Annotated in this window: 49 protein-coding genes, 1 tRNA gene and 1 pseudogene; 17 read left to right on the top strand and 34 right to left on the bottom strand. The window is 70.6% G+C overall.

Annotated elements, in window-relative coordinates; translation table 11 throughout:
• From ABZ471_RS35270 to ABZ471_RS35290, 5 genes are all read right to left on the bottom strand, one after another.
• On the bottom strand, nt 1–1268 hold a 1268-nt coding region (locus ABZ471_RS35270; RefSeq protein WP_359072321.1), incomplete at its 3' end, for a hypothetical protein.
• 76 nt (nt 1269–1344) lie between these two features.
• A complete protein-coding gene (locus ABZ471_RS35275; protein WP_359072322.1) occupies nt 1345–1683 on the bottom strand; it encodes an RRQRL motif-containing zinc-binding protein in 339 nt (112 codons plus the stop codon).
• Nucleotides 1683–2690 (bottom strand): DUF2637 domain-containing protein, encoded by a 1008-nt coding sequence (locus tag ABZ471_RS35280; protein ID WP_359072323.1) that lies wholly within the window; start codon nt 2688–2690, stop codon nt 1683–1685. The genes ABZ471_RS35275 and ABZ471_RS35280 overlap by 1 nt, the downstream gene beginning before the upstream one ends.
• Nucleotides 2687–2974 carry a DUF6303 family protein gene (locus tag ABZ471_RS35285; protein ID WP_359072324.1) on the bottom strand — a complete coding sequence of 96 codons (288 nt, stop codon included), beginning with the start codon at nt 2972–2974 and terminating at the stop codon, nt 2687–2689. The genes ABZ471_RS35280 and ABZ471_RS35285 overlap by 4 nt, the downstream gene beginning before the upstream one ends.
• Complete coding sequence (locus tag ABZ471_RS35290) at nt 2974–3225, bottom strand: DUF6284 family protein (protein ID WP_359072326.1); 252 nt, start codon at nt 3223–3225, stop codon at nt 2974–2976. The genes ABZ471_RS35285 and ABZ471_RS35290 overlap by 1 nt, the downstream gene beginning before the upstream one ends.
• Before the next feature lie 466 nt (nt 3226–3691).
• On the opposite strand from ABZ471_RS35290, the gene ABZ471_RS35295 reads away from it, so the two are divergent.
• The gene (locus ABZ471_RS35295; RefSeq protein WP_359072328.1) at nt 3692–4465 is read left to right on the top strand and encodes a GntR family transcriptional regulator; all 774 of its coding nucleotides are present in this window, start codon (nt 3692–3694) and stop codon (nt 4463–4465) included.
• Nucleotides 4462–5022, top strand: coding sequence for a GNAT family N-acetyltransferase (locus ABZ471_RS35300; RefSeq protein WP_359072330.1), 561 nt, complete (start codon nt 4462–4464; stop codon nt 5020–5022). Before ABZ471_RS35295 ends, ABZ471_RS35300 begins: the two co-directional genes overlap by 4 nt.
• Nucleotides 5023–5286: 264 nt before the next feature.
• Here the strand turns inward: ABZ471_RS35300 and ABZ471_RS35305 are convergent, their stop codons facing one another.
• The 6 genes and pseudogenes from ABZ471_RS35305 to ABZ471_RS35330 all read right to left on the bottom strand — a co-directional run bounded on the left by ABZ471_RS35305 (nt 5287) and on the right by ABZ471_RS35330 (nt 8530).
• Nucleotides 5287–6324, bottom strand: a complete 1038-nt coding sequence (locus ABZ471_RS35305) for a GAF domain-containing protein (RefSeq protein WP_359072331.1) — start codon at nt 6322–6324, stop codon at nt 5287–5289.
• Nucleotides 6325–6456: 132 nt separating this feature from the next.
• On the bottom strand, nt 6457–6744 hold the full coding sequence (locus tag ABZ471_RS35310; RefSeq protein WP_359072333.1) for a hypothetical protein: 288 nt from the start codon (nt 6742–6744) through the stop codon (nt 6457–6459).
• A gap of 68 nt (nt 6745–6812) precedes the next feature.
• Nucleotides 6813–6917: pseudogene (locus ABZ471_RS35315) on the bottom strand (FtsK/SpoIIIE domain-containing protein); the annotation flags it as partial.
• 43 nt (nt 6918–6960) lie between these two features.
• Nucleotides 6961–7383 (bottom strand): arsenate reductase ArsC, encoded by a 423-nt coding sequence (locus tag ABZ471_RS35320; protein ID WP_359072335.1) that lies wholly within the window; start codon nt 7381–7383, stop codon nt 6961–6963.
• 26 nt (nt 7384–7409) lie between these two features.
• Nucleotides 7410–8153 carry an MIP/aquaporin family protein gene (locus ABZ471_RS35325; RefSeq protein WP_359072337.1) on the bottom strand — a complete coding sequence of 248 codons (744 nt, stop codon included), beginning with the start codon at nt 8151–8153 and terminating at the stop codon, nt 7410–7412.
• A complete protein-coding gene (locus tag ABZ471_RS35330) occupies nt 8150–8530 on the bottom strand; it encodes a metalloregulator ArsR/SmtB family transcription factor (RefSeq protein WP_359072340.1) in 381 nt (126 codons plus the stop codon). Before ABZ471_RS35330 ends, ABZ471_RS35325 begins: the two co-directional genes overlap by 4 nt.
• An 80-nt stretch (nt 8531–8610) precedes the next feature.
• Here ABZ471_RS35330 and ABZ471_RS35335 point away from each other — a divergent pair, with 80 nt between their 5' ends.
• The gene (locus tag ABZ471_RS35335; RefSeq protein ID WP_359072342.1) at nt 8611–9081 is read left to right on the top strand and encodes an ArsI/CadI family heavy metal resistance metalloenzyme; all 471 of its coding nucleotides are present in this window, start codon (nt 8611–8613) and stop codon (nt 9079–9081) included.
• Between the two features lie 9 nt (nt 9082–9090).
• Here ABZ471_RS35335 and ABZ471_RS35340 read toward each other — a convergent pair whose 3' ends face one another.
• Nucleotides 9091–10587 (bottom strand): FG-GAP and VCBS repeat-containing protein, encoded by a 1497-nt coding sequence (locus ABZ471_RS35340; RefSeq protein ID WP_359072344.1) that lies wholly within the window; start codon nt 10585–10587, stop codon nt 9091–9093.
• Between the two features lie 228 nt (nt 10588–10815).
• On the opposite strand from ABZ471_RS35340, the gene ABZ471_RS35345 reads away from it, so the two are divergent.
• Entirely contained in the window at nt 10816–11709 is an 894-nt protein-coding gene (locus ABZ471_RS35345; protein WP_359072346.1) for a calcium-binding protein, read from the top strand.
• Between the two features lie 75 nt (nt 11710–11784).
• Here ABZ471_RS35345 and ABZ471_RS35350 read toward each other — a convergent pair whose 3' ends face one another.
• The gene (locus tag ABZ471_RS35350) at nt 11785–12276 is read right to left on the bottom strand and encodes a helix-turn-helix domain-containing protein (RefSeq protein ID WP_359072347.1); all 492 of its coding nucleotides are present in this window, start codon (nt 12274–12276) and stop codon (nt 11785–11787) included.
• Between the two features lie 82 nt (nt 12277–12358).
• Here ABZ471_RS35350 and ABZ471_RS35355 point away from each other — a divergent pair, with 82 nt between their 5' ends.
• The 9 genes from ABZ471_RS35355 (at nt 12359) to ABZ471_RS35395 (ending at nt 22742) form a co-directional block, all read left to right on the top strand.
• Nucleotides 12359–12733 (top strand): HGxxPAAW family protein, encoded by a 375-nt coding sequence (locus tag ABZ471_RS35355; protein ID WP_359072349.1) that lies wholly within the window; start codon nt 12359–12361, stop codon nt 12731–12733.
• Nucleotides 12734–12830: 97 nt separating this feature from the next.
• Nucleotides 12831–13706: a DUF2797 domain-containing protein gene (locus ABZ471_RS35360; RefSeq protein ID WP_359072351.1), complete on the top strand. Its 876-nt coding sequence runs from the start codon at nt 12831–12833 to the stop codon at nt 13704–13706.
• A gap of 100 nt (nt 13707–13806) precedes the next feature.
• Nucleotides 13807–14163 (top strand): antibiotic biosynthesis monooxygenase, encoded by a 357-nt coding sequence (locus tag ABZ471_RS35365; RefSeq protein ID WP_359072353.1) that lies wholly within the window; start codon nt 13807–13809, stop codon nt 14161–14163.
• Nucleotides 14164–14285: 122 nt separating this feature from the next.
• The gene (locus tag ABZ471_RS35370; protein ID WP_359072354.1) at nt 14286–15026 is read left to right on the top strand and encodes a response regulator transcription factor; all 741 of its coding nucleotides are present in this window, start codon (nt 14286–14288) and stop codon (nt 15024–15026) included.
• Nucleotides 15023–16663 (top strand): HAMP domain-containing sensor histidine kinase, encoded by a 1641-nt coding sequence (locus ABZ471_RS35375; protein WP_359072356.1) that lies wholly within the window; start codon nt 15023–15025, stop codon nt 16661–16663. The genes ABZ471_RS35370 and ABZ471_RS35375 overlap by 4 nt, the downstream gene beginning before the upstream one ends.
• A 14-nt stretch (nt 16664–16677) precedes the next feature.
• A complete protein-coding gene (locus ABZ471_RS35380; protein WP_359072358.1) occupies nt 16678–18168 on the top strand; it encodes a bifunctional glycosyltransferase family 2/GtrA family protein in 1491 nt (496 codons plus the stop codon).
• On the top strand, nt 18165–20396 hold the full coding sequence (locus tag ABZ471_RS35385; protein ID WP_359072359.1) for a glycosyltransferase family 39 protein: 2232 nt from the start codon (nt 18165–18167) through the stop codon (nt 20394–20396). The genes ABZ471_RS35380 and ABZ471_RS35385 overlap by 4 nt, the downstream gene beginning before the upstream one ends.
• Nucleotides 20397–20443: 47 nt before the next feature.
• Complete coding sequence (locus ABZ471_RS35390; protein ID WP_359072361.1) at nt 20444–21859, top strand: MFS transporter; 1416 nt, start codon at nt 20444–20446, stop codon at nt 21857–21859.
• A gap of 127 nt (nt 21860–21986) precedes the next feature.
• Complete coding sequence (locus ABZ471_RS35395) at nt 21987–22742, top strand: TetR/AcrR family transcriptional regulator (protein WP_359072362.1); 756 nt, start codon at nt 21987–21989, stop codon at nt 22740–22742.
• Here ABZ471_RS35395 and ABZ471_RS35400 read toward each other — a convergent pair.
• The 5 genes from ABZ471_RS35400 to ABZ471_RS35420 all read right to left on the bottom strand — a co-directional run bounded on the left by ABZ471_RS35400 (nt 22739) and on the right by ABZ471_RS35420 (nt 27712).
• Nucleotides 22739–23206, bottom strand: a complete 468-nt coding sequence (locus tag ABZ471_RS35400; protein WP_359072363.1) for a PPOX class F420-dependent oxidoreductase — start codon at nt 23204–23206, stop codon at nt 22739–22741. The two genes, ABZ471_RS35395 and ABZ471_RS35400, sit on opposite strands and share 4 nt — an antisense overlap.
• Before the next feature lie 55 nt (nt 23207–23261).
• Complete coding sequence (locus ABZ471_RS35405; protein ID WP_359072365.1) at nt 23262–23609, bottom strand: STAS domain-containing protein; 348 nt, start codon at nt 23607–23609, stop codon at nt 23262–23264.
• Nucleotides 23610–23722: 113 nt separating this feature from the next.
• Nucleotides 23723–24547 carry a YceI family protein gene (locus ABZ471_RS35410; RefSeq protein ID WP_359072366.1) on the bottom strand — a complete coding sequence of 275 codons (825 nt, stop codon included), beginning with the start codon at nt 24545–24547 and terminating at the stop codon, nt 23723–23725.
• A 104-nt stretch (nt 24548–24651) separates the two neighbouring features.
• Nucleotides 24652–27204, bottom strand: coding sequence for an MFS transporter (locus ABZ471_RS35415; RefSeq protein WP_359072368.1), 2553 nt, complete (start codon nt 27202–27204; stop codon nt 24652–24654).
• A 13-nt stretch (nt 27205–27217) separates the two neighbouring features.
• The gene (locus ABZ471_RS35420) at nt 27218–27712 is read right to left on the bottom strand and encodes a MarR family transcriptional regulator (protein ID WP_359072370.1); all 495 of its coding nucleotides are present in this window, start codon (nt 27710–27712) and stop codon (nt 27218–27220) included.
• A 207-nt stretch (nt 27713–27919) separates the two neighbouring features.
• Here ABZ471_RS35420 and ABZ471_RS35425 point away from each other — a divergent pair, with 207 nt between their 5' ends.
• Complete coding sequence (locus ABZ471_RS35425) at nt 27920–28114, top strand: hypothetical protein (protein WP_359072371.1); 195 nt, start codon at nt 27920–27922, stop codon at nt 28112–28114.
• Nucleotides 28115–28139: 25 nt separating this feature from the next.
• Here ABZ471_RS35425 and ABZ471_RS35430 read toward each other — a convergent pair whose 3' ends face one another.
• The 9 genes from ABZ471_RS35430 to ABZ471_RS35470 form a co-directional block, all read right to left on the bottom strand.
• Entirely contained in the window at nt 28140–28676 is a 537-nt protein-coding gene (locus ABZ471_RS35430) for a hypothetical protein (protein ID WP_359072373.1), read from the bottom strand.
• A gap of 236 nt (nt 28677–28912) precedes the next feature.
• Nucleotides 28913–29839, bottom strand: coding sequence for an RNA polymerase sigma factor SigF (locus tag ABZ471_RS35435; protein ID WP_359072374.1), 927 nt, complete (start codon nt 29837–29839; stop codon nt 28913–28915).
• Nucleotides 29840–30150: 311 nt separating this feature from the next.
• Nucleotides 30151–31035 carry an RNA polymerase sigma factor SigF gene (locus tag ABZ471_RS35440; RefSeq protein ID WP_359072395.1) on the bottom strand — a complete coding sequence of 295 codons (885 nt, stop codon included), beginning with the start codon at nt 31033–31035 and terminating at the stop codon, nt 30151–30153.
• Nucleotides 31036–31209: 174 nt separating this feature from the next.
• Complete coding sequence (locus ABZ471_RS35445) at nt 31210–31503, bottom strand: Dabb family protein (RefSeq protein WP_359072376.1); 294 nt, start codon at nt 31501–31503, stop codon at nt 31210–31212.
• Nucleotides 31504–31513: 10 nt separating this feature from the next.
• Nucleotides 31514–31693 carry a hypothetical protein gene (locus ABZ471_RS35450; protein ID WP_359072378.1) on the bottom strand — a complete coding sequence of 60 codons (180 nt, stop codon included), beginning with the start codon at nt 31691–31693 and terminating at the stop codon, nt 31514–31516.
• 152 nt (nt 31694–31845) lie between these two features.
• Nucleotides 31846–31930, bottom strand: a tRNA-Ser gene (locus ABZ471_RS35455).
• 45 nt (nt 31931–31975) lie between these two features.
• Nucleotides 31976–32461, bottom strand: coding sequence for a nucleoside deaminase (locus ABZ471_RS35460; RefSeq protein WP_359072379.1), 486 nt, complete (start codon nt 32459–32461; stop codon nt 31976–31978).
• A gap of 56 nt (nt 32462–32517) precedes the next feature.
• Nucleotides 32518–33057: a hypothetical protein gene (locus ABZ471_RS35465; RefSeq protein ID WP_359072396.1), complete on the bottom strand. Its 540-nt coding sequence runs from the start codon at nt 33055–33057 to the stop codon at nt 32518–32520.
• Nucleotides 33058–33375: 318 nt separating this feature from the next.
• A complete protein-coding gene (locus tag ABZ471_RS35470; protein WP_359072380.1) occupies nt 33376–33594 on the bottom strand; it encodes a hypothetical protein in 219 nt (72 codons plus the stop codon).
• Between the two features lie 96 nt (nt 33595–33690).
• Here ABZ471_RS35470 and upp point away from each other — a divergent pair, with 96 nt between their 5' ends.
• Nucleotides 33691–34326, top strand: coding sequence for a uracil phosphoribosyltransferase (gene upp / locus ABZ471_RS35475; protein WP_359072383.1), 636 nt, complete (start codon nt 33691–33693; stop codon nt 34324–34326).
• 71 nt (nt 34327–34397) lie between these two features.
• On the opposite strand, the gene ABZ471_RS35480 is transcribed toward upp, so the two are convergent.
• Nucleotides 34398–35033, bottom strand: coding sequence for a LytR C-terminal domain-containing protein (locus tag ABZ471_RS35480; RefSeq protein ID WP_359072384.1), 636 nt, complete (start codon nt 35031–35033; stop codon nt 34398–34400).
• A gap of 99 nt (nt 35034–35132) precedes the next feature.
• The gene (locus tag ABZ471_RS35485; protein WP_003999914.1) at nt 35133–35429 is read right to left on the bottom strand and encodes a type II toxin-antitoxin system VapB family antitoxin; all 297 of its coding nucleotides are present in this window, start codon (nt 35427–35429) and stop codon (nt 35133–35135) included.
• A 115-nt stretch (nt 35430–35544) separates the two neighbouring features.
• On the opposite strand from ABZ471_RS35485, the gene ABZ471_RS35490 reads away from it, so the two are divergent.
• Nucleotides 35545–37086 (top strand): helicase HerA-like domain-containing protein, encoded by a 1542-nt coding sequence (locus ABZ471_RS35490; protein ID WP_359072386.1) that lies wholly within the window; start codon nt 35545–35547, stop codon nt 37084–37086.
• A 44-nt stretch (nt 37087–37130) separates the two neighbouring features.
• On the opposite strand, the gene ABZ471_RS35495 is transcribed toward ABZ471_RS35490, so the two are convergent.
• The 5 genes from ABZ471_RS35495 to ABZ471_RS35515 all read right to left on the bottom strand — a co-directional run bounded on the left by ABZ471_RS35495 (nt 37131) and on the right by ABZ471_RS35515 (nt 39795).
• Nucleotides 37131–37259 carry a hypothetical protein gene (locus tag ABZ471_RS35495; RefSeq protein ID WP_359072388.1) on the bottom strand — a complete coding sequence of 43 codons (129 nt, stop codon included), beginning with the start codon at nt 37257–37259 and terminating at the stop codon, nt 37131–37133.
• 46 nt (nt 37260–37305) lie between these two features.
• Nucleotides 37306–37629, bottom strand: a complete 324-nt coding sequence (locus tag ABZ471_RS35500; RefSeq protein ID WP_359072390.1) for a hypothetical protein — start codon at nt 37627–37629, stop codon at nt 37306–37308.
• 95 nt (nt 37630–37724) lie between these two features.
• Nucleotides 37725–38393 carry an HdeD family acid-resistance protein gene (locus ABZ471_RS35505; RefSeq protein WP_359072391.1) on the bottom strand — a complete coding sequence of 223 codons (669 nt, stop codon included), beginning with the start codon at nt 38391–38393 and terminating at the stop codon, nt 37725–37727.
• Between the two features lie 61 nt (nt 38394–38454).
• Nucleotides 38455–39048 (bottom strand): HhH-GPD-type base excision DNA repair protein, encoded by a 594-nt coding sequence (locus ABZ471_RS35510; RefSeq protein WP_359072392.1) that lies wholly within the window; start codon nt 39046–39048, stop codon nt 38455–38457.
• 24 nt (nt 39049–39072) lie between these two features.
• Entirely contained in the window at nt 39073–39795 is a 723-nt protein-coding gene (locus ABZ471_RS35515; protein ID WP_359072393.1) for a siderophore-interacting protein, read from the bottom strand.
• A gap of 76 nt (nt 39796–39871) precedes the next feature.
• On the opposite strand from ABZ471_RS35515, the gene ABZ471_RS35520 reads away from it, so the two are divergent.
• Nucleotides 39872–41820, top strand: a 1949-nt coding sequence (locus ABZ471_RS35520) for a penicillin acylase family protein (RefSeq protein ID WP_359072394.1), incomplete at its 3' end; no start/stop codon positions are given.

The following is a 41820-nucleotide window of genomic DNA, read 5'->3' on the forward strand; positions in this document are numbered from 1 at the left end:
AAGCGGAAACCGGACACGTGCACTCCTTCACTGACCTGCGAAGTGGTGGGGATGGTGGGTGTGGTGGGGATCTGTGCGGCGGGCCGCTGGACGTGGTCGCCGATGCCTTCGGTGGCGTCCTGGGCTGCTTCGGCGTCCGCCGCGGCCTCCTGCTGGCCGAGCTGCTGGCGGATCGCCGCATCCCTGCCGGTGCGCTGCGCGGTCGCCGCTCGGATCATTCGCCAGTAGAGGCGGCGGCCCAGGTTCATCAGCCCGGGGATGTCGAACTTGCGCCCGATCGGTGTGGTCAGGCAGCCGAGGACACCGGCGGGCAAGGAGAGCAGGGCGGCGAGCAGCCTGCGGCCCTGGAAGCGGGCCGAGGACCTGCGCAGCGCCTTACGGGCAGCCCGCCGCGCGGGCGCCTTACGGACCGCGCCGCGCTGGGCAGCAACTGTGGCGGCGGTTTTGCGGTCACGTGCGGCGCGGCTCTTGGCGATCGCCGCATCCCGTATGCCGCGAGCTTTGCGTGCCGCTGCTCCGAGCGTGCGGCCTGCCAGGCTGCGCCGTCCGGCACGGCTGGTGAGTCCGGCACCGCCGCTGGTTTTGGCGTTGCGGCGGGCATCGGCGATCGCGCGGCGAGCCGCGGTGGTCTGTGCTCGCTGTCCGGCCCGCGAGCCGGCCGCGGCCTGCTGCGCCGCACGCAGCGCCTTGACCTGCCCGACCCGGCCGGGCGTCTTGCCGGTTGCTCCGGTGGTGGGCTTCGTAGCGCTGCGCCCGGCACGGTTTCGCGTGTTTTCGCCTGGTGCCGTGCCAGCGTGGCGGGTAGCCGGGCCAGCTCCGAGCCTCTGGCCCGGCACCCGCCCCGACCGGCCAGTGGCGCCCCCTGGCCGGGAGGCGGCGGGCGAGCGGCCGCCCGCCCGACCGGCTGTCCCTGCGCTGCGTAGGCCCGCCGTCCGAGCAGCCGTACGGCCAGCAGCACGCGCTACGGCTCGCCGGGCTTCACGGCGAGGGTTCGACCTGCGGGAACGGACGGCGGCCACGGTCCCGAGGACCGCGGCGCCGGTGGCCGCGGCCACCGCGGCGACGGGACCGCCCGCCAGAGAAGCGGCGGCGACCATGCCCACGGTCGTGTTCGCCCCGGACAGGGCAAGCGGAACGACCGGCCAGCCACCGGGCGTGTGCTCCACACTGTCGGTGGCCTGCGCCGGAGCGGGTGCAGTCTCGGGCGGCGGGGAGGGCGGTATCGGGGCAGCCTGGAGGGCTACCGGCTCTGTGCTCAGATCCGTCATGCTGAGTGCACTCCTTCTCGGAGTAGGGCCCGGCCAGGGCTGTAGGAGGCGGTTGGCCGGGCCTGCCAACAAGGGGTCAGGCGACGCGCTGTTCCTCGGAGAACTCGCAGGTGGCACACATGCCGATCGAAAGCGGGATGACGTACCCGGCATCCCGCCGGCACTGCGGGCACTGGCGGCGTGCAGCGTTGGCCTTGGCCAGCGCCTGCCACTTCGCGGGCGTCATGGGCCGGACAGGCTTGGCCTGCTCGATCGAGTACAGGTAGGCGACCAGCGGGCCGCGGCGGCGCCGCGGACGTTCCACCTGAGCCGCCACGTCCTGCCCGCCAGGCCGCAGCCCGAGCGCGCGCAGCTGGCGAACGGTGGCCAACCCCTCAGGGGCCAGCCGCCAGGGGTAGACCGGGACCGCGGCCATCAGCGGCTCGCGATTGCCAGCTCAGCCCCGCCCGAGCCGGGGTCGCGGTGTTCGGCGTAGCGGGCGGACACCCACCCCACCGACCAGCCGCACAGCTCGGCCGCGGCCCGCACCGGCATTCCTCCGAGGAACGCGGCGGTCACGATCCGGCGGGCTTCGTCCTCGGGCAGCTTCCCGGCTGCCGGGCCACGCTCAAGGAGTTCGGCGCGTTCACGCTCCGCCGCATCTTCCCGCTCCCGCTGTTCACGCGCGCGGGCTTCCTCACGCTCGCGGTGCTCCCGGGCGGCTCGTTCGGTGGCCTCCTGCTGAACGCGTTCACGCTCTTGCTCGCGCTGTTCACGCTCGCGTTCACGGCGTTCACGCTCAGCCCGATCGACTGCCTCCCGGGTGGCCTGCTGCTCGCGCTCCTCGCGCCGCCGGCGCTCCTCACGCTCCGCCGACTCACGGGCCAAGCTCGCTTCGTGCTCACGCTGTTCACGCGCCAACATCGCCGTGTGCTCGCGCTCTTCGCGGGCCTGCTGCCGGGTGGCCTCCTCGCGGTCGCGGGCGGCCTGCTCGGCTGCTTCCCGCTCGGCCCGCTGCCGCGCTTCCAGCGCCGTCACGGCGGCCGTGATGGCGCGGCGGTATGCAAGGCCGGTCTCTGCGGTGACGATCAGCAGGAGCGGTGCTACCGCGTGCACGGCGACGCCGACCAGGTCCTTCTTCAGTGCGGAGTCGGCCGTGTTCAGGGCCAGGGTCATGGCGCCGGTCATCCACCGCAGCACCACCGGCCACCTGCCGCCGTGCCCGCCCAGACGGGCGAGGACGGAATCGAGGCGGACCACGATGACCACCGCGGCATCCACCACCAGCGGCAGAATCGGTGCCGTCCAGTCCCACTCATCGGCGGTGTGCGCGGCCATGAGCGGGGTGACGGTCAGGATCGAGAACAGCATCGCGCCGCACACGATCAGCCACGTACCCACCGACAGCGCGCGCTCGGCTGAACGGATCTGAACAGCGTTCACGCGCCCACCTCCGCCCGTGAATCCACCCACGTGGAGGCGAGCAGCCACACCGGCGAGGCAGGGTCATCAGGGTCCGCGCTGAACTCCGTCCACTCCCACTCAGCACCCGGCGCCTGCACGAACCCGAGGCCCGTGAGCGCCTCCGCGCGTTCCGTGAACGTCGGCACCTGCTCACCCGGCCCGAACCCGTGCTCGGGCCACGGCACGCCGGCACCCCGCACCATGACGTACAACCGCCACCCGGCCTGGCCCTGGGACAACAGGGCCCGGTACTCCTTCGCCATCACGCCACCTCGGAGGCGCGGTTGGCGATCACCACGCGGGCGGCCAGCACCCGGTGCCGGCCACGGCGAGCGCGCCGCTGGTCCAGCTCGGACGGCGCCCGGTCCAGCAGCGCGATCCGAACGTCCAGCTCCTCGACGTCCGCGAGGATCGCGGGCATCTCCGCCTCGATGGCGTCCAGCTCCGCATCCGTCGGTTCCATCCACTCCGCGAACGCGGTAACAGCGTCCTGAACTGTGACGATGTGCTCCATGGGTCGTGACTCCTTAGCTCTGGAACGGCCCGAACAGAGCCCCCGGTGTTCGCGCACCGGGGGCTCACGCCGTTGAAGTCGGTAGATCCGGCTCCCCTCAGCGCCGCTCGTGCGAGACGAGCAGCGGAGGCAACCGGCCCGCAGAACCGCTGCGGGGTCGGTTGTGCTGTTCCGCGCGCAGGGCGACCCCGCACGCGCCCGCCCTCTCACGCACAGCGATGGGGCGGTTGTCTTACTTCGACACTCTGTTGAGTTCTCAACCAGCGGGCGCTTCCTTCGTACTCACCCCTGCGGGGCTTTCCTCCGGGCACTGTCAGTGCAGGCAGGCACGCTTGAAGGTGTTGTGCCACCTGCTCAGCTTGTTGGTACAAGCTGATGCAGTGATGCTGCACCCACGGACAGTGAGTCGTCAAGGGGGTTGGCCTACATGTACCAACAAGTTGCGCGAGTGCGTCATGATGAGGGCATGAACAAGCAGCCGAAGTACCGGCAAGTCGCCGATGCCCTGCGCCGCGAGATCGACAACGGCACGTTCCCGCCGGGGTCGCGGCTGCCCTCCGAGAACGACCTACAGCAGCGATTCGACGCGTCGCGGAACACCGTCCGCAACGGACTGAGCCTGCTGGTCAGCGAAGGATTGCTGACGTCCAGCCAGGGGCTCGGCTACGAGGTCAAGTCGCACGAGGTGTTCGAACTCAATGCGTCCCGATTCGAGAATCTGAACTTCCCGCAGAACGGGGACTCGTACAACACCGACGTCACCAACGCGGGTCGACGGCCGCATCAGACGTTCCGAGTCGAGATGCTGCCGGCGCCGGAGGAGATCGCTAAGCGTCTGAACATCGCGACGGGTACGAAGGCGGTATTGCGGTTTTGTCATCGCTATGTGGACGACGTTCCTTGGTCCACGCAAGCCACCTACTATCCATCGTGGCTGGTAGACGCGTCACCGCGACTTGCCGAGCCAGGAGACATCGAAGAGGGAACCACGCGGTACCTAGCAACTCAGGGCATTGAGCAGATCGGGTACTTCGACGAGATCGCCGCGCGGATGCCGACACCGGAGGAGGCGCGCTTGTTGGAGATCGGCGCTGGAGTTCCGGTACTGCTTTGGACGCGTACCGGGTACTCCGAGGATCGGTCCATCCGGTGCACCATCACCACCTTCCGGGGTGACCTCAACCGGATGAACTACGAGATCGGCGACCTAGCCGGCCGAAGCGAGAACGAGCCTCAGTGAGAATCATCCCAGCCCACCCAGACGACGTCTTCAGGCTGCTGGCCTTCCGCGAGGAGGCCGCAGCCTGGCTTTCTCGTCTCGGTACCGACCAGTGGCGACGCCCCTACCCCGCTGACAAGCTGCTGGAGACGATCGAGGCAGGGATTGTCTTCATGGCTGTGGACGGTGATGCGACGGTCGCGACCATCACCCTGACTCCTGATGCAGAGGCAGGGCTCTGGACAGAGCAGGAACTCTCGGAGCCATCTCTGTTCATCAACAAGCTCACCGTTGCGCGGACGCATGCCGGCGCGAACGTCGGCGGGCGCCTGCTCGATTGGGCGGGGGATCGGGCCTACCGGGCGGGAGCCAAGTGGCTCCGTCTGGATGCGTGGACGACAAACGAGGGGCTCCAGACGTACTACCTTCGGCAAGGGTTCGAACACGTTCGAACAGTCCTTGAGGGGGTGGCAGTGAACGGCGGGCCTCGCGTATCGGGTTGGCTCGCTCAGCGTCCAACGCGTCCGGCAGACCACGGCTTTACAGACGAAACGCCAGCTCCGGGCCCCATTGCCTGACATCAGTAACTGACATCAACAGAGGCGTACAACCGCGCACAGTGGCGCACGGCTCGCTGGCCGAGGGGCCAGGGAGGCCACCAAGAATCCAGCACACGAGCGTCCCGTCAGGATGGTGCACGCGCCTACGGATCAGAAGGTTGCAGGTTCGAATCCTGCCGAGTGCACACAGGTAAGAAGCCCCGGAGAGATCCGGGGCTTCTTGCGTTTCAGGGGCGAACAGCAATCTGTCTGTGGACGGACCCGTGGGCGGGTATCCCGCTCCTACACAGCGTCGACGGCCGGACGTCGGTCTCCGCTGAGGTCGAGCTCCATGGTGAAGGCTGCGCTCTGGGGGGTGCCCTCCCAGCCGCGCCAGACGTGCACGTGAACGAGCCTCTTGCTGCGGAGTCCACGTATGTCCCAGTCGGCCCTCAGCTCGCGGGCGACAAGGGATGCGACGTACTCCGCGTCCTCGTCGGGGCTGTTGGTGGTGATCCTGCCGCGCCACTGGGCGGGGTGGGCTCCGTATACGCGCCACCCCACGGAACCGTACGGTTCGTCCACCCGGTACACCCAGTGGGTCACCCCGTTCGTGATCTCGGCCCCCTCCGGGAGTGCCGTGCGCTGGTGGAGGGCGGTGCCGTTGTGCGGCAGGCGGGCCGAATGACCGTCGACACCTCGGCCGGCCAGGTGCCGTGCGATGGCCTCCCCGGCGAGCTGCCCGTAGAGCTCCATGGTCCGGAGGTCTTGATCGGCCGGCCGGCCGGGCTGCGACGCGTGAGTCGAGATCATCCCGACCAGCCGCCCGGCGCGATCGACCAGCGGCGTTGACTGAACCGAGCGCACCCCTGCGGCACGGAAAATCTTCTGGTGCGGGGTGAAGGCCGGGTCCTCGCGGACGTCGGGCGTGACTGCCTGGGCGCCCTGCCAGGCGGCCCGTCCGCAGACCGAGCGGTTGTCATGGACCACCGCGAAGTGGTCGAGGAACTCCTCGTCGAAACCAGACTGGGTGACCAGGACCAACGAGTCGTCGAGTGGGTTCAAAAACTGGATGTTCCCAAACTCGGCACCGATGAGAGTCATTGCTCCCTCGGCGATCCGCGGAAGTACAGCGGACAGCTCAGGGGCGTCGCGCAGTTCTGCGGCTTCATCCTGCAGGTTCTTGAGGGCCGATGGCTCATCCAGGCTGAGAGCGACCCATGCGGCGAGTTGGTCGGCTCTCTGCGTGACCGACACCTTGCGCGCAGGCCGTGGCCGCGCCGAACGATAGGTGGTGGTCACATGCTCAAGCGGCCCCACCAGATTCTGGAAGTGGTTCATGTGCACCACACCCTCGGATCAGGTGCCCTTGTGACGAGTTTACGTATCCGTTGCCACGCTGCACAGTCCTCCACCAAAGACCGGAGGCCCTGTGGAGCAATCCACGGGGCCTCCGGCTTTGCCTTCTGCGGGTCAGTTCGGGGCGATGGCGTTCAGGATCGCCGATGCCACGTGGTCGGCGGCGTTGCGGTGGCCGCGGGCGTTGGGGTGTACGACGGCCGGCCGGTCGTCGTGGTCGAAGATGCCCTCGACCCACGGGCCGGCGTCACAGACGCTGTGGTGCCGGGAGGAGTCGTAGAGGTTGACGAAGGTGGTGGAGCTGTGGGCGTCGGCCGACTTCTCGATGACCTTGTTCAGGGGTTCCAGGACGTGCTGGCGCAGCCAGTCCAGGTCGCCCTGGGTGATCGTCCGCGCGACCACGGTCGGCGATGCAGCTCCCGCCGGCTGTCCTGTTCGCGATCATCAGGCGGCGCAGTCGGTCTACGGTGGCCGACGAGAGCAACCGGCTGAGGTGCGAGTCCGGCGATCAGGTGCCGCAGGTGTGTGGACTTGCCGGACAGGGTTGTGCCGTGGGTGAGTTGGTGCGGGAAGGCGGCTCCGATCCCCTCGCGACGCCGCGCACACCGGTTGGCACAGTCACGCTTGTCCTGCCGGGGCGATCTCGTCGAGCAGGCCCCGGATGCGCATTTCGATCTCGTCGCGGATCGGGCGGACGGCTGCGACTCCCTGTCCGGCCGGGTCGGGGAGCTGCCAGTCGAGGTAACGCTTGCCGGGGAAGACGGGGCAGGTGTCGCCGCAGCCCATGGTGATGACGACGTCGGAGGCCTGTACGGCTTCCACGGTGAGCACCTTGGGAACCTCGGTCGAGATGTCGATGTCCACCTCCGCCATGGCTTCCACGACGGCGGGGTTGACCGTGTCGGCAGGTGCCGAGCCGGCGGAGCGGACCTCGACGCGGTCACCCGCCAGGTGGGTGAGGAAGGCGGCGGCCATCTGTGAGCGTCCGGCGTTGTGGATGCAGACGAACAGGACGGAGGGGCGCTCGGCGGGAGTGGTCATGGGGGTGTCTTTCTGGGCGTGGCGGGTCAGGAGCCGGAGGGAGCGGCGAGTGCGGGTTCGCCCTGGGTGGGGACAGCGCCGGACTGCGCTGACGCGGGGCGGGCGAAGACGGCGGCCACAAGGCCCAGGCCGAGTACGGCACCGGCGATCTGCGCTGCGATGAACGGGCCGACCGATGCCGGCGCGATGCCGGCGAACGTGTCGGTGAAGGCGCGGCCGATGGTGACGGCCGGGTTGGCGAACGACGTGGAGGACGTGAACCAGTAGGCCGCGCCGATGTAGGACGCCACGGCCACCGGCGCGAAGTGGGCCCGGCCGGTGCGTCCGAGCCCGAAGATCAGCAGGACGAGTCCGGCGGTCGCGACCAGTTCGCCGAGCCACAGGTGAGCGGCGGAGCGGTCATGGGTGGACCACTGCACCAGGGGCTCGGCGAACATGGCGTCGGCCAGGGCGGCGCCGCCGATCGCTCCGGTTGCCTGCGCGGGGACGTACGCGGCTACGTCCCGAAGGGGCAGCCCGTCGGGGGTGCGGCGGCCGGTGTACCAGGCCGCGAGTGTGACGACGGGGTTGAAGTGCGCGCCGGAGACCGGACCGAACAGCGCGATGAGCACGCCCAGGCCGAAAACGGTGGCCAGCGCGTTGGCCAGCAGCTGCACGCCGACGTCGTCGGTCAGTTCCGTGGCCTGGATTCCGGAGCCGACCACCACGGCGACCAGGGCGGCCGACCCCACGGCTTCGGCGAGGGCCCGGCGCCCGAGCGAGGCGCTCACGCGGTCGTCTCCGTCTTCTGCGTGGTCGCCAGGAACGCGGACAGCCGGTCCAGGGTGCCGGGAAGCACCCAGTAGTAGACCCACGTGCCCCTGCGCTCGCAGTCGATCAGACCCGCCTGCCGAAGCAGCTTCAGGTGGTGCGAGATCGTCGGCTGGGACAGGTCGAAGGCCGGGGTCAGGTCGCACACGCAGACCTCGCCGCCCGCCCGCGAAGCGATCATGGACAGCAGGCGCAGCCGGACCGGATCGCCCAGCGCCTTGAACAGCTTCGCCAGCTCGGCCGCCTGGACGTCGTCCAGAGGCGCGGTCAGCAGTCCCGGACAGCAGGCAGCGGCCTCTTCGTCCTGGCCGAGAACCACAAGCTCTTGCTTCGACATTCTTCTATGTTGACGATTCTCGATCCAAGGCGCAAGCTCTGTATCGACAGGCATCAATGCAAGCAGATGGGAGTCGTGTCATGTCCCGTGCCCAGCTCGCCCTGCGCGTCAGTGACCTCGAAGCGTCGATCACCTTCTACTCGAAGCTCTTCGGCACCGAACCGGCAAAGCGGCGCGAGGGCTACGCCCACTTCGCCATCGCCGAGCCCCCGCTCAAGCTCGTCCTGATCGAGGGCGAGCCCGGCCAGGAGACCCGCCTCGACCACCTCGGTGTCGAGGTCGAGTCCACCGACCAGGTCAACGCTGCCACCACCCGGCTCAAGGACGCCGGCCTGGCCGCCTTCGAGGAGAACGACACCTCCTGCTGCTACGCCCTCCAGGACAAGGTCTGGGTGCACGGCCCCGGCAAGGAGCCGTGGGAGGTCTACGTGGTGAAGGCCGACGCCGACACCCTCGGCAAGAGTGCCGGCCTCGACGCCACCGACGACGGCTGCTGTGCCACCAGGCCCGCCGAACCGGCCGCTGTCTCTGCGGGTTGCAGCTGTGGCTGAACCTCGTGGCTACTGGTCTCCGGAGTGGGAGATCGTCGACGTGATGCGGGAGTTGTGCAGTCCGCCGCCGAACTGCGGGTAGCCGTTCCAGGAGAGCCCGGCGGCGTAGCCGTCGGTGTGGAAGGCCCCCTGGACGACGAGCGTGCCGCTGTTCGACGGCAGCGTGGTGACCATGCCCTTGCCCGCGTTCGCGTAGCGGGAGCCGACCGTCAGGTCGGCCTTCTTGTCCCCGTTGAGGTCGGACAGCAGCACGTCGCCGCCGAAGCGGGCGCCCAGCTGGTTGACGCCCGGCATGCCCGGGACGAGGTGGTGCAGGTTCTGTACGGAGGAGGTGTCGACGCCCTTCGCGGTGCCGCACAGGACGATGACCGTGCCGACGTCCTTGAAGGTCTGGGACGTGAAGGCGAAACTCTCGCGCGGGGTGCCGATCGCGAGGTCCTTCCTGCCGTCGCCGTCGACGTCCCCGACCGAGACGGCGTCGCCGAAGCGCTCCAGACTCTCCGGGTCGCCCGGGATCGCGCCGGTGCTCTGGTCGATGCTCTGGGTGTGTCCCGAGGGGCCGCTCTGCGAGCCGTAGTTGATGATCACCTTGCCGGCGGCCAGCTTCTTGGGTCCGGCGGCGGCCCACCACACACCGGTGACGATGTCGCCGTAGCCGTCGCCGTTCAGGTCGCCGATCGCGCCGCTGACGCCACCGGGGAGCAGTTTGGCGCTGGACGCCCTGAAACCGCCGGAGGCGCCGGGGAGGTAGTAGTTCACGTTGTGGTGCTTGCCGCCCGAGACGTTCCGGCTCTGGCCGTCGACCACGAGGTCGGTGCGGCCGTCCTTGTCGACCCTGCCCGCCGTGAGGTTGAGGATGCCGGCGGAGACGCCGGTGTGGAGGGGGAGGGGGACTGCCGCCTTCCGGCCGGGTGTGCCGTTCGCGGCGATGCCCTGGGAGAAGACCCGCAGGGTGGCCGAGGCCGAGCCGACCGCCAGGTCCGTCCTGCCGTCGCCGTCGAAGTCGCCCGCGGCGAGCGAGGCGCCGAACCGCGCCTGCCGGCCGGGAGCGGGGTTGGGCACGCTGACACCGCCGGTCAGGCCCTGCGGGGAGCCCCAGAAAATGTGCACGGCCCCGGAGTCGGCCCCGGCGTCGGTGTCCTCCTTCGGCGTGCCGACCGCCAGGTCCGTGTACCCGTCGGAGTTGAAGTCGCCGGGCGCGGTGGCCGCACCGAACAGGTCGGTGTCCTCGGCGGCACCCGCCGCCCCGGGCGAGTCCTGGCTGAGGATCGTGCGGCCCTCCAGGGAAGGGCCGGCCGGGGAGCCGTAGAACGCCGCGACCGCGCCGGCACCGCCGTGCCCGGAGACCTCGGCGCCGGGTGCGGAGACGGCGACATCGCTGTATCCGTCGCCGTTGAAGTCGTTCTCCACCCGGGGAGCGGCGGCCGTCGCCGAGGCGGCGAGCGGTCCGCCGACAAGCGTGGCGAGGATCGCGGTGGCCAAGGCCAGGCTGCTGCGTCTGCGCATGGCGGGTCTCCTGAAGTGCGTACGGAACGGACGCGGAGGAGACCCGCAAGGCGGTTCGAAAGTTGCACGTCACCGGGGTGACGAACCTTGTTCGGAAAATTTCCATGTTCCGTACAACCGTTCGCGCGACCCGTAAGTCTTGGGTAGGAGTCGCCAGACTCCTCAGACCCGTCGGGCCCGTGAGTCCCCCACCTCACCGAGGCCCCATTCCTCACTTGGGGAACATACATGCGCATTCGTGCCAGCCTGGCCGCCGCGGCTCTCTCCGGTGCCGCGGCCCTGACCGCCCTGGCCGTCCCGGCCGCGCACGCCGTGGACAACCCGGCTGCCGCCAAGGCCGAGCAGTTCAAGAGCGCCCACCAGGCGCTGAGCAAGCCGCAGTCCTTCGCCGCGTCGCCCGCCGCCAAGGTGGACGGCGACATTCAGGTGACCAAGGTCACCGTCAACGGCAACAAGGACGTCGTCGTCGGTAAGTCGCCGAAGTCGTTCAACGTCTACGTGACGGTGACCGACCCGTCGGGCATCGACCACGACCAGTACGGCGTGGACGTCGCCCTGTGGCACGGCACCGACCTGGAAGGCGGCGACTTCGACGGCTTCCTCTGGAACGAGAACGGCGCCGAGAGCTGCGACTACTGGAGCGCGACCGCCGCCACCTGCAAGTTCACCATCGCGGCCAATCCGGGCGAGTTCGACGGGCTGTGGGACAGCTCGCTCAACGGCAAGTGGAACGTCAAGGTCGACGCGTTCGCCAACGACGGGGACTCGTACTCGGACGACTTCTACAAGAACCACTGGATCAAGCGCGCCAGCAGCTTCAGCGGCTTCAACGCCTCCCCGGAGCCCGTCTCCAAGGGCAAGACCATCACCGTCACCGGCACCCTGAACCGCGTGAGCTGGACCTACGACAAGTACTACGGCTACGGCAGCCAGCCCGTCCAGCTCCAGTTCAAGAAGGCCGGCAGCAGCACCTACAGCACGGTCAAGACCGTCACGAGCAACTCCAGCGGCTACCTGAAGACCACGGTCACCGCCTCCGCGGACGGCACCTGGCGCTTCCACTACGCGGGCAACAGCACCTCGTCCGTCGCCGACGCCTACGACTACGTCGACGTCCGCTGATCAGCATCGCTTGAGACGAAGGCCCCGGAGAGATCCGGGGCCTTCGTCATGACCGGAATCAGGGCGACGCGCGTCTCAGCACTTCTCTTCCGGGTCGTTCCTGTTCAGCTTCTCCAGGTACTCGTGGGCCAGCGCCGTCGCGCGGGTGAACCAGTCCGTGATGACCGCCAGCTCCTCGGCGGAGTAGTCGGCGAACAGGGCCGTGAGGCGTTCGTAGTGGCCCACGTACACCGCCTCGACCCGGGTCACCGCGGCCGGTACGGCGGCCACGCGCACCCGGCGGCGGTCCGCGGGGTCGGGGCGGCGGGTGACGTAGCCGGCGCGTTCGAGGCGGTTGAGGATTCCGGTCACCGCGCCCGTGGTCACGTGGGCGCGGGCCGCGAGGTCGCCGGCCGTGAGCAGGTTCTCGCCCGCCTCCAGGACGAAGGCGAAACAGGTGAGGTCGGTGACGTTCAGTCCCAGCCGCCGGGCCAGCTCCTGCTGTCCGATCACGTGGGCGGCGATGAGGTGGTCCATCGCCGACAGTGCCTGTGCCGGGGTGGCGGGCGGTCGGGGCGTGCCGTCCATCTTTCTAAATCCCTTAGCTCGTGAGATATTCGGGGTGTGAATTCTTAGTCCGTGAGGGAATCTCGTCCCTGGAGGCGGCTACATGAGTCTGTACGACGAGGGTCACACGATCGCCGGCTGGACCGGGTTCGGTATCGCGACCGTCGGAAGCGGTGTGGTGGGGCTGGGAGTGTGCACGGTCTCCGTGCCGGCCCTTGTGGGCGGTCTGGCGATCGTGGGCGTGAGCGTCCTGGTCACCTGGGTGCTGCATCTGTCCGGGTGGGGCAAGCCGCCGGGGGTGCGGCCGCGCGGGCAGTGGGGGATGCGGACCCGGGACACACGGGCCAGGGAGGGGCACCCCGGGTGTGTCAGTTGCCGGCTGGCGGGGCGGGGGCGGCCTGCGGAGCACCCGGTGCCGGTGCCCGTGGTGCCGGGCGAGGCGCGCGCCGCATCGGTACCCCTGTCGCCTGCCGAGTGAACGTACTTTCCGCGCGCGGCGGTCGGTGACCGCCGGAGCCGTCCGGCAGCTGCCGCCCGCAGGGCACTGTCGGACCCGGCCTCTACTCTCGTGAGTGATGGCACACGTATGGACTTGCTCGGGACTGCGCTGGACGCCGGACGGCCCCGCGCTGGTGTGGGACGGCGGGCGGCGCAGTGCGCTCCCGTGGGGGAAGCGGGTCGCGTTCGCCGTCGCGGACGGCTCGGCGCGGCGGTGCGTCGGGGCCCGGGGGCATGCCTGTCCGCTGCGGGCCACGGTGCCCGGGCGGAGCACGGGGGCCCGGTGCGAGGAGTGCGCGCGGCTGGACCGGGCGCACTCCGTGGCCGCCGACACGATCGCCGATGATCCGCGGCCGTACCGCGTCTATCTGGCCTGGTTCGGGCCCGGCATGGTCAAGGTCGGCATCACCGCCGTCGAGCGCGGTTCGGCCCGGCTGCTCGAGCAGGGTGCCGTCTGCTTCAGCTGGCTGGGCACCGGCCCCCTGATGGCCGCCCGGCGCACCGAGGAGCTGCTGCGGGCCGCCCTCCAGGTCCCGGACCGGATCCCGTACGCCGAGAAGCGGGCGGTGCGGGCCGGGCTGCCGCGGACGGAGGGCGAGCGGGCCGTCGAGGTGCGGGAGTTGCACGCGCTTGCCGTCGCACTCGACGGGTGGCCCGAGTCGTTGACCCGGGAGCCATGCCAACCGGTCGATCACACTGTGGAGTTCGGACTCTCCGGCGTACCGGAGGCCGCCGTCGGTGATGTCGTCCAGCTGGTCCCGGGTGGGGCCGTGAGCGGTGAGCTGGTCGCTGCCGCCGGGCCCGATCTGCATCTGGCGGTCGACGGACGCGGGGTCGTCGTCCTCGACACGCGGCTGATGACCGGGTGGGAGCTGGCGCCGCTGCCCTCGGAGGCCGGCGTGTTCACGGTGCCGGTAAGGGAGTTCAGGAGGGAGCAGGACGGGCTGTTCTGAGGCACCGAGACCCGAAGAAGGTCAAGACTTGGATCCCGTACGGATCCCTTCGGGTAAGGTCCATGGACTCCCGGCGCCGCCGCCGGGCATCGTGGCCGACATGAGCGATCAGCCTGTTGCCCCTGTCAGCCCCACGCCGGCCTTCGAACCCCCTTACTACGCCGTCGTGTTCACCTCCACCCGCACCGACCGCGACCCCGACGGATACGCCGACGCCGCCCGTCACCTCTCCGGCCTCGTGCGCGACATCCCCGGCTTTCTCGGCGAGGACTTCGCCCACACCCCCGGCGGGCCCGCGATCTCCGTCGCCTACTTCCGGGACCTCGCCGGGATAGAGGAGTGGCGCCGCCACCCCGAGCACCTCGCAGCCAAGCGGCGCGGGCGGGAGCAGTGGTACGAGCAGTACGTGATCCACATCGCCCGGGTCGAGCACAGTCACGGGTTTGCGCGGACGTGAGTGGCTCCTCGCGCGCACGTGAAGGGTTCCCAGGCGTTCCCTGAGAGACGCCTGTGCGTTTCTCAGGGAAATCACAGAAAAGGGAAAGTCTCTTCTCAGAGGGCCCCGACAAGGTGTCCACCATGACCACGACCTCGCCCCAGGGGCGCACCGAACTGCTGAGGCCGGACGGGAGCCCCGTCCGAGTGCTTGTGGTGGACGACGAGTTGTCGATCACCGAACTCCTGAGCATGGCTCTTCGCTACGAGGGCTGGCAGATCAGGAGTGCGGGGGACGGACAGGGAGCCGTTCAGACGGCCCGTGAGTTCCGGCCCGACGCCGTCGTCCTGGACATGATGCTGCCCGACATGGACGGGCTGACCGTGCTGGGGCGGCTGCGCCGTGACCTGCCCGACGTGCCCGTCCTCTTCCTCACCGCCAAGGACGCCGTCGAGGACCGCATCGCCGGGCTCACCGCCGGTGGCGACGACTACGTCACCAAGCCGTTCAGCCTGGAAGAGGTCGTGGCGCGGCTGCGGGGGCTCATACGCCGGTCCGGAGCCGCCGACCGCCGGTCCGACTCCGTGCTCGTCGTGGGGGACCTGACCCTGGACGAGGACAGCCACGAGGTCTCGCGGGCCGGGGAGTCCATCCACCTCACCGCCACCGAGTTCGAGCTGCTGCGCTTCCTCATGCGCAACCCGCGGCGCGTCCTCAGCAAGGCGCAGATCCTGGACCGCGTGTGGTCGTACGACTTCGGCGGGCAGGCCAACGTGGTCGAGCTGTACATCTCCTACCTGCGACGGAAGATCGACGCGGGGCGCGAGCCCATGATCCACACCCGGCGTGGGGCCGGTTACCTGATCAAGCCCGCCGCGTCATGAGCGGACGACGACGGCCGCGTCCGCAGAAGCGACGAGCTGGACAGCCGCGCACCCTGCGGACGCGGCTCGTCGTCGCATCCGTGGTGCTGATCGCCGTGGTGTGCGCGGTGATCGGCACCGTGACCACGCTCGCGTTGCGGACCCATCTGTACGACCAACTGGACGAGAAGGTCGGCGAGATCGCCATGCGCGCGGCGGGCGGCCGTCTGCAGAGTCCCGGCGGGGCCGTACCTGGTCCGGCGGCGCCCGACTCCAAGGCCGACTCCACGCCGAGCGAACGGATCGAGCACCTCCTCACCAACGGCCCGACGCAGCCCAGCACCGTCGCGGCGTACGTGGAGAACGGCTCGATCGCCAGCGCCGGCAAGGCCGTGCAGCTGAACGACAGTTACAACAGGTTCCGCAAGATGAGCACCGTCGACCTCACCGCCGCGCAGAAGCAGGCGCTGGCCAAGGCGTCGAAGGACGGGAAACCGCACACGGTGGCGCTCCCGGGGCTCGGGGACTACCGGGTCCAGTACAGGGTGAGCCCCGACGGCGGCGACGCCTATTACGTCGCCCTGCCCACCAAGGACGTCGACGACAACATCGACACCCTCGTCGTCGTCGAGGTCTGTGTCACCGTGGCGGGACTGGTCGCCGCCTCCCTCGCCGGCTTCGTCATCGTCGGCGTCGCCACCCGCCCCCTCCGCAAGGTCGCCGCCACCGCCACCCGGGTCTCCGAACTCCCCCTGCACACCGGCGAGGTGAACCTCAGCGAGCGGGTGCGCGAGTCGGAGTGCGACCCGCACACCGAGGTCGGCCAGGTCGGCGCCGCGCTCAACCGGATGCTCGACCATGTGCACGGCGCTCTCCACGCACGGCAGCAGAGCGAGATGCGGGTACGGCAGTTCGTCGCCGACGCCAGCCATGAGCTGCGGACTCCGCTCGCCTCCATCCGCGGCTACGCCGAGCTGACCCGGCGGGGCAGGGAGCAGGTCGGGCCGGACACCCGGCACGCCCTCGGGCGGATCGAGTCCGAGGCCGGGCGGATGACCCTGCTGGTCGAGGACCTGCTGCTGCTCGCCCGGCTGGACGCCGGTCGGCCGCTGCAGTTCGAGCAGACCGACCTCGTTCCGCTCGTCGTGGACACCATCAGCGACGCCCGCGCGGCCGGCATGGACCACAACTGGCGGCTCGACCTGCCCGACGAGCCCGCCCTGGTGTCCGCGGACGCGGCACGCCTGCAGCAGGTCCTGGTCAACCTCCTGGGCAACGCCCGCAACCACACCCCGCCCGGTACGACCGTCACCGCCCGCGTGCAGCGGCGCGGGCCGTGGATGTGCGTCGACGTCGAGGACAACGGGCAGGGGATCCCCTCCGACCTGCTGCCGCACGTCTTCGAGCGGTTCGCGCGGGGGGACTCCGCCCGCTCCCGCTCCACCGGCTCCACCGGTCTCGGCCTCGCCATCGTGCAGGCCGTCGCCACCGCGCACGGCGGTGCCGTGACCGTGGACAGCGTTCCGGGGCGGACGGTCTTCACCGTGCACCTGCCCGCGCTCGGCCCTGCCGTCCCGCAGCCCGCGCCCGAAACCGACTGGCAATCGCACTCACAGGCACAGCACAGTGCCACCACATGGGTGCAACAGGGCGCCTGACGAAAGTCGGTTCCATGCGAACCGACTCTTCTCCCGGCACCCTGCCGGCGCGGGAGCACCTCCCGGCCGGAAACGCCGGTACGCCTGTCCTGGACGTAGTGATCCCCGTCTACAACGAGGAGAAGGACCTCCAGCCGTGCGTGCTCAGACTGCACGACCACCTCACCCGCACCTTCCCGTACGCCTTCCGCATCACGATCGCGGACAACGCGTCCACGGACAGCACCCCGCTGGTGGCGGCGCGGCTGGAGGCGGAGATCCCCGAGGTCGCCAACTTCCGGCTGGAGCAGAAGGGCCGCGGGCGCGCCCTCAGGACCGTGTGGTCCGCTTCCGAGGCGCCGATCCTCGCGTACATGGACGTCGACCTGTCCACCGACCTCAACGCCCTGCTGCCGCTGGTGGCGCCGCTGATCTCGGGTCACTCGGACCTCGCGATCGGCTCCCGGCTCGCCCGTAGCTCCCGGGTGGTGCGCGGTCCCAAGCGGGAGTTCATCAGCCGCGCCTACAACATGATCCTGCGCGGCTCGCTGCAGGCCCGCTTCTCCGACGCGCAGTGCGGCTTCAAGGCCATCCGCCGCGATGTCGCCCAGGTGCTGCTGCCGCTGGTGGAGGACACCGGCTGGTTCTTCGACACCGAGATGCTGGTGCTCGCCGAGCGGGCGGGGCTCAGGATCCACGAGGTGCCGGTCGACTGGGTCGACGACCCGGACTCCACTGTGCACATCGTGAAGACGGCCACCGACGACCTCAAGGGCGTGTGGCGCATCGGCAGGGCCCTGGCCACCGGTTCGCTGGCGCTGGACCGGCTCACCCGGCCCTTCGGCGACGACCCGCGCGACCGCGAGATCCAGGACGTGCCCAAGGGGCTGGCCCGCCAGCTGGTCGGATTCTGCGCGGTCGGCGCCCTGTCGACCCTCTTCTACCTCCTCCTTTACACCGTCTTCCGGCAGTTCTCCGGCTCGCAGGTCGCCAACGCGCTCGCCCTGCTCGTCTCGGCCGTCGCCAACACGGCCGCCAACCGCCGGCTGACCTTCGGGGTGCGCGGCCGGGGCGGAGCCGTACGGCACCAGGCGCAGGGCCTGGTCGTCTTCGGCATCGGACTCGCCCTGACCAGCGGCTCCCTGGCCGCCCTGAACGCGGCCACCGGCAACCCGGCGCACTCCACCGAACTGGCCGTGCTCATCGCCGCCAACCTCGCGGCGACCGTCCTGCGGTTCCTGCTCTTCCGTGCCTGGGTGTTCCCGGACCGCCGCGAGTCCGGCGGCTCGACGGTGGTCGCCGCGCACACCCCGTCGTCGCCCACGTACACCCCTTCCTCGCCCACGTACAGCACGACGGCTCCGTACGCACCCCTCCCGCAGCGCCCGGTGCCGTACTCCTCGTACGACCCGTACCAGACCACCCAGGTCCGCGCCGGTGAAGCCGCGGACGGCAGCTGGAGGGACGCCACCATGCGGTTGCAGCCGGTGCGCCCTCACGACACCGACCCGGGGGACCCCCGATGACCACCCACTACGACCAGCCCGCCCAGCAGGACACCCCCGCGACCTGGGGACCGCCGCCCACGGCGCCTCCGCAGGCCCCCGAGTCCGGTGAGCCCCGGCAGCCCTTCGTACGGAGACTGTGGCGCGGCCGCCCCGAGGACCCGCGCTGGGCGCGCCCGGCCTTCCTCGGTCTGCTGGCCGTCACCCTCGTCACCTATCTGTACAACCTGAGCGCCTCCGGATACGCCAACTCCTTCTACTCGGCGGCCGTCCAGGCGGGCAGCAAGTCCTGGAAGGCGTTCTTCTTCGGCTCGCTGGACGCGGGCAACGCCATCACCGTCGACAAGCCGTCCGCGTTCATGTGGCCGATGGAGCTGTCGGTCAGGATCTTCGGCCTGAACTCGTGGGCGATCCTCGCGCCCGAGGTCCTGATGGGCGTCGGCACGGTGGCGGTCGTGTACGCGGGTGTCCGGCGCCGGTTCAGCCCGGCGGCCGGTCTGGTCGCCGGCGCGGTGCTCGCGCCGACCCCCGTCGCGGCGCTGATGTTCCGGTTCAACAACCCGGACGCGCTGCTGGCCCTGCTGATGTCGCTGGCCTGCTACTTCGTCGTGCGTGCCGTGGAGGACGGGCGGACCGGGTGGCTGGTGTGGGCAGGTGCCGCGATCGGTTTCGCGTTCCTCGCCAAGACGCTCCAGGCGTTCCTGATCCTGCCGCCGCTGGCGATCGTCTACGCCGTCTGCGGTCCGGTGCGGCTGCGCAAGCGGCTGGTGCAGCTGGGTCTCGCGACCCTCGCGCTGATCGTCGCGGGCGGCTGGTGGGTCGCGATCGTCGAGCTGTGGCCGGCCTCCTCGCGCCCCTACATCGGCGGTTCGCAGAACAACAGCTTCCTGGAGCTGACCTTCGGCTACAACGGCCTCGGCCGGATCAGCGGCGACGAGACCGGCAGCGTCGTCCCCGGCGGCGGCAACGGCAGCGGCGGGCAGTGGGGCGAGACCGGCTGGGACCGGATGTTCAACTCCGAGATCGGCAGCCAGATCTCCTGGCTGATCCCGGCGGCCCTGATCCTGCTGGGCGCCGGCCTGTGGGCGACCCGCAAGGCACGGCGTACGTCCGTCACCCGTGCGTCGTTCCTGGTGTGGGGCGGCTCGCTGCTGATCACCATGGTGGTCTTCAGCTACATGGCGGGCATCTTCCACCAGTACTACACGGTGGCCCTCGCCCCCTACATCGCGGCCGTCACCGGCATGGGCGCCGGGCTGCTGTGGGAGAAGCGGAAGGAGACCTGGGCGTCGCTCACGCTGGCCGCCGCCGTGGTGGCCGCGGCCGCCTGGGGCTACGTCCTGCTCAACCGCACCTCCGGTTACCTGCCCTGGCTGAAGTGGCTGGTCCTGGTCGGCGGGCTCGCGGCCGCGTTCGGCCTGGTCTTCGCGGGCCGCATCTCGCGGCAGCTCGCCCTCGGCGCGGCGGCGGTGGGCCTGGTGGCCGCGCTGGCCGGTCCGACGGCGTACACCCTCAGCACGGTGAACTCCGCGCACACGGGTTCCATCCCGACGGCGGGACCGGCGGGCGCGAGCATGATGGGCTTCGGCGGCGGTCGTCCGGGTGGCGGCAACGGCGGCGGAATGCGCGGCGGCTTCGGCGCCGGCACGCCGGGCCAGGGCCAGCAGAACCAGCAGAACCAGCAGGGCCGGCAGAACGGCAACGGGACCGTGCCGGGTCAGGGCCAGGGCTTCCCGGGCGGCGGCATGCCGGGTCAGAACGGCAACAGCCAGGGCGGCCAGGGCCAGGGGCAGGGCCAGAACCAGCAGAACGGCAACGGCTTCCCCGGTGGCGGTCAGACGGGCGAAGGCAGCCGGATGGGCGGCGGCGGTGGCGCCGGCGGCCTGGTGAACGGCGCGAACGTCAGCTCCGCGGCCAAGAAGCTGCTGGAGAAGAACGCGGGCACGTACACCTGGGTCGCCGCCTCGATCGGCTCCCAGAACGCCGCGAGCTACCAGCTGGCCACCGGTGACCCGGTGATGGCGATCGGCGGCTTCAACGGCACCGACCCGTCCCCGACGCTGGCCGAGTTCAAGAAGTACGTGACGGACGGAAAGATCCACTACTTCATCGCCGGCGGCGGCATGGGCGGTGGCATGGGAGGCAGCGACAGCGGTACGGCGTCCCAGATCACCTCGTGGGTCGAGAGCAACTTCAAGAAGGTGAAGGTCGGTTCGGCCACCTTCTACGACCTCACGCAGAGCAGCTGACAGAAAGTCGCTATACACCGTATAGCTCCACCTATACGGTGTACAGCATGTCGGTTTCCCAAGGTCACCCCCAGCGCTGGCTGATCCTCGGTGTCATCTGTCTCGCCCAGCTCACCGTGCTGCTCGACAACACGGTCCTGAATGTCGCCATCCCCTCGTTGACCCGCGAGCTGCACGCGGCCACCTCCGACATCCAGTGGATGATCAACGCCTACTCCCTGGTGCAGTCAGGGCTGCTGCTCACCGCGGGCAGCGCCGCCGACCGCTACGGCCGCAAGAAGATGCTGCTCGCGGGGCTCGCCCTGTTCGGCATCGGCTCCGTGGCGGCCGGACTCGCCGGCTCCACCGGCCAGCTGATCGCCGCCCGGGCCGGCATGGGCATAGGCGGCGCACTGCTCGTCACCACCACGCTCGCCGTGGCGATGCAGATCTTCGCGCCCGAGGAGCAGCCGAAGGCGATCGGCATCTGGAGCGCGGTCAACGCGCTGGGCTTCGCGACCGGACCGCTCATCGGTGGCTTCCTGCTGAACCACTTCTGGTGGGGCGCGATCTTCCTGATCAACCTCCCGGTCGTGGCGCTGGGCCTGGTCGCGGTCGCGGCCCTCGTACCCGAGTCCAAGGCCGCACCTTCCCGGAGGACGCCCTCCGGACCCCCGGGCCGCGGCGACCGCCCCGACCTGCTCGGCGCGCTGCTGTCGACCGTCGGTATGGCCGCCCTCGTGTTCGCGATCATCTCCGGTCCGGAGCACGGCTGGACCTCGCCGCGGGTACTCGGTACGGCGGCCGTGGCGGTCGGGGTGCTCGGTCTGTTCGCGTACTGGGAGAGCCGGGTCGAGGAGCCGATGCTCGACCTGCACTTCTTCCGCGACCGCAGGTTCACCGGGGCGGTCGCCGGGGCGGTGCTCATCACCTTCGGGATGGGCGGGGCGCTGTTCCTGCTGACCCAGCACCTCCAGTCCGTACTCGGGTACGGCCCTCTGGAGGCGGGTCTGCGGACCGCTCCGCTGGCCCTGGCCGTGGTGGTGCTCAACTTCTCCGGGCTGTCGGCGAAGTGGGTTCAGAAGCTGGGGACTCCGGTGTCGATCGCGCTCGGGATGGTGCTGATGTCGTCGGGGCTGGTGTCCATCGCGCTTGCCTCCGGCGGATACGCGGGGGCTCTGATCGGGCTGTTGCTGATCGGGGTGGGATGCGCCCTTGCCAACCCTGCGATGGCGCACGCGATCATGAGTGCGATTCCTCCGGAGAGGGCGGGGGTGGGGGCCGGGATCAACGGAACGCTTGCTGAGTTCGGCAACGGGCTGGGGGTTGCCGTTCTGGGGGCTGTGCTCAGCTCTTCCGTTGCCTCGGGGGAGTCTCTGTCGGCTGGGTTGGGGGCCGGGCAGTTGGTGGGGGCTGTTGCTGTGCTGGTGGGGGGACTGGTGGCAGCGGGGCTTTTGCGGCGGGCGGAGCGGATGGCCGCCTGACAGCTCGGGGGATGGCATTCGTGTGGCTGCGGGTGCGTTGTGGCTGGTCGCGCAGTTCCCCGCGCCCCTAGGTTGGCTGTACTCCTAGCATCTTGAGAAGTGGCCGAAACTCCAGAGAGGTGCCTCGATGGCGAAGGGTGATGCGGGGTCGGTGCGGGCCAGTGTGTGGTTGGAGGGGACCGCGCGGCGCGGTGGGCGCAGTGCACAGCCCTCGGGGCTCGACCGGGAGCGGATCACCGCCGTGAGCGTACGGCTGCTGGATGCCGAAGGCCTCGCGAAGGTCTCCATGCGGCGGCTCGCCGGTGAGCTGAACGTCACCGCGATGTCCCTGTACTGGTACGTGGACACCAAGGACGACCTGCTCGAACTCGCCCTGGACGCGGCCTACGGCGAGCTGCGGCTGCCCGCCGCCGGGGACGAGGCCGACTGGCGGGAGCAGCTGCGGGCGCTGGCCGCCGAGTACCGGGCGCTGCTGGTGCGCCACCCCTGGCTGTCGCCGCTGGCCGGCCGGTACCTGAACATCGGCCCCAACGCGCTCGCCTTCTCCCGCAGCGTGCAGCGCGTCGTCCGCGGCGCCGGGCTGCCCGCGCGCCGGGTGACGAGCGCCATCTCGGCCGTGTTCCAGTTCGTGTACGGCTACGGCACGGTGGAAGGCCAGTTCATGGCCCGGATCGCGGACTCCGGACTGACCCCGGACGACTACTTCCAGCAGGCCATGAGTTCGGCCCGGGAGGACCCCGAGACAGCGGACTATCTCCAGGAGTCCCAGGAGATCATGGACGCCCGCGGCGGGGACACGGTCGCCGAGATGATGGACCGTGACTTCACCTTCGCCCTGGACCTGCTGGTCGCCGGGATCGAGGCGATGGTCGAGCGCGGCTAGTCCGCGGCCAGCCGCGCCGGGAAGCCACCGGTCGCCACCGGTCCCCACCGCTCCGGTGTCACGCGGATGATGGACTTGCCCTGCTTGACCATCGCCTCGCGGTACTCGTCCCAGTCGGGGTGTTCGCCGGCGATGTTGCGGTAGTACTCCACCAGGGGCTCGACGGAGTCGGGGCTGTCGACGACCTCGGCGGTCCCGTCGATCTGGACCCAGGGGCCGTTCCACTCGTCGCTCAGGACGATCAGGCTGACCCGCGGGTCGCGCTTGGCGTTGCGGGTCTTGGCCCGCTCGGGATAGGTGGAGACCACGATCCGGCCCGAGTCGTCGACCCCGCAGGTCAGCGGGGAGGCCTGGGGGCTGCCGTCGGTGCGACGGGTGAGCAGGACGGCGCGGTGGCGGGGGCGTACGAAGTCCAGCAGTTCGGCCTGCGATACACGGGTGTTCGTCGCGATGTCGGGTGCCATGACCGCAGCCTAGAGCGCATGCGGCCCGGTCAGCCTGACCCTGTCGGGCACAGGCTCAGGATGTCAGCGCCGCGGCGCAGTCGTCGTACACCGGGACGTCCCGGCGCACTCCGGTCAGTATGAGCACGCGGCTCGGCAGGCCTTCCGGGAGGGCGGCCACCCGGACCTCGGTGGGCGGGCACAGCAGCCGGCGCACGTCGTGGATCAGATGGGCGCCCTGGGAGTCCATGAACCGGGTGCGGGTCAGGTCCAGTACGAGCAGACGCAGCCGCCGGGCGCGGGCGACCGAGACGATCCGGGCGTAGAGACGGGGTGCGGTGCACAGATCGACTTCCGGGGGCAGCGTGAGCAGCGTGCGGCCGGGCAGGTCGCGGGGTGTGTACGGACGCGGGAGGAAGGTCACGGCACTCTCACCGGGCGGGCGGGCGATGGTCTGGGTTCCGCTTCCTGCGGTTCCATTTGACCATGGTCCACCGGGCGGCGGAAGCAGCCCGGTGGCAGGGTGTCGGCCGGACGTCACTCCCCCGCGGGCAGGGAATCGCCCTGGACCGCCTGAATGTCCAGCTCGACCCTGAGGGTCGTACCGATGGCGGCGATGCCCGCCTGGAGGACCTGGTTGTAGTTCATCGCGAAGTCCTCGCGGTGCAGTTCGGTGGTCGCACGGAAGGCGGCGCGGGTGCCGCCCCACGGGTCGGCCCCGGTGCCGAGGTAGGCCAGGTCGAGGTCGACGGGCCGTACGACCCCGTGCATCGCCAGCTCGCCGTGGACCGTCCAGCGGTCCGGGCCGGCCTGGCTCAGGCCGGTCGAGCGGAAGGTGATCTCCGGGTGCCGTTCGACGTCGAGGAAGTCCGCGGACCGCAGGTGCGTGTCGCGCATCCCGTTGCCGGTGTCGACGGACGCGGCCCGGATGACCGCTTCCACGCGGGACTTGGTGACGTCGTCCGGGGCGATCTCGATGGCCCCGCCGAACTCCGCGAACCGGCCGTGCACGCTGGAGATCCCCAGGTGCTGGGCGACGGCGGCGACCGAGGAGTGCACCGGGTCGATGGTCCACGGGCCGGGCGGCGGCAGTTCGGCGCCGCCCTGCCGGGCCAGCGTCACCGTGCCGACCTCGGCCCGCCCACTGGCGGTGACGATCGCGCTGGAGGCGGCGGGCGCGTATCCGACGGCGGTCACGATCACCGTGTACGCCCCCGGCGCCAGCTCGGTGGTGTCCCGCACGGCCCCCTCGGCGTCCGCCTCGGCCCGCAGCACCTGAGTACCGGTCATGTCCGTCACCGTGACGACCGAGTGCGACACGGCCCATCCGTCCCGGGTACGGATCCTCGCGGTCAGTCCCATCCCGTTTTTCTCCCTGCAAGGAATTACAAAGGCTTACAAATTGGTCGTATGAAACCGGCCCGTGGTGCGCGCATGGCGGTGCGCGCACCACGGGCCGGGGTGTACTACTCGCCGGGGTGGGCGAGTGCGATGTCGTGGCCGTCGACTCCGCGGCCGAAGACGGACAGCGCGGTGGCCGCCGGCGGGTAGCCCGTCGCGATGACGGTGTAGTCGCCGTTGTCCAGGTCGGTGAAGGCGTACGCCCCGTCCGTCCCGGTGGTGGCCGTGCCGACCACGTTGCCCGCCGCGTCCACGAGGGTCACTCGGGCGTCGGCCAGCGGGCCGTGCGGGGCCCGTACGACACCCTGCAGCTGGGCGCCCGCGTCGAGGTCGACCTCGATCCGGGTGACACCGGTGGCGCCGATCTCGACCGGCAGGGCGCGCGGACGGTATCCGGCCGCGTTCACCGCGACGGTCACCACGCCCGGCACCAGCTCGGTGAAGGCGAACTCGCCCTGCTCACCACTGGCCGCGGTGGCCAGCAGGTCCCCGCGCACATCGGTGACGATCACCATCGCGTCCTTGACCGGCAGCGCGTTCCCGGCCGCCCGGACCACACCGCTCAGTCCGCTGGTGCCGCTGAGCAGGATGTCGTACGCCAGCGGCTCCTCGCCCACCACGACCGTGGAGGCCTGCGGCTGGTAGCCGTCGGCGGAGGCGATCAGCACGTACGAGCCCGCGCCCGGCGCGTCCAGCCCGTAGGAACCGTCGGCCTGGGCGACCGAGCGGCCCAGCTGGCGGCCGGAGAGGGAGATCAGCGTGACCGCGGCCTGCGGGACCGGGGCGCTCTCGGCGCCGCGGACGAAGCCGTGGACCGGGGTGCCGCCGTGGCCGCCGGTGCCGGGCCCGGCCACCGTGGCGACAGCGGTGAGCTGCTGGACGGCGGTGGCGGTGGCGGTGGCCGGCGCCTCGGGGGAGCCGTCCGCCGAGACGACCGGCTGGGCCCAGCTGGGCACGTTCTCCTGGGCGGGTTCCCGCACGGGCTGCTCCACGGTGTTCTCGACGGGGGCGGCGGCCGGGGCCTTGACGTCGGCGGCCTGGGCGAGCGCGCCCTGCGTCTTCAGCGGGACCTCCTTGATGAACAGCGTGATCAGGAAGGCGACGGCCGCGAGGCAGCCGGCGATGAAGAAGACGTCGCCGATGCCGTGGCCGTAGGCACTCTCCATGAGCGTGCGCAGCGGGGCCGGCAGCTTGTCCATGTCCGGGATGGTGTCGGTGGAGCTCGAGCCGGCGAGTGCGGCCTGGTACTTCGGGGAGAGGGCGGCGATGCCGTCCTTGACGTAGTCGGTGATCCGGTGGGACATCACCGCGCCGAGCGCGGAGACGCCGACCGCACCGCCGAGGGAACGGAAGAAGGTGACCGTGGAGCTGGCCGAGCCGAGGTCGGAGGGCGCCACCTGGTTCTGCGTGGCGAGGACCAGGTTCTGCATCATCATGCCGATGCCGAGGCCCAGCAGGGCCATCCAGATGGCCATCTTCCAGTACTCGGTGTCGTAGCGGATGCTGCCGAGCATCATCAGGCCGGCCGTCACCAGCACACCGCCGCTGACCAGCCAGGCCTTCCAGCGGCCGGTGCGGGTGATGAACTGACCCGAGACGGTCGAGGAGACGAACAGCCCGCCGATCATCGGGATCGTCATGACGCCGGACATCGTCGGGGACTTGTCGCGGGCCAGCTGGAAGTACTGGCTGAAGAACACCGTGCCGGTGAACATCGCGACACCGACGAACAGCGAGGCGAGGGACGCCAGCGTGATGGTGCGGTTGCGGAACAGGCGCAGCGGGATGATCGGCTCGCTCGCCTTGGCCTCGACGAGCACGAACAGCGCGCCGAGCACGATCGAACCGCCGACCATCGCGTAGGTCTGCCAGGACAGCCAGTCGTACTTGTCACCGGCGAAGGTGACCCAGACCAGCAGCAGGGAGACGGCGGCGGAGATGAGGGTCGCGCCGCCCCAGTCGACCTTGACCTCCCGCTTGACCACGGGCAGGTGCAGGGTCTTCTGCAGCACGATCAGCGCGATGATCGCGAAGGGCACACCGACGTAGAAGCACCAGCGCCAGCCCAGCCAGGAGGTGTCGGTGATGACACCGCCGAGCAGCGGGCCGCCGACCGTGGCGACGGCGAAGGTGGCGCCCAGGTAGCCGGAGTACCGGCCGCGCTCACGCGGGGAGATCATCGCCGCCATGACGATCTGCGCCAGCGCGGACAGACCGCCGACGCCTATGCCCTGGAACACCCGGAAGGTGATGAGCATGCCGGGGTTCTGCGACAGGCCGGCCGCCATCGAGGCGACGACGTAGATGATCAGCGCTATCTGGACGAGCGCCTTCTTGCTGTACAGGTCGGAGAGCTTGCCCCACAGGGGAGTGGCCGCGGTCATCGACAGCAGGGCCGCGGTGACCACCCAGGTGTAGGCGGACTGACCGCCGCCGAGGTCGCCGATGATGTGCGGCAGGGCATTGGAGACGATCGTGGACGACAGGATCGCCACGAACATGCCGAGGAGCAGCCCGGACAGGGCCTCCATGATCTGCCGGTGCGTCATCGGGGCGTGGTCTGCGCCTCCCCCGTGCTTGGCGTGAGCCCGCACACCGGCTGGTGTGGTCGTTGCCATGGGCTTCCTTCTCTTACGTGTTTGCGGGTGTACGGGTGGTCTCTTCGAGTACGGGCGCGGACGGCCGCGGCGGGGCGGACCGGCAGTCGCCGAAGCTGGCGCGCAGCCGCGTCATCAGCCGGATGAGCTGGCCGACCTCCGCGTCGGTCCAGTCGCTCAGCCGGTCGGTGAGCAGATGGGTGGTCCGCCGGGACAGCTCGTCGAGCTGCTCCAGACCCGCGGGCGTCAGGCGCAGGATGCGCGAGCGCTTGTCCGCCGGGTCCGGTGACCGTTCGATCCAGCCGCGTGCGGCGACGTGCGCGACATGCCGGCTGGTGACCGACATGTCCACGGCGAGCAGCTCGGCGAGCTTGCTCATGCGCATGTCGCCGTGGCGGCCGAGCAGCGTCAGCACGGCGGCGGAACCGGCCGGGCAGTCGGGCGGCAGGATCCGCCCCATGTCCCGTTTCACGGCTCCGAAGGCACTGAGCTGACGGGCCAGCTCCTCGAACTGCGCCTGCTCGGCCATCACACACCTCCCGCATTCGTTGCTTCGGGCAACCATAGATCTGATTGGTTGCCGCAGGCAAATAAACGAGGGGCGTGCGACGCAAAAACTTGGCAAAGGCAAGTATTGCAAACGTAAATGCGCAGGTCGGGGTGGGTGAGGTGCCCCCGTCTGTCCCGGTGGCCCCGCACTTGGGTCGGCCACCTGGATTCGCTAGTGTCTCGGGCCATGGCTAACACCCAGGGCCCCCAGGGCAATTACGACCCCGCAGGCAGCACCCAGATGTTCCGCGCGTTCGTGGACGAGGCTCCCCAGGGACGCCAGCAGCAGGCGGCCGCCTCCTCCGGTCCCCGCATCGGCCTGATCATCGGCATCGTCGTCGCCGTGGTGGTCGTTGCCGCGGTGGCCTGGCTGGCGCTCTAGTAACGACGTGGCCCCCTGACGGGGGTCACCCCTTCCACTGGACGGACACGTCCCGCGTCTCTATGTGCATGCCCAGCGGCACGCGCCAGGCGTCGACGCACACCGTCCAGGTGTGGTCCGTGCGCACCCCCGGCCCGATCGGCGCCGGGAGGTCCACGGCCGACTCGACCGTTCCCCAGTCGATGCCGAGCGCGCCGATGATGTGCGTCCCGAACGTCACCGTGCCCGAACGCACCGCCACGCCGCCGGAGTTGTGGAAGGCGACGGTCACCTTCTCGCACCAGCGCCGGTCGCCCTCCTTGCGCGTGGGGTCGCCCCAGTCGAGGGCGGCGGGTGCAGGAGGCGTCGTACGAGAGGGAGTTGGTGTGGGCGCGGGCCGCTCCGGAGCGGTCGAGCCGTCGTCGGTTGCGCTCGGTGAGGCAGCCGCCGGATCGGACGCGGTGCTTTCGGGCGCCGACGGGGCCTGCGCGGACGGCGGAGCCGAAGTCACCGATCCGGAGGGGGAGTCGGGGCCCCGTGCCGGGGAGCCGGTGGCACCGGCCGGCCCGTCCAGCGGGACCATCCGTACCGCTCCCGTCGGTGTTCCCGGCGTACCCGTCGGCCGTGGCGCACCGCCCACCGCCACGTACCCGTCCCTGCCTCCGTCGCCGCACGCGGCCAGGGCCACGCCCAGACACACGACGGCCGCCGACGCTGCCGCAACGGCGCCTCGGCGGCCATGTGTCCATGTCGTGGTGCGGGGCGTCCCGGTACGAAGCATCTCGCCATGGTGGCTGACGCTCCGTCAGATAGGAACCCTCAGTCGGAGATGAGCCCCTCCCGCAGCTGGGCCAGCGTCCGGGTCAGCAGCCGGGAGACGTGCATCTGCGAGATGCCGACCTCCTCGCCGATCTGCGACTGGGTCATGTTGGCGAAGAAGCGCAGCATGATGATCCGGCGTTCCCGCGGCGGCAGCTTGGCCAGCAGCGGCTTGAGGGACTCGCGGTACTCCACGCCCTCCAGGGCCGTGTCCTCGTAGCCGAGGCGGTCGGCCAGGGAGCCCTCGCCGCCGTCGTCCTCGGGGGCCGGGGAGTCGAGCGAGGAGGCGGTGTAGGCGTTGCCGACCGCGAGGCCGTCGACCACGTCCTCCTCGGAGACGCCGAGGACCGCAGCCAGTTCCGTCACCGTCGGGGAGCGGTCCAGCTTCTGGGACAGCTCGTCGCTGGCCTTGGTGAGGGCCAGGCGCAGCTCCTGGAGCCGGCGCGGGACGCGCACCGACCACGAGGTGTCGCGGAAGAAGCGCTTGATCTCGCCCACGACCGTCGGCATCGCGAACGTCGGGAACTCCACGCCCCGTTCGCAGTCGAAGCGGTCGATCGCCTTGATCAGGCCGATGGTGCCGACCTGGACGATGTCCTCCATCGGCTCGTTGCGCGAGCGGAACCGGGCCGCCGCGTAGCGCACGAGGGGGAGGTTCAGCTCGATCAGGGTGTCCCGGACGTAGGCGCGCTCGGGACTGTCCTCGTCGAGTGCGGCGAGCCGCAGGAACAGGGAGCGGGACAGGGTGCGGGTGTCGATGTCCGTCGAGGCCGGCAGGGCCGGGACGGCTTCGGGGGCCTCGACGGGCGGGGCCTGCACGGCTTCGAGGGGCGTGACGCCATCGAGTACGTCGATTGCGGCAAGCTCCTTGGGCGCTGCCTCGCTCGTGGGCGTGAGCACCTTCGAGCTGCCCTGGTCTGCGGACATGCCACCCCCTTTGGGTCGCGGGACGGTACGGCGGCGATGCCTTTCGAGCAACGCAGCCTTCACCTGAATACCGGAGCCGGAGCCTCGGCAAACGCGCTTCCCGCAGAATGTCACATGTCGGCAACACGCTGTAGTGACATGTCGACACGTGAGATGCGAATCGGCCCTGGAAAGAAGGGGTCTGACGGTATTTCGGCGCACAACTGTCGGGAACCGCCCTGGTGAGCGATTCGCTCGCGCCGGTTACCCGTCGATCCTGCTTGCGATTGGGTGCGATCTGGTGTGTTCCGGACCGTGCGCCTGTGCGCCGGTTATGCCTCGATCCGATTCGCGGACCTCAGCCGCTGGAAGCTACGCGCGAGTAGCCGGGAGACGTGCATCTGCGACACACCGAGTTCCGCACTGATCTGAGACTGGGTGAGATTGCTGTAGTAGCGCAGGAGAAGGATTCTCTGTTCCCGCTCGGGGAGTTGGACGAGAAGATGGCGGACCAGATCCCGGTGTTCCACGCCGTCCAGCGCCGGGTCCTCGTAGCCGATGCGGTCCAGCAGGCCCGGCAGCCCGTCGCCCTCCTGTGCGGCCTCCAGTGAGGTGGCGTGGTACGACCGTCCCGCCTCGATGCAGGAGAGCACCTCGTCCTCGCTGATCCTGAGCCGCTCGGCGATCTCGGCGGTCGACGGCGAGCGTCCGAAGGCCGTGGTGAGGTCCTCGGTGGCGCTGTTGACCTGCACCCACAGCTCGTGCAGTCGGCGCGGTACGTGGACCGTGCGGACGTTGTCCCGGAAGTACCGCTTGATCTCGCCGACGACGGTCGGCATCGCGAAGGTCGGGAACTGCACGCCCCGGTCGGGGTCGAAGCGGTCGATGGCGTTGATCAGGCCGATGGTGCCGACCTGGACCACGTCCTCCATCGGCTCGTTGCGGGAACGGAAGCGGGCGGCCGCGTAGCGCACGAGCGGGAGGTTGGCCTCGATGAGCGCCCCGCGCACGCGGGTGTGCTCCGGCGTGCCCGGCTTGAGGTCTTTCAGCTGGGTGAAAAGGACCTGGGTCAGGGCGCGGGTGTCGGCGCCGCGGCGTCTCTCGGGCTCGGGAGGGGCTGTGGCGGGGGCGGGGGGAGCGGAGGCGGGGGGAGGTGAGGCGGGGGCTGGGGCGGGCGCCTCGTCCTGGGGCGGCGCAGTACTGGCCGACACGGTCAACGCCACCTCTTCATCGGTCAATCATCCGTCAAAAGCGGTCATAGCATCACAAGACATGTGCACTGTGTGCAAGCACCTGATAACGCCGTGTTGTGGTTAAACAGCGCCAAGTTGGGTCATAAGAGACAGGAAAGCCCCCCGCCGGTCCGGCGGGGGGCTTCTGGAGCGTGTGGCTCAGAACTCGTAGTCGGCGATCACCCACGTGGCGAACTCGCGCCACAGAGCGACACCCGTCTGGTGGGCCGGGTGCTCCAGGTACCGCTTCAGTGCGTCCGTGTCCTCGACCGCCGAGTTGATGGCGAAGTCGTAGGCGATCGGCCGGTCGCTGGTGTTCCAGCCGCACTCCCAGAAGCGCAGCTCCTCGATCTGACCGCCGAGCGCCCGGAAGGCCGCCACGCCCTCGACGACCCGCGGATCGTCGCGCTCGACGCCCTCGTTGAGCTTGAAGAGGACCAGGTGGCGGATCATGGGGTGTACCTCAGCTCTTTCCTCCGTGGGCGACCCAGGTCATGAAGTCGCCTATGGCCTTGGCCGCGTCCGATATGCCCTCGAAGCCTATCTGGACGTAGTCGGCCGCCTTGGCCGGGTCCGTGATGATCACGTACAGCGCGAAGACCACGAGCACGTACACGGCGATCTTCTTGGCGTTCACCGTCACCGCAGCCTCCCTGCGCCTGTATGCCCCGTGGGACCCCTGTTGCCGGCGGCGAGTGTAACCTTCGCGCCTCTCATGAGGGCCAACGGCCCGCCCGTCGAGGGCTTTTGGACCATGCACGAAGGGCCCCGTCGCGAGACGGGGCCCTTCTTCAGCGGTAGCGGAGGGATTTGAACCCTCGGTGACTTGCGCCACACTCGCTTTCGAGGCGAGCTCCTTCGGCCGCTCGGACACGCTACCGAGGGAGACCTTACAGCAAGGTGGGGCATGGTTTGAAATCGGTATTCAGCGGTCCCGGAAGAACTCCGTGAGAACCCGGGCGCAGTCCTCGGCCAGCACGCCCTCGATGACCTCGGGCCGGTGGTTGAGCCGGGCGTCCCGTACGACGTCCCAGAGGGAGCCGGCCGCGCCCGCCTTGTCGTCGCGGGCGCCGTAGACCACCCGGTCCACGCGGGACTGCACGAGCGCGCCCGCGCACATCGTGCAGGGCTCCAGGGTGACCACCAGCGTGCAGCCGCTCAGCCGCCACTCGCCCGCCCGTCGCCCACCACCACCCTTGCCGGAGGCGCTTCGCGCCGCAGAGTCTCTCAAACTGGCCGCGGCCCGCCGGATCGCGAGGACCTCCGCGTGAGCCGTGGGGTCGCCGGTGGCCTCGCGCTCGTTGTGGCCCGTCGCGAGCACCGTCGTACCGTCCCGGGACAGTACGACGGCGCCGACGGGAACGTCCCCGCCCCGGACGGCCAGTCCGGCCTCGTCCAGGGCGAGCCGCATCGCGGCCCGCCAGCGGTCGCGTACCGGGTCGGGCGCGTCTGCCGTGTCCCGTGCGGTCAGCGGACGGTCTCCAGGACCTCCGAGGCGCCCAGGGCCTCGGCGATCTCGGCCAGCGCCTCGTTCGGGTCGAGGCCCCGCAGCTCCTTCTCGGTGACGCCCAGGTCGTCGAGGATCCGGCCGTCGCCCACCGGGCCGTGCGGCACCCCGCCGACGGCGGCGGTCTCCTCGTCGTCCTCGTCGTTCTCCTCGGACTCGCCGTCCTCGGTGCCGTCGAGGTCCAGGGAGTCCAGGTCGGGACCGTCGTCGGCGCCGGGCTCACGGCCGAGCAGCTCGTCCGTGAGCAGCAGCTCCCCGTAGGAGCTGCGGGCGGCGGCGGCCGCGTCCGAGACGAAGATGCGAGGGTCCTCCTCGCCGTCCACGCGGACGAGACCGAACCAGGCGTCCTCCTGTTCGATCAGGACGAACACCGTGTCCTCGTCGGGAGAGGCTTCCCGGGCCAGGTCGGCCAGATCCGACAGGGTCTCCACATCGTCGAGCTCTGTGTCGCTCGCTTCCCACCCGTCTTCGGTGCGCGCGAGCAGTGCGGCGAAGTACACCGTGACTCTCCCACTGGTCATAGGCGTGCCGGTTGGGGGTCCCCCCGGCGGAGGTTCTGGGCGGGGAGAGCTGTGCTCCGAGCCCACCCACTCGGAATCGTGGCAGAAACAAGGCGTCCAGGGGACGTCTTCGGCTCCCTGTGTCTGGCTGTTTTGATCGTGGATCCGTAAACCACCCACCAGCGCGCTTGTTGCCGCCACCTGCGGATCGTACGCGGCTTTGCCAGGCGCTCACGCACCCGCGCCCAGTGAACACCGCCACGCGGGTTGATCTTCCTGGCCGGGATCTTCCCCGGGAGCGGGCACCGACGGCCTTCCCTACCAGCGGAACGTCCGCATCCGCATGGCGTGCCGCAGCCGGGCCGCCTTGGCGCGCCGGGGCTGGACACGCTCGCGCAGCGCGCGGGCCTCGGCGAGGTCGCGCAGGAACTGGGCGCGGCGGCGCCGGCGCTCGGCTTCGGTCTCGGGTCGCTCGGGCCGGGAGGCACCCCCGGTGTCGGCGGCGGCGCCGGTCTCGCGGTCAGGCAGGTCAGGCACAGTCACACCACCCCGTGTCCGTCCCTCCCACTTTCCCTCGGACGGGGGGTTTGATGCCAGAGCGAGGGGCGGCCGAGCGCGGCTACTGTTATGGGCATGCGTCTCCACGTCGTCGACCACCCCCTGGTCGCCCACAAGCTCACCACGCTGCGCGACCAGCGCACCGACTCCGCGACCTTCCGGCGGCTCGCCGACGAACTGGTCACCCTGCTCGCCTACGAGGCCACGCGGGACGTGCGCACCGAGCAGGTCGACCTCAGGACGCCGGTCGCGCAGACCACCGGCGTCAAGCTGGCCCGCCCCCGTCCGCTGGTCGTGCCGATCCTGCGGGCCGGTCTCGGCATGCTGGACGGCATGGTCCGGCTGCTGCCGACCGCCGAGGTGGGCTTCCTGGGCATGATCCGCAACGAGGAGACGCTGCAGGCCTCCACGTACGCCTCGCGCATGCCGGAGGACCTCTCGGGCCGTCAGGTGTACGTGCTGGACCCGATGCTGGCCACGGGCGGCACGTTGGTCGCTGCCATCCAGGAGCTGATCAAGCGCGGCGCCGACGACGTGACCGCCGTGGTCCTGCTCGCCGCCCCGGAGGGCGTCGAGGTCATGGAGCGCGAGCTGGCGGGCACCCCGGTCACGGTCGTCACGGCGGCCGTCGACGACCACCTCAACGAGCACGGCTACATCGTCCCCGGCCTCGGAGACGCGGGGGACCGGCTGTACGGCGCGGCGGAGTAACCCGGCCGGGCCGCCCCGGCGGCTCCTCCGCAGCAGCTCTGCTGCGGCAGATTTCCTTCAGCAGTTCTTCTTCAGCAGTTCTTCTTCGTGGCGGGCGTCTGCTCGGGCTCGGTCAGCTTGACCAGGGCCTGGTCGGCGGCCGTCCGCTGCGTGAGGTTCTTGAAGCCGTCGCCGATGATCAGGTCCAGTGCGGTGCCCTTGCGGGCGGCGTCGGTGCGGCGCTCGGCGCCGGCCAACTGGGTGGCGAGCACCGGCAGCGAGGTGTTCAGTGCGGAGGCCGGGCCGAGGAGTATCCCGGTGCCCTTGACCTTCTTGTCGAACTCCTTGGACGCGTTGCCCACGTCACCGACCTTGAAGCCGCGCTTCTTCAGCTCGTCCGCGGTCCCCTTGGCGAGCCCGGTGCGCGCGGTGGCGTTGTAGACGTTCACGGTGATCTCGCCGGGCCGGGGCAGTGCCCTGGTCTCGGCGGCGGGGCTCGCCTTGGTGCGGCAGTCCGCCTTGGCACCGGCCCCCGAGGTCTTCTTGTCGCCGCCGGTGAACACGTCGATGAGCTGCAGCGTGCCCCAGCCGATCAGACCGAGCGCGGTGACGGACGCCAGCACGGCGAACACGAGCCTGCCGCGTCGCCGGGGAGGCCGCATCCGAGGGTATTTGTCCCCCGTGATCCGGTACTGGCCGCCCATGCCTGGGGGAGTCAGCATGCTCATGGGCGCAGCGTAGTGCGCGCGAGCGGCGATGCCTATTAGATGATCAGTCGACGCCGCTCAGCGGAACCCGAAAGGGCCAACAGCCGTGTCGCGTCCCGGTCAGTCGAGTTCGAGAACGCGCGCGTGCAGCACCTGGCGCTGCTGGAGGGCGGCGCGGACCGCACGGTGGAGGCCGTCCTCCAGGTAGAGGTCGCCCTGCCACTTCACGACGTGCGCGAAGAGGTCGCCGTAGAACGTCGAGTCCTCGGCCAGCAGGGTTTCCAGGTCGAGCTGCCCCTTGGTCGTCACGAGCTGATCGAGGCGGACCGGGCGCGGCGCGACATCCGCCCACTGCCGGGTGCTTTCCCGGCCGTGGTCGGGGTACGGCCGGCCGTTTCCGATGCGCTTGAAGATCACACGGAAAGCCTACCGGTCAAGACGTTCCGGGCGCAGCCATGGCGACGGAGTGCGACGCTGGAAATGCCGTAGCGAAGCGGGTCATACCGGTGATTATCGGGAACAGGGGTCGGAGATGAGTGACAGCGAGACGCTCCCCGCCGAGGCCCGGACGATCGCCGCCGGGTACGACTTCACCGGTCCCGCCCTCGACCTCGGCGCCCTGCTGTGGGACGGGCACTGCCGTCCGGACGCACCGGTCCGCATCCCGCTTCCCATGCTGAACCGGCACGGTCTGGTCGCGGGCGCCACCGGCACCGGCAAGACCAAGACCCTCCAGCTGATCTCCGAACAGCTCTCCGCGCAGGGCGTGTCGGTGTTCCTCGCGGACATCAAGGGCGACCTGTCCGGCATCTCGCAGCCCGGGCAGGCGAACGACCGGGTCCGGCAACGCGCCGCCGAGGTGGGCCGGACGTGGACGCCGGCCGGCTTCCCGGCCGAGTTCCTCGCGCTCGGCGGGCTCGGCCACGGCATCCCGGTGCGGGCCACCGTCACCAGCTTCGGCCCGGTGCTGCTGTCGAAGGTGCTCCAGCTCAACCAGACCCAGGAGCAGTCCCTCGGCCTGATCTTCCACTACGCCGACACCAAGGGCCTGGAGCTGATCGACCTCAAGGACCTCAGGGCGGTCGTCGCGTTCCTGACCTCGGACGAGGGCAGGGCCGAGCTGAAGAACATCGGCGGCCTGTCCACCGCCACGGCCGGGGTGATCCTGCGCTCCCTGACCGCCTTCGAGGCGCAGGGCATGGCGGACTTCTTCGGCGAGCCGGAGTTCGACACGGCCGACCTGCTGCGTAAGGCGCCGGACGGGCGGGGCGTCGTCTCGGTGCTGGAACTCCCCGCCGTCCAGGACAAGCCGCAGCTGTTCTCGACGTTCCTGATGTGGCTGCTGGCCGACCTCTTCCACGACCTGCCCGAGGTCGGCGACGTCGACAAGCCCAAGCTGGTCTTCTTCTTCGACGAGGCCCATCTGCTGTTCAGCGACGCCTCCAAGGCCTTCCTGGACTCGATCACCCAGACGGTGCGCCTGATTCGCTCGAAAGGGGTGGGCGTCTTCTTCGTGACCCAGACGCCGAAGGACGTCCCGTCCGACGTCCTCGCCCAACTGGGCAACCGTGTCCAGCACGCGCTCAGGGCCTTCACCCCGGACGACCAGAAGGCGCTGAAGGCGACCGTGAAGACCTTCCCGAACTCCGCCTACGACCTGGAGGAACTCCTCACCGGCCTCGGCACCGGCGAGGCCGTGGTGACCGTGCTCAGCGAGAAGGGCGCCCCGACCCCGGTCGCCGCCACCCGGCTGCGCGCGCCGGAGTCCCTGATGGGCCCGGTGGACGGAGCCGAACTGGACCGGACGGTGCACGGATCCCCGCTCTACGGACGTTATGCACAGGCTGTGGATCGCGAGTCGGCGTACGAGAAGCTGAGCACCGAGCGGCCGCAGGCCCCGCAGCCCCCGCAAGCCTCCCGGGCCCCGAGGACGAGGCCGCCCAAGGAGGAGCCGTCGCTCGTGGAACAGGTGGTCAGCAGCGGGATGTTCAGATCCCTGGCCCGCTCGGTCGGCACCCAGATCGGCCGAGAGATCACCCGCTCCCTGTTCGGCACGGCTCGGCGGAGGCGGTAGGGGTTCGGTGCGGCGGAGGCGGTGGGGCCGCCTCCGCCGCGGGGTCAGCAGGCGTCGTTCTTCGGCGGCTGCTGGGGTTGCGGGGTCTTCCGTTCCGGCTGGGTGGGCGGCGCGTTGCGCCTGGCCTCCGCGCGCAGCAGGGCGCGCAGGACCGCGTACGGGTCTGTGGGCATGGTTCTTCCTTGCGTCGAGCTGACCTGGCCTGGGGGGAAGGCGCGGTCAGCAGCGCAGGACCACCGTCCTCAGCAGGGGCACGGCGTACGGGGGCCGCGGTACGGCGGGGCAGGCGCGCAGCGCCGGACGGGCCGGCGTCGCCGCAGCGGGCAGGGGCGCGACGCGTTCGGGTGCGTCGACCTGGTGGAGGGCGCGGGCGGGCGGCCGCAGCAGCGTGTCCAGGACGTCGTGCTCGGCGGACTCGGCCGACACGGCCAGGGCGGGCGCCACCTGGGCCTGCACGTGGGCGCCGGGCACCCACAGGGCGAGGAGCAGCACGAGGGCCCGTAGCCAGGCACGGCTACGGGATCGGCTCGGGGTCCTGCTCATGGCAGGTCTGTGCCCGCGCGGCACCCGCACCGCATCGTGCGGCGCGCGAGAACCGCTCGCTCGGCGTACCCGGGGGACCATGCCGTTGACGCCGGTCACACCGTATGCGGAACCTGCTTGGCCCGGCCCCGGATGCGGAACGCGGTGATGATCTCCACGATGCCGACGACCACCAGCCACCAGCCGCCGACGAGGGTCAGCACGGCGATCGACTCGAACGGCGAGTCGATCAGCACGATCCCGGCGACGAAGGTGATGACCCCGAGGAAGATCTGCCAGCCCCGGGCGGGCATGCGGCTGTCGGAGGCGGCGGCCAGGGTCTGGGTGATCCCGCGGATCAGCCAGCCGATGCCGATCCACAGGGCCAGCAGCAGGAGCGACTGCATGGGGCCGCGGAAGCAGAACAGGCCCAGCAGGATGGACAGGGCGCCGCTGATGAAGGCGAGCACGCGCAGCGAGGTCGTCTTGTGGGTGCCGAACGCGGCGATCAGCTGGAAGACGCCGCTGACGACGAGGTAGACGCCGAACAGGACGCCCGCGGCGAGCAGGGAGGGACCCGGCCAGACCAGCACCAGTACGCCGAGCATCAGCGAGGCGATGCCGGTGAGCAGGACGACCTGCCAGGCGGCCCGGGACAGGGCGTGCAGGGGGCCCTCGAAGGGCGGCTCGGGCTCGTGGTGTCCCTGCGGGGCCTGTCCCGCGTGGACGTTCCGGTCGTCGTACTCACGCCCCCAGGAGGGGTTGCCGCTGGGTGCCTCGGTCATGCTCCATGCTTGGACCCCCCGGACGGGACCCGCCACCCGGGCGGGGCCACCCGGCTGAGGCTCACTTCCCCGCGGTCTTCGCGGCCTTGGCCGCCGCCTTCATCTCCTGCTTGTGGGCGCGCACCTTGGCCAGCGACTCGGGTCCGGTGATGTCGGCGACGGACCGGAATGACTTCGCCTCGCCGTAGGCGCCGGCCGCCTCCCGCCAGCCCGTCGGCCGCACGCCCAGCTGCTTGCCGAGCAGCGCGAGGAAGATCTGCGCCTTCTGCCTGCCGAACCCGGGCAGGTCCTGGAGCCGCTTCAGCAGTTCCTGCCCGTCCGTGACGCCCTTCCAGACCCGCTCGGCGTCTCCGTCGTAGTGCTCGACGAGGTACTGGCACAGTTGCTGGATGCGTTTGGCCATCGAGCCCGGGTAGCGGTGCACGGCGGGCTTCTCGGAGAGCAGCGCGGCGAAGGCCTCCGGGTCCATCGCCGCGATCTCGTGCGCGTCCAGGTCCTCGGCGCCCAGCCGGCCGGCGATGGTCACCGGTCCCTTGAACGCCCACTCCATCGGAACCTGCTGGTCCAGCAGCATTCCGGTCAGCGCGGCGAGCGGACTGCGCCCGAGCAGCGCATCGGCCTCGGGGTCCTGGGCGAGGTGCAGGGTGACGTCCATGGGTCGATGATCGCGCCTGCGTCGTCAGGACGCGCGCCAGTACCCCAGGGCATGCACCCGGGCCTTCGGCACGCCCAGCTCCTTGCGCACGTACGACGCCAGCATGCGGGTCGTGGCCGTGTCGCAGGCGATCCAGACGTAGGGGTCCGGGGTGCCGTCGAGGACGGCGGGCAGTTCGGTGCGGATGCGGTCGGCGAGGTGGGAGCCCGCGTCCCGGCGGGGCACCTCGCGGATCTCGTGGCGGGACGGTTCGGCGTGGCAGGGGAGGCCGTCCAGGGCGCCCTCGAACCAGATCGTGGCCGGCACCGGACCCAGGGTGCCGAGCAGGGAGTTGATCGCGGGCAGCGAGGCCGGGTCGCCGATGGCCACGAGGTGCGAGGGGGCGGGCTCGGGGTGCTGGAAACCGGTGCCCTGGACAGTCGCCTCGATGGTGTCGCCGGGCCGGGCCGCCCGCGCCCAGTCGGCGGCACACCCGTCGTGCAGGGCGAACTCCAGGCCGAAGGTGCCGGTCTCCGGGTCCGGGTCGACCAGGGTGAAGGCCCGCTGGTGCGGGCGGCCGCCGTCGGAGAACCACAGCCGTACCCACATCGTCGGGTGGACACCGGTGGCGGCGAGCAGCCCGCCGTCGGTCATCCGCAGCCGCCGGTAGTGCGGGGTGACGTCCTCGGCCTCCGTGACCGTGCACACGAAGTCCTTCGCGCGCAGCAGTTTCAGGACCGCGCCCTCCCATCCGCGCCCCTGCCCCATCGCGTCTCCACCCCTCGCGTACGATTCCCGCCAATGGCTTAGGCAAGGCTAACCTAAAGCAAAGGGGAGTCCCAGGGTGATCAACGAGACCTACCGCGATGCCTGGGGCATCCCCCACCTGCGCGCCTCCGGCCCCCGCGCCCTCGCCCGCGCCCAGGGCCGGGTCACCGCCCTGGACCGCGCCTGGCAGATCGAGGTCGAGCGGCACCGCTCCCAGGGCACCTCGGCCTCCTTCCTCGGCGCGAGCGCCCTCCCCTGGGACGTCTTCGCCCGCCGCGCCCGCCTCGACGACACCGCGAGACGCTGCTTCACCGCGCTGGAGAGCCGGGACCCGGAGACCGCGGACTGGGTCCGGGCGTATGTGGCCGGCGTCAACGAGGGCCTGCCGGAGGGCGCCCGCCGCGCCCCCGAGTTCGCCCGAACCGGCCTCACCCCGACCCCCTGGCAGCCCTGGACCCCGCTCGGCATCTGGCTCGGCGCGCACATCCTCTTCGCGGGCTTCCCGGCCAAGCTGTGGCGCGAGGAGGCGATACGGCACCTCGGCCCCGAGGCGGTCGCCCTGTTCGCCACCGACGGCCCCGGCACGTCCGGCAGCAACGGCTGGCTCCTCTCCGGCGCCCGCAGTGCCACCGGCCGCCCCCTGATCGCCGGCGACCCCCACCGCTTCATCGAGGCCCCCGGCATCTACCAGCAGATCCGCCTCTCCTGCCCCGAGTTCGACGTCGTCGGCCTCGCGGTCCCCGGCGTCCCCGGCATCGCCCACTTCGGCCACACCGGCACGGTCGCCTGGGCCATCACCAACGCCATGGCCGACTACCAGGACCTCTACCGGGAACGCCTGCGCCGCACCGGCGCCGGCGTGGAGGCCCTGGGCCCCGACGGCCACTGGCACCGCGCCCCGCGCCACACGGAAAAGGTGGAGGTCGCGGGCGAGGACCCGGTCGAGATCGAGGTGATCGAGACGGACCGGGGACCGGTGATCGCCGGGGGCCCGGAGGGGCTGGAGTCGGGGGTCGCTGCCGGGGGTCCCCAGGGACCGGAGACAGCCGCGGCTGCACAGCCCGCCCGCGCCCCCGCCCACAACCCGCGAGCCGCCGACGGCGAGGACGTCCCGCCGGGTGGGAACGGGATGCCCGCCGAAGGCGAAGCCGAGGCGGAACCCACCGCCCTCGCCCTCCGCTACCCACCCCGGGTGACCGAAGACCTCGGCTTCAGCACCCTCCTCCCCCTCCTCCGCGCCCGTCGCGTCGAGGACATCGACACCGCCTTCGACAGCTGGGCCGAGCCGGTGAACGTCGTCCAGGCAGCCGACACCGAGGACGGCCTCCTGCACCGGGTCGCCGGCCGGGTCCCGCTCCGGGCGGAGCCCAACCGCACCCGCCCGGTCCCCGCCTGGCACCCCGGCCACGCCTGGCAGGGCTGGCACGAGATGCCGTACGCCGGTCTGACCGACGGCATCGCCGTGATGGCCAACCAGCGCGGCCCCGCCACCCCCCTCGGCATCGAGTTCGCCCCACCGCACCGCGCCGACCGCATCCGCGCCCTGCTCGACGAGCGCCGCACATGGTCCGCCGCCGAGCTGTCCGCGATCCACACCGACACCCACCTCGCCTCCGCCGGCCCCCTCCTCGACCACCTCGCCGCCCTCGACCACCTGACCCCCGAGGCGGCCGGCCTCCGTGACCGCCTGCTGTCCTGGAACCGCCGGATGGACGCCGACAGCACCGAGGCCGCCGTCTACGCGGCGGTGCGCGGCGCGGTCGTACGCCACCTCGCCGCACACCCGGTCTTCGCCGCCCTGGCCGACCCGCCCGCCCACCCCGAGGTCCTGCTCCCCTGGCTGGCCCTCACCCCGCGCATCGGCTTCGCCCTCGAACACCTGCTCAGGGCCGAGGAGCTGTACGGCATCGACCGCGCCGCCGCCGTACGCGCCGCCGTGGAGGAGGTCGCCGCCGCCCCACCGGCCGGCACCTGGGGCGACACCCACCGCCTCGTCCCCTGGCAGGCGCTGCCGGGGGAGCCGTA

This window comes from Streptomyces sp. NPDC005728 (genome assembly GCF_040630895.1).
Classification (GTDB): Bacteria; Actinomycetota; Actinomycetes; order Streptomycetales; family Streptomycetaceae; genus Streptomyces.

Coding starts and splice junctions, on each gene's coding strand:
- ABZ471_RS35275 (WP_359072322.1), bottom strand. CDS start 1,683: ATGGCCGCGGTCCCGGTCTACCCCTGGCGGCTGGCCCCTGAGGGGTTG.
- ABZ471_RS35285 (WP_359072324.1), bottom strand. CDS start 2,974: ATGGCGAAGGAGTACCGGGCCCTGTTGTCCCAGGGCCAGGCCGGGTGG.
- ABZ471_RS35290 (WP_359072326.1), bottom strand. CDS start 3,225: ATGGAGCACATCGTCACAGTTCAGGACGCTGTTACCGCGTTCGCGGAG.
- ABZ471_RS35295 (WP_359072328.1), top strand. CDS start 3,692: ATGAACAAGCAGCCGAAGTACCGGCAAGTCGCCGATGCCCTGCGCCGC.
- ABZ471_RS35305 (WP_359072331.1), bottom strand. CDS start 6,324: ATGAACCACTTCCAGAATCTGGTGGGGCCGCTTGAGCATGTGACCACC.
- ABZ471_RS35320 (WP_359072335.1), bottom strand. CDS start 7,383: ATGACCACTCCCGCCGAGCGCCCCTCCGTCCTGTTCGTCTGCATCCAC.
- ABZ471_RS35330 (WP_359072340.1), bottom strand. CDS start 8,530: ATGTCGAAGCAAGAGCTTGTGGTTCTCGGCCAGGACGAAGAGGCCGCT.
- ABZ471_RS35335 (WP_359072342.1), top strand. CDS start 8,611: ATGTCCCGTGCCCAGCTCGCCCTGCGCGTCAGTGACCTCGAAGCGTCG.
- ABZ471_RS35340 (WP_359072344.1), bottom strand. CDS start 10,587: ATGCGCAGACGCAGCAGCCTGGCCTTGGCCACCGCGATCCTCGCCACG.
- ABZ471_RS35345 (WP_359072346.1), top strand. CDS start 10,816: ATGCGCATTCGTGCCAGCCTGGCCGCCGCGGCTCTCTCCGGTGCCGCG.
- ABZ471_RS35350 (WP_359072347.1), bottom strand. CDS start 12,276: ATGGACGGCACGCCCCGACCGCCCGCCACCCCGGCACAGGCACTGTCG.
- ABZ471_RS35355 (WP_359072349.1), top strand. CDS start 12,359: ATGAGTCTGTACGACGAGGGTCACACGATCGCCGGCTGGACCGGGTTC.
- ABZ471_RS35360 (WP_359072351.1), top strand. CDS start 12,831: ATGGCACACGTATGGACTTGCTCGGGACTGCGCTGGACGCCGGACGGC.
- ABZ471_RS35365 (WP_359072353.1), top strand. CDS start 13,807: ATGAGCGATCAGCCTGTTGCCCCTGTCAGCCCCACGCCGGCCTTCGAA.
- ABZ471_RS35370 (WP_359072354.1), top strand. CDS start 14,286: ATGACCACGACCTCGCCCCAGGGGCGCACCGAACTGCTGAGGCCGGAC.
- ABZ471_RS35375 (WP_359072356.1), top strand. CDS start 15,023: ATGAGCGGACGACGACGGCCGCGTCCGCAGAAGCGACGAGCTGGACAG.
- ABZ471_RS35380 (WP_359072358.1), top strand. CDS start 16,678: ATGCGAACCGACTCTTCTCCCGGCACCCTGCCGGCGCGGGAGCACCTC.
- ABZ471_RS35385 (WP_359072359.1), top strand. CDS start 18,165: ATGACCACCCACTACGACCAGCCCGCCCAGCAGGACACCCCCGCGACC.
- ABZ471_RS35390 (WP_359072361.1), top strand. CDS start 20,444: ATGTCGGTTTCCCAAGGTCACCCCCAGCGCTGGCTGATCCTCGGTGTC.
- ABZ471_RS35395 (WP_359072362.1), top strand. CDS start 21,987: ATGGCGAAGGGTGATGCGGGGTCGGTGCGGGCCAGTGTGTGGTTGGAG.
- ABZ471_RS35400 (WP_359072363.1), bottom strand. CDS start 23,206: ATGGCACCCGACATCGCGACGAACACCCGTGTATCGCAGGCCGAACTG.
- ABZ471_RS35410 (WP_359072366.1), bottom strand. CDS start 24,547: ATGGGACTGACCGCGAGGATCCGTACCCGGGACGGATGGGCCGTGTCG.
- ABZ471_RS35415 (WP_359072368.1), bottom strand. CDS start 27,204: ATGGCAACGACCACACCAGCCGGTGTGCGGGCTCACGCCAAGCACGGG.
- ABZ471_RS35420 (WP_359072370.1), bottom strand. CDS start 27,712: ATGGCCGAGCAGGCGCAGTTCGAGGAGCTGGCCCGTCAGCTCAGTGCC.
- ABZ471_RS35425 (WP_359072371.1), top strand. CDS start 27,920: ATGGCTAACACCCAGGGCCCCCAGGGCAATTACGACCCCGCAGGCAGC.
- ABZ471_RS35430 (WP_359072373.1), bottom strand. CDS start 28,676: ATGGTCCCGCTGGACGGGCCGGCCGGTGCCACCGGCTCCCCGGCACGG.
- ABZ471_RS35435 (WP_359072374.1), bottom strand. CDS start 29,839: ATGTCCGCAGACCAGGGCAGCTCGAAGGTGCTCACGCCCACGAGCGAG.
- ABZ471_RS35445 (WP_359072376.1), bottom strand. CDS start 31,503: ATGATCCGCCACCTGGTCCTCTTCAAGCTCAACGAGGGCGTCGAGCGC.
- ABZ471_RS35460 (WP_359072379.1), bottom strand. CDS start 32,461: ATGCGGCTCGCCCTGGACGAGGCCGGACTGGCCGTCCGGGGCGGGGAC.
- upp (WP_359072383.1), top strand. CDS start 33,691: ATGCGTCTCCACGTCGTCGACCACCCCCTGGTCGCCCACAAGCTCACC.
- ABZ471_RS35480 (WP_359072384.1), bottom strand. CDS start 35,033: ATGAGCATGCTGACTCCCCCAGGCATGGGCGGCCAGTACCGGATCACG.
- ABZ471_RS35490 (WP_359072386.1), top strand. CDS start 35,545: ATGAGTGACAGCGAGACGCTCCCCGCCGAGGCCCGGACGATCGCCGCC.
- ABZ471_RS35495 (WP_359072388.1), bottom strand. CDS start 37,259: ATGCCCACAGACCCGTACGCGGTCCTGCGCGCCCTGCTGCGCGCGGAG.
- ABZ471_RS35500 (WP_359072390.1), bottom strand. CDS start 37,629: ATGAGCAGGACCCCGAGCCGATCCCGTAGCCGTGCCTGGCTACGGGCC.
- ABZ471_RS35505 (WP_359072391.1), bottom strand. CDS start 38,393: ATGACCGAGGCACCCAGCGGCAACCCCTCCTGGGGGCGTGAGTACGAC.
- ABZ471_RS35510 (WP_359072392.1), bottom strand. CDS start 39,048: ATGGACGTCACCCTGCACCTCGCCCAGGACCCCGAGGCCGATGCGCTG.
- ABZ471_RS35515 (WP_359072393.1), bottom strand. CDS start 39,795: ATGGGGCAGGGGCGCGGATGGGAGGGCGCGGTCCTGAAACTGCTGCGC.